56 protein-coding genes, 1 tRNA gene and 2 pseudogenes (1 of these 59 only partly in view) are annotated in these 54,843 nt (G+C 64.1%); 30 read left to right on the top strand and 29 right to left on the bottom strand.

The window, feature by feature from the left end; translation table 11 throughout:
* On the bottom strand, positions 1–249 hold the 5' portion of the coding sequence (ligK, locus tag G7B69_RS09770; protein WP_166178690.1) for a 4-carboxy-4-hydroxy-2-oxoadipate aldolase/oxaloacetate decarboxylase. Its footprint begins 426 nt before the window's first position; 249 of the gene's 675 nt are visible here — the first part of the coding sequence; its start codon is at positions 247–249; its stop codon lies off the left edge, out of view.
* A 164-nt stretch (positions 250–413) separates the two neighbouring features.
* Between ligK and G7B69_RS09765 the strand changes: the two genes are divergently transcribed.
* The 9 genes from G7B69_RS09765 to G7B69_RS09725 all read left to right on the top strand — a co-directional run bounded on the left by G7B69_RS09765 (position 414) and on the right by G7B69_RS09725 (position 7,082).
* Positions 414–1,205: a DUF1932 domain-containing protein gene (locus G7B69_RS09765; RefSeq protein WP_243415105.1), complete on the top strand. Its 792-nt coding sequence runs from the start codon at positions 414–416 to the stop codon at positions 1,203–1,205.
* Positions 1,202–2,227, top strand: coding sequence for an amidohydrolase family protein (locus G7B69_RS09760; RefSeq protein WP_166178686.1), 1,026 nt, complete (start codon positions 1,202–1,204; stop codon positions 2,225–2,227). Before G7B69_RS09765 ends, G7B69_RS09760 begins: the two co-directional genes overlap by 4 nt.
* On the top strand, positions 2,224–2,523 hold the full coding sequence (locus tag G7B69_RS09755; protein ID WP_166178684.1) for a DUF2218 domain-containing protein: 300 nt from the start codon (positions 2,224–2,226) through the stop codon (positions 2,521–2,523). The genes G7B69_RS09760 and G7B69_RS09755 overlap by 4 nt, the downstream gene beginning before the upstream one ends.
* A complete protein-coding gene (ligA, locus tag G7B69_RS09750; RefSeq protein ID WP_166178682.1) occupies positions 2,520–2,939 on the top strand; it encodes a protocatechuate 4,5-dioxygenase subunit alpha in 420 nt (139 codons plus the stop codon). Before G7B69_RS09755 ends, ligA begins: the two co-directional genes overlap by 4 nt.
* A gap of 3 nt (positions 2,940–2,942) precedes the next feature.
* Complete coding sequence (locus tag G7B69_RS09745; protein ID WP_166178680.1) at positions 2,943–3,833, top strand: class III extradiol dioxygenase subunit beta; 891 nt, start codon at positions 2,943–2,945, stop codon at positions 3,831–3,833.
* Positions 3,834–3,847: 14 nt separating this feature from the next.
* A complete protein-coding gene (locus G7B69_RS09740) occupies positions 3,848–4,804 on the top strand; it encodes a Gfo/Idh/MocA family oxidoreductase (RefSeq protein WP_166178678.1) in 957 nt (318 codons plus the stop codon).
* Between the two features lie 66 nt (positions 4,805–4,870).
* Positions 4,871–5,239, top strand: coding sequence for a hypothetical protein (locus tag G7B69_RS09735; protein WP_166178676.1), 369 nt, complete (start codon positions 4,871–4,873; stop codon positions 5,237–5,239).
* Between the two features lie 44 nt (positions 5,240–5,283).
* Positions 5,284–6,270 carry an aldo/keto reductase gene (locus tag G7B69_RS09730; protein WP_166178674.1) on the top strand — a complete coding sequence of 329 codons (987 nt, stop codon included), beginning with the start codon at positions 5,284–5,286 and terminating at the stop codon, positions 6,268–6,270.
* Positions 6,270–7,082 carry a CmcJ/NvfI family oxidoreductase gene (locus G7B69_RS09725; protein WP_166178672.1) on the top strand — a complete coding sequence of 271 codons (813 nt, stop codon included), beginning with the start codon at positions 6,270–6,272 and terminating at the stop codon, positions 7,080–7,082. The genes G7B69_RS09730 and G7B69_RS09725 overlap by 1 nt, the downstream gene beginning before the upstream one ends.
* 188 nt (positions 7,083–7,270) lie before the next feature.
* On the opposite strand, the gene G7B69_RS09720 is transcribed toward G7B69_RS09725, so the two are convergent.
* From G7B69_RS09720 to G7B69_RS09690, 7 genes are all read right to left on the bottom strand, one after another.
* Positions 7,271–8,512 (bottom strand): serine hydrolase domain-containing protein, encoded by a 1,242-nt coding sequence (locus G7B69_RS09720; RefSeq protein WP_166178670.1) that lies wholly within the window; start codon positions 8,510–8,512, stop codon positions 7,271–7,273.
* A 16-nt stretch (positions 8,513–8,528) separates the two neighbouring features.
* A complete protein-coding gene (locus G7B69_RS09715; RefSeq protein WP_166178668.1) occupies positions 8,529–9,395 on the bottom strand; it encodes a dienelactone hydrolase family protein in 867 nt (288 codons plus the stop codon).
* Positions 9,396–9,511: 116 nt separating this feature from the next.
* Complete coding sequence (locus G7B69_RS09710) at positions 9,512–9,910, bottom strand: TadE/TadG family type IV pilus assembly protein (protein WP_166178666.1); 399 nt, start codon at positions 9,908–9,910, stop codon at positions 9,512–9,514.
* Complete coding sequence (locus tag G7B69_RS09705) at positions 9,907–10,380, bottom strand: TadE/TadG family type IV pilus assembly protein (protein WP_279323162.1); 474 nt, start codon at positions 10,378–10,380, stop codon at positions 9,907–9,909. Before G7B69_RS09705 ends, G7B69_RS09710 begins: the two co-directional genes overlap by 4 nt.
* 7 nt (positions 10,381–10,387) lie before the next feature.
* Positions 10,388–11,650, bottom strand: coding sequence for a pilus assembly protein TadG-related protein (locus G7B69_RS09700; protein WP_166178662.1), 1,263 nt, complete (start codon positions 11,648–11,650; stop codon positions 10,388–10,390).
* 197 nt (positions 11,651–11,847) lie between these two features.
* Positions 11,848–13,062, bottom strand: a complete 1,215-nt coding sequence (locus tag G7B69_RS09695; protein ID WP_166178660.1) for a serine hydrolase domain-containing protein — start codon at positions 13,060–13,062, stop codon at positions 11,848–11,850.
* Between the two features lie 20 nt (positions 13,063–13,082).
* Entirely contained in the window at positions 13,083–14,564 is a 1,482-nt protein-coding gene (locus G7B69_RS09690; RefSeq protein ID WP_166178658.1) for a lignostilbene-alpha,beta-dioxygenase, read from the bottom strand.
* Positions 14,565–14,662: 98 nt separating this feature from the next.
* Here G7B69_RS09690 and G7B69_RS09685 point away from each other — a divergent pair, with 98 nt between their 5' ends.
* The 13 genes from G7B69_RS09685 to fdhD all read left to right on the top strand — a co-directional run bounded on the left by G7B69_RS09685 (position 14,663) and on the right by fdhD (position 26,358).
* Positions 14,663–15,100, top strand: coding sequence for a Saro_0803 family transcriptional regulator (locus tag G7B69_RS09685; protein WP_243415104.1), 438 nt, complete (start codon positions 14,663–14,665; stop codon positions 15,098–15,100).
* Between the two features lie 30 nt (positions 15,101–15,130).
* Positions 15,131–16,507 (top strand): MFS transporter, encoded by a 1,377-nt coding sequence (locus tag G7B69_RS09680; protein WP_207785994.1) that lies wholly within the window; start codon positions 15,131–15,133, stop codon positions 16,505–16,507.
* Positions 16,508–16,522: 15 nt separating this feature from the next.
* The gene (locus G7B69_RS09675) at positions 16,523–17,635 is read left to right on the top strand and encodes an S-(hydroxymethyl)glutathione dehydrogenase/class III alcohol dehydrogenase (protein WP_166178653.1); all 1,113 of its coding nucleotides are present in this window, start codon (positions 16,523–16,525) and stop codon (positions 17,633–17,635) included.
* A gap of 13 nt (positions 17,636–17,648) precedes the next feature.
* Positions 17,649–18,032 carry a VOC family protein gene (locus tag G7B69_RS09670; RefSeq protein WP_166178651.1) on the top strand — a complete coding sequence of 128 codons (384 nt, stop codon included), beginning with the start codon at positions 17,649–17,651 and terminating at the stop codon, positions 18,030–18,032.
* Between the two features lie 27 nt (positions 18,033–18,059).
* Positions 18,060–18,443, top strand: coding sequence for a VOC family protein (locus tag G7B69_RS09665; RefSeq protein WP_166178649.1), 384 nt, complete (start codon positions 18,060–18,062; stop codon positions 18,441–18,443).
* 6 nt (positions 18,444–18,449) lie between these two features.
* Positions 18,450–18,827, top strand: a complete 378-nt coding sequence (locus tag G7B69_RS09660; protein WP_166178647.1) for a VOC family protein — start codon at positions 18,450–18,452, stop codon at positions 18,825–18,827.
* Positions 18,828–19,001: 174 nt separating this feature from the next.
* Positions 19,002–19,835: an S-formylglutathione hydrolase gene (fghA, locus tag G7B69_RS09655; RefSeq protein ID WP_166178645.1), complete on the top strand. Its 834-nt coding sequence runs from the start codon at positions 19,002–19,004 to the stop codon at positions 19,833–19,835.
* A gap of 4 nt (positions 19,836–19,839) precedes the next feature.
* Positions 19,840–20,268 carry an NAD(P)H-dependent oxidoreductase subunit E gene (locus G7B69_RS09650; protein WP_166178643.1) on the top strand — a complete coding sequence of 143 codons (429 nt, stop codon included), beginning with the start codon at positions 19,840–19,842 and terminating at the stop codon, positions 20,266–20,268.
* Positions 20,268–21,812 carry an NADH-ubiquinone oxidoreductase-F iron-sulfur binding region domain-containing protein gene (locus G7B69_RS09645; RefSeq protein WP_166178916.1) on the top strand — a complete coding sequence of 515 codons (1,545 nt, stop codon included), beginning with the start codon at positions 20,268–20,270 and terminating at the stop codon, positions 21,810–21,812. Before G7B69_RS09650 ends, G7B69_RS09645 begins: the two co-directional genes overlap by 1 nt.
* Positions 21,809–22,339: a molybdenum cofactor guanylyltransferase gene (locus G7B69_RS09640; RefSeq protein WP_166178641.1), complete on the top strand. Its 531-nt coding sequence runs from the start codon at positions 21,809–21,811 to the stop codon at positions 22,337–22,339. The genes G7B69_RS09645 and G7B69_RS09640 overlap by 4 nt, the downstream gene beginning before the upstream one ends.
* The gene (gene fdhF, locus G7B69_RS09635; protein WP_166178639.1) at positions 22,329–25,178 is read left to right on the top strand and encodes a formate dehydrogenase subunit alpha; all 2,850 of its coding nucleotides are present in this window, start codon (positions 22,329–22,331) and stop codon (positions 25,176–25,178) included. The genes G7B69_RS09640 and fdhF overlap by 11 nt, the downstream gene beginning before the upstream one ends.
* Complete coding sequence (locus G7B69_RS09630; protein WP_243415103.1) at positions 25,175–25,456, top strand: formate dehydrogenase subunit delta; 282 nt, start codon at positions 25,175–25,177, stop codon at positions 25,454–25,456. Before fdhF ends, G7B69_RS09630 begins: the two co-directional genes overlap by 4 nt.
* A gap of 119 nt (positions 25,457–25,575) precedes the next feature.
* On the top strand, positions 25,576–26,358 hold the full coding sequence (gene fdhD, locus G7B69_RS09625) for a formate dehydrogenase accessory sulfurtransferase FdhD (protein ID WP_166178637.1): 783 nt from the start codon (positions 25,576–25,578) through the stop codon (positions 26,356–26,358).
* 39 nt (positions 26,359–26,397) lie between these two features.
* On the opposite strand, the gene G7B69_RS09620 is transcribed toward fdhD, so the two are convergent.
* The 3 genes from G7B69_RS09620 to metX all read right to left on the bottom strand — a co-directional run bounded on the left by G7B69_RS09620 (position 26,398) and on the right by metX (position 28,872).
* Positions 26,398–26,850, bottom strand: coding sequence for a PilZ domain-containing protein (locus tag G7B69_RS09620; protein WP_166178635.1), 453 nt, complete (start codon positions 26,848–26,850; stop codon positions 26,398–26,400).
* 334 nt (positions 26,851–27,184) lie between these two features.
* Complete coding sequence (gene metW / locus G7B69_RS09615) at positions 27,185–27,772, bottom strand: methionine biosynthesis protein MetW (RefSeq protein WP_166178633.1); 588 nt, start codon at positions 27,770–27,772, stop codon at positions 27,185–27,187.
* Positions 27,769–28,872 carry a homoserine O-acetyltransferase MetX gene (gene metX / locus G7B69_RS09610; RefSeq protein ID WP_166178631.1) on the bottom strand — a complete coding sequence of 368 codons (1,104 nt, stop codon included), beginning with the start codon at positions 28,870–28,872 and terminating at the stop codon, positions 27,769–27,771. Before metX ends, metW begins: the two co-directional genes overlap by 4 nt.
* A gap of 56 nt (positions 28,873–28,928) precedes the next feature.
* On the opposite strand from metX, the gene hisC reads away from it, so the two are divergent.
* Together hisC and G7B69_RS09600 are read left to right on the top strand one after the other, a co-directional pair.
* The gene (hisC, locus tag G7B69_RS09605) at positions 28,929–30,044 is read left to right on the top strand and encodes a histidinol-phosphate transaminase (protein WP_166178629.1); all 1,116 of its coding nucleotides are present in this window, start codon (positions 28,929–28,931) and stop codon (positions 30,042–30,044) included.
* Positions 30,041–30,952, top strand: a complete 912-nt coding sequence (locus G7B69_RS09600; RefSeq protein ID WP_166178627.1) for a prephenate/arogenate dehydrogenase family protein — start codon at positions 30,041–30,043, stop codon at positions 30,950–30,952. Before hisC ends, G7B69_RS09600 begins: the two co-directional genes overlap by 4 nt.
* Here the strand turns inward: G7B69_RS09600 and G7B69_RS09595 are convergent.
* From G7B69_RS09595 to ftsE, 5 genes are all read right to left on the bottom strand, one after another.
* Positions 30,949–32,277, bottom strand: a complete 1,329-nt coding sequence (locus G7B69_RS09595; protein ID WP_207785992.1) for an MFS transporter — start codon at positions 32,275–32,277, stop codon at positions 30,949–30,951. The two genes, G7B69_RS09600 and G7B69_RS09595, sit on opposite strands and share 4 nt — an antisense overlap.
* An 81-nt stretch (positions 32,278–32,358) precedes the next feature.
* Positions 32,359–33,042 carry a lysophospholipid acyltransferase family protein gene (locus tag G7B69_RS09590; protein ID WP_166178625.1) on the bottom strand — a complete coding sequence of 228 codons (684 nt, stop codon included), beginning with the start codon at positions 33,040–33,042 and terminating at the stop codon, positions 32,359–32,361.
* Positions 33,039–33,560 carry a YdcF family protein gene (locus G7B69_RS09585; protein ID WP_166178623.1) on the bottom strand — a complete coding sequence of 174 codons (522 nt, stop codon included), beginning with the start codon at positions 33,558–33,560 and terminating at the stop codon, positions 33,039–33,041. Before G7B69_RS09585 ends, G7B69_RS09590 begins: the two co-directional genes overlap by 4 nt.
* Positions 33,557–34,480 carry a cell division protein FtsX gene (locus tag G7B69_RS09580; RefSeq protein WP_166178621.1) on the bottom strand — a complete coding sequence of 308 codons (924 nt, stop codon included), beginning with the start codon at positions 34,478–34,480 and terminating at the stop codon, positions 33,557–33,559. Before G7B69_RS09580 ends, G7B69_RS09585 begins: the two co-directional genes overlap by 4 nt.
* A complete protein-coding gene (ftsE, locus tag G7B69_RS09575) occupies positions 34,480–35,217 on the bottom strand; it encodes a cell division ATP-binding protein FtsE (protein ID WP_166178619.1) in 738 nt (245 codons plus the stop codon). The genes G7B69_RS09580 and ftsE overlap by 1 nt, the downstream gene beginning before the upstream one ends.
* 160 nt (positions 35,218–35,377) lie before the next feature.
* Here ftsE and G7B69_RS09570 point away from each other — a divergent pair, with 160 nt between their 5' ends.
* Positions 35,378–36,178 (top strand): zinc-ribbon domain-containing protein, encoded by an 801-nt coding sequence (locus G7B69_RS09570; protein ID WP_166178617.1) that lies wholly within the window; start codon positions 35,378–35,380, stop codon positions 36,176–36,178.
* Positions 36,179–36,187: 9 nt separating this feature from the next.
* Here G7B69_RS09570 and G7B69_RS09565 read toward each other — a convergent pair whose 3' ends face one another.
* Positions 36,188–36,421: a hypothetical protein gene (locus G7B69_RS09565; protein WP_166178615.1), complete on the bottom strand. Its 234-nt coding sequence runs from the start codon at positions 36,419–36,421 to the stop codon at positions 36,188–36,190.
* Between the two features lie 244 nt (positions 36,422–36,665).
* Between G7B69_RS09565 and G7B69_RS09560 the strand changes: the two genes are divergently transcribed.
* A tRNA-Leu gene (locus tag G7B69_RS09560) sits at positions 36,666–36,752 on the top strand.
* A gap of 202 nt (positions 36,753–36,954) precedes the next feature.
* On the opposite strand, the gene G7B69_RS09555 is transcribed toward G7B69_RS09560, so the two are convergent.
* Genes G7B69_RS09555 through G7B69_RS09545 form a run of 3 tightly spaced genes read right to left on the bottom strand, consistent with a single transcriptional unit; the run spans position 36,955 to position 39,349 of the window.
* The gene (locus G7B69_RS09555) at positions 36,955–38,592 is read right to left on the bottom strand and encodes a recombinase family protein (RefSeq protein WP_166178613.1); all 1,638 of its coding nucleotides are present in this window, start codon (positions 38,590–38,592) and stop codon (positions 36,955–36,957) included.
* Entirely contained in the window at positions 38,589–39,020 is a 432-nt protein-coding gene (locus G7B69_RS09550; RefSeq protein ID WP_166178611.1) for a DUF2924 domain-containing protein, read from the bottom strand. The genes G7B69_RS09555 and G7B69_RS09550 overlap by 4 nt, the downstream gene beginning before the upstream one ends.
* Positions 39,020–39,349: a DUF3489 domain-containing protein gene (locus G7B69_RS09545; protein ID WP_166178609.1), complete on the bottom strand. Its 330-nt coding sequence runs from the start codon at positions 39,347–39,349 to the stop codon at positions 39,020–39,022. Before G7B69_RS09545 ends, G7B69_RS09550 begins: the two co-directional genes overlap by 1 nt.
* 239 nt (positions 39,350–39,588) lie before the next feature.
* Here G7B69_RS09545 and G7B69_RS09540 point away from each other — a divergent pair.
* Positions 39,589–40,053 (top strand): annotated as a pseudogene (locus G7B69_RS09540) (elongation factor 4); the annotation flags it as partial.
* Positions 40,054–40,180: 127 nt separating this feature from the next.
* On the opposite strand, the gene G7B69_RS09535 reads toward G7B69_RS09540, so the two are convergent.
* The 4 genes from G7B69_RS09535 to G7B69_RS16710 form a co-directional block, all read right to left on the bottom strand.
* Positions 40,181–41,773, bottom strand: a complete 1,593-nt coding sequence (locus G7B69_RS09535) for a hypothetical protein (protein WP_166178607.1) — start codon at positions 41,771–41,773, stop codon at positions 40,181–40,183.
* Entirely contained in the window at positions 41,770–43,665 is a 1,896-nt protein-coding gene (locus G7B69_RS09530) for an SIR2 family protein (RefSeq protein WP_166178605.1), read from the bottom strand. Before G7B69_RS09530 ends, G7B69_RS09535 begins: the two co-directional genes overlap by 4 nt.
* Positions 43,666–43,855: 190 nt before the next feature.
* Positions 43,856–44,455, bottom strand: coding sequence for an SOS response-associated peptidase (locus G7B69_RS09525; protein ID WP_166178603.1), 600 nt, complete (start codon positions 44,453–44,455; stop codon positions 43,856–43,858).
* Positions 44,456–44,569: 114 nt separating this feature from the next.
* Complete coding sequence (locus G7B69_RS16710; RefSeq protein WP_207785991.1) at positions 44,570–44,944, bottom strand: excalibur calcium-binding domain-containing protein; 375 nt, start codon at positions 44,942–44,944, stop codon at positions 44,570–44,572.
* A 50-nt stretch (positions 44,945–44,994) separates the two neighbouring features.
* Here G7B69_RS16710 and G7B69_RS09515 point away from each other — a divergent pair, with 50 nt between their 5' ends.
* The gene (locus tag G7B69_RS09515; protein ID WP_166178601.1) at positions 44,995–45,696 is read left to right on the top strand and encodes an HNH endonuclease; all 702 of its coding nucleotides are present in this window, start codon (positions 44,995–44,997) and stop codon (positions 45,694–45,696) included.
* 115 nt (positions 45,697–45,811) lie between these two features.
* Here G7B69_RS09515 and G7B69_RS09510 read toward each other — a convergent pair whose 3' ends face one another.
* The 4 genes and pseudogenes from G7B69_RS09510 to G7B69_RS09500 all read right to left on the bottom strand — a co-directional run bounded on the left by G7B69_RS09510 (position 45,812) and on the right by G7B69_RS09500 (position 51,379).
* Positions 45,812–47,128, bottom strand: a complete 1,317-nt coding sequence (locus tag G7B69_RS09510) for an NAD(P)/FAD-dependent oxidoreductase (RefSeq protein WP_166178599.1) — start codon at positions 47,126–47,128, stop codon at positions 45,812–45,814.
* Positions 47,129–47,582: 454 nt separating this feature from the next.
* The gene (locus G7B69_RS17010) at positions 47,583–48,113 is read right to left on the bottom strand and encodes a zinc-binding dehydrogenase (protein ID WP_341479180.1); all 531 of its coding nucleotides are present in this window, start codon (positions 48,111–48,113) and stop codon (positions 47,583–47,585) included.
* 276 nt (positions 48,114–48,389) lie between these two features.
* Positions 48,390–48,977, bottom strand: a pseudogene (locus G7B69_RS17005) (alcohol dehydrogenase catalytic domain-containing protein); the annotation flags it as partial.
* On the bottom strand, positions 48,947–51,379 hold the full coding sequence (locus tag G7B69_RS09500) for a TonB-dependent receptor (RefSeq protein WP_166178595.1): 2,433 nt from the start codon (positions 51,377–51,379) through the stop codon (positions 48,947–48,949). The gene G7B69_RS09500 and the pseudogene G7B69_RS17005, both read right to left, overlap by 31 nt.
* A gap of 471 nt (positions 51,380–51,850) precedes the next feature.
* Here G7B69_RS09500 and G7B69_RS09495 point away from each other — a divergent pair, with 471 nt between their 5' ends.
* Both G7B69_RS09495 and G7B69_RS09490 read left to right on the top strand, forming a co-directional pair.
* Complete coding sequence (locus tag G7B69_RS09495; protein ID WP_166178593.1) at positions 51,851–52,312, top strand: (2Fe-2S)-binding protein; 462 nt, start codon at positions 51,851–51,853, stop codon at positions 52,310–52,312.
* Positions 52,309–54,501, top strand: a complete 2,193-nt coding sequence (locus G7B69_RS09490) for a xanthine dehydrogenase family protein molybdopterin-binding subunit (RefSeq protein ID WP_166178591.1) — start codon at positions 52,309–52,311, stop codon at positions 54,499–54,501. The genes G7B69_RS09495 and G7B69_RS09490 overlap by 4 nt, the downstream gene beginning before the upstream one ends.
* Before the next feature lie 46 nt (positions 54,502–54,547).
* On the opposite strand, the gene G7B69_RS09485 is transcribed toward G7B69_RS09490, so the two are convergent.
* A partial coding sequence (locus G7B69_RS09485) for a phosphoenolpyruvate carboxykinase (ATP) (RefSeq protein ID WP_166176166.1) occupies positions 54,548–54,843 on the bottom strand: 296 nt, incomplete at its 5' end.

The following is a 54,843-nucleotide window of genomic DNA, read 5'->3' as shown; positions in this document are numbered from 1 at the left end:
GATTACGAGCACGTCGCCGTCCTGCAACTGTTCGATTGCGGCGTGAACCATGTAGTTGTCGCCCGGCGGCACGCTGATGGTGATGGCCGAAGCGCCGATCCGAGCCCCGGGGTAGATCGGCCGCATGTAGCTGGCGAGCAGGCCGGTGCGCCCCTGCGCCTCGTGCACCGTGGCGACGCCGCACTTGCCGAGCCCTTCGACCACTTCCTTGTCCGCGCGCTGGATGTTCTGGACGACGACGCCTGCCATGCCTCGACTCTCCCTCGAATTAGCGCGAGCGCGGTGGACCGGGCGCGCCCCTCGCGTCAAGGGGATGCGCATGCCCTCCGGCAAACTTGTAAGCAATACATACATTCTGTAAGCGGCTCGCCAAGAGGATGCCAGACTCGAATCCATCTCTTCCCGCGCCTCGCGTGGCGCTGGTCGGCTTCGGCGAAGCCGGCGAAACTTTCGTGCGCGCCCCGGGCTGGCGCGGCGAGACGCGCGGCTGGGACGTGCTGCCCGAACGCCGCGCGGCCATGGCGCAGGCCGGGGTCGAAACGGGCGACGACGCGGCCTCGGCGCTGGGCGATCGAGCCTTCATCCTTTCGCTGGTCACCGCCGATCAAGCCCTGGCCGCCGCCCGTGACTATGCCCCGCTACTGCCCGAGGGCGCGCTGTGGTGCGACATGAACTCGGTGGCGCCCGACACCAAGCGCGAGGCGGCATCAGTGATCGAGAGAGCCGGCGGCCGCTACATCGATGTCGCGGTGATGGCGCCGGTCGACAAGGGCATGGCCGTTCCCCTCCTCGTTTCCGGCCCGCACGCGATGGCGGCCCAACCGCTGCTCGAGGCGCTGGGCTTCTCGAACGTCCGGGTGGTCGGCGACGAGGTGGGCCGGGCCTCGGCAATCAAGATGATCCGTTCGGTGATGGTCAAGGGCTTCGAGGCGCTGAGCAGCGAATGCGCCGCCGCGGCCGAAGCGGCGGGGGTGTTCGACGAGGTCATGGCCTCGCTCGACGCCAGCGAGAAGGCCGCGCCGTGGGCCGAGAAAATCGCCTACAACCGCGAGCGGATGGCAAAACACGGGTTCCGCCGCGCCGCGGAGATGGAAGAATCGGCCAAGACGCTGCAAGGGCTCGGCGTCGAGCCGGTGATGACCCGCGGTACGATCCGCCTCCAGCGCGAGGCGGCGGAAAAGAGCAAGAGGAACGAAGGCGCATGAGCCTGATCATCGATTGCCACGGCCATTACACGGTGCTGCCCAAGGGCCATGACGCGTGGCGCGAGGCGCAGAAGGCCGCCTACAAGGAAGGCAAGGCGCCTCCGCCCTACCCCGAGATCTCCGACGACGAGATCCGCGAGACGATTGAATCCAACCAGCTCAAACTGATCAAGGAACGCGGCGCCGACCTCACCATTTTCAGCCCTCGCGCGAGCGCGATGGCGCCGCACGTCGGCGACCAGGCGGTGGCGAGCGAATGGGCGCGGCGCTGCAACGACCTGATCTACCGCGTCACGCAGCTGTTCCCCGACACCTTCATCGGCGGCTGCATGCTGCCGCAGAGCCCGAAGTCGGACCTCGCCGAAAGCGTGCGCGAGCTGCACCGCTGCGTCGAGGAGCTCAATTTCGTCGTCTGCAACCTCAATCCCGATCCCGGCGGCGGCTATTTCCAGCACCCGCCGCTGACCGACGAGTACTGGTTCCCGATCTACGAAGCGATGTGCGAGCTCGAGGTCCCGGCGATGATCCACGTCTCGGGCAGCTGCAACCCGGCCATGCACGCCACCGGCGGCTACTACCTTGCGGCCGACACGATTGCCTTCATGCAACTGCTGCAGGGAGACCTGTTCAGCCGCTTCCCGACGCTGAAGCTGATAATCCCCCACGGCGGCGGCGCGGTGCCCTATCACTGGGGTCGCTATCGCGGCCTCGCCGACATGCTCAAGCAGCCCGACTTACAGACGCACCTGATGAACAACGTGTTCTTCGATACCTGCGTCTATCACCAGCCGGGGATCGACCTGCTGGCCGACGTGATCGAGAACAAGAACATCCTGTTCGGCAGCGAAATGGTCGGCGCGGTGCGCGGGATCGATCCGCAGACCGGCCACTATTTCGACGACACCAAACGCTACATCGATGCGCTTGATATCTCGGATCACGAGAAGCACATGATCTTCGAAGGCAACGCGCGCCGGGTCTATCCGCGGCTCGACGCCATCCTCAAGGAACGCGGCCTATGAGTGCGACATCGACCGGCCTCGCCCATTGCGAGAAGCCCGAGCGCTATATCCAGCAGCTCGTCAGTCATTGGGGCCACAAAATGGCCACGACCTATGACGAGGGCGACGGGATGGGCGCATTCCCGTTTTCCGAGCATACCAACGCGGTGATGACCGCGCGGCCCGAGGGCATCGCCATCACGCTGACCACCGCCGACCAGGAAGAAAACGAACGCATGCGCGGCGTGATCGAGCGGCATATCGACCGCTTCGCCTTCCGCGAGGCGCCGCTGACTTACGAATGGAAAGACCAATGACCGACAAGAAGCAGCGGATCGACATCCACGCCTATCTCGCCGAGATGGAAGACATCCCCGGCACCCGGGTGTTCACCGCGCAGCGCGCGCGCAAGGGCTACTGGCTCAACCAGTTTGCGATGAGCCTGATGAAGGAAGAGAACCGCAACCGTTTCCTGGCCGACGAGAAGGCCTATCTCGACGAGTGGGACCTGACCGACGCGGCGAAGAAGGCGGTGCTCGCGCGCGATTACAACGCGATGATCGACGAAGGTGGAAACATCTATTTCCTGTCCAAGCTTTTCAGCACCGACAAGAAAAGCTTCCAGTTCGCCGCCGGATCGATGACCGGAATGACCCAGGAAGAATATGCCGAGATGATGCTCAAGGGCGGCCGTTCGCCCGAAGGGCAGCGCTCGATCAAGGAAGGACGCTAAGCCATGGCCCGCATCACCGCCGGCATCACCTCGAGCCACATTCCTGCGCTCGGCGCGGCGATCCAGACCGGCACCTCAAACAACGATTACTGGGGTCCGGTTTTCAAGGGTTACGAGCCGATCCGCGAGTGGGTCAAGGAGCCCGGCAACACCCCCGACGTGGTGATCCTGGTCTACAACGACCACGCGAGCGCGTTCGACATGAACATCATCCCGACCTTCGCGATCGGCTGCGCGGAAGTGTTCAAGCCGGCCGACGAAGGCTGGGGCCCGCGCCCGGTTCCCGACGTGATCGGCCACCCGGACCTCGCGTGGCACATCGCCCAGAGCCTGATCCTCGACGAGTTCGACATGACCATCATGAACCAGATGGACGTCGACCACGGGTGCACAGTGCCGCTGAGCATGATCTTCGGCGAGCCCGAGGTCTGGCCGTGCAAGGTCATCCCGCTGCCGGTCAACGTGGTCACTTATCCGCCGCCTTCGGGCAACCGCTGTTTCAGGCTCGGCGAGAGCATCCGCGCCGCGGTCGAGAGCTTCCCCGAGGACCTCGACGTGCAGGTCTGGGGCACCGGCGGGATGAGCCACCAGCTTCAGGGCCCGCGCGCCGGCCTGATCAACAAGGACTTCGACCTCAACTTCATCGAACAACTGATCAAGGACCCCGAAACGCTCAGCAAGATGCCGCACATCGAATACCTGCGCGAAGCGGGCTCGGAAGGCATCGAGCTGGTCATGTGGCTGATCATGCGCGGGGCGCTTGGCGACAAGGTCGAGGAGCTTTACCGCTTTTACCACATCCCCGCCTCGAACACCGCGCTCGGCGCGCTGATTCTCCAGCCAGAGGGCATCGGCGCCAAGCCGCCCAAAGTGCGCGAGCAGGTCAACGCCTAACTGAAGGAATAACGATGCGTATCGCACTCGCAGGCGCCGGCGCGTTCGGCGAAAAGCACCTCGACGGCCTCAAGAACATCGACGGGGTGGAAATCGCCTCGGTCATCTCGCGCCGCGCCGAGCAGGCCGCCGAAGTCGCGGCCAAATACGGCGCGCCGCATTCGGGTACCGAGTTGTCCGAAGCCCTCGCGCGCGACGACGTCGACGCCGTGATCCTGTGCACCCCGACCCAGATGCACGCAGAGCAGGCGATCGCCTGCATGGATGCCGGCAAGCACGTGCAGGTGGAGATCCCCCTCTCCGACAGCTGGGCCGACGCGCAGAAGGTGCTCGACAAGTCGAGGGAGACCGGCCTCGTGTGCATGGTCGGCCACACCCGGCGCTTCAATCCGAGCCACCAGTACGTGCACAACAGGATCGTCGAGGGCGACTTCAACGTCCTCCAGATGGACGTGCAGACCTACTTCTTCCGCCGCAAGAACATGAACGCCAAGGGCGAACCGCGCAGTTGGACCGACCACCTCCTGTGGCACCACGCCGCGCACACGATCGACCTGTTCGCCTACCAGGCCGGCAAGATCGTCACGGCCAACGCGATCCAGGGGCCGAAGAACCCCGAGCTCGGCATCGCCATGGACATGTCGATCCAATTGAAGAGCGAAAGCGGGGCGATCTGCACCCTGTCGCTGTCGTTCAATAACGACGGGCCGCTCGGCACCTTCTTCCGCTACATCGGCGATAGCGCGACCTACATCGCCCGCTACGACGACCTCGTCACCGGCAAGGAAGAGCCGGTCGACCTTGCCGGCGTGGCGGTCTCCAGCAACGGTATCGAACTGCAGGACCGTGAGTTCGTCGCCGCCATTCGCGAGGGCCGCGAGCCGAACAGTTCGGTGCAGTCGGTGATCGATTGCTACCGGGTGATCGGCGAGCTCGCCGCCAGCCTCGAAGCGCAGGACGGCTGGTCATGACAAACGGGCTTGCCTAAGCGGCGAATTAACCGGAAACCTGTATTGGGGGTCGCTGGGAGAGAAACCATGGCGAAGCTCGATTCCAGTTTGGCGGAAGCCGAACAGGTCTATCGCGACATGCGCAAGCTGGCGGACAGCGGCGACACCGAAGGCAAGAAGAAGCTGGTGCAACTGCGCAGCCGCTACGCCATGCTGATGCTCGACATCCTCCAGGCGCGGAAGATCGACGAGCGGATGCTGAGCGACGCCGAGCTGGCGAAGGAGTTCGACAGCCGCTTCTTCGAGATGCGCCAGACGCTCGCCAACCACCAGGCGAAGTGGCGGTTGCAGTCGATCGAGGACGATACCTCCGGTTACATGGCCTCGGCGGCCGGGCTCAACCGGGCGCAGGACGATTTCTACCACTGGGCGCGAGGCAAGTTCGCGCAGCGCTGACTTGCGGCCTCGCGCCGACGAATCGATGAAGGAACGACGCGAGAATGCTCCGTACGATTGCCGGCAAATCTCTCCACCCCGTGGGCCTGGGGTGCATGAACGTCTCATGGGCCTACGGCACCCCTCCAAGCCACGATGAGTGCGTCAGGCTGCTGCGGCAGGCCGTCGATCTCGGTTACGATCACTTCGATACCGCACGAATCTACGGCGCCGGCCAGAACGAGGCGCTGCTTGCCGAGGCGCTAAAGGGCCGCCGCGAACAGGTGTTCCTCGCCAGCAAGACCGGCATCGTCGTCGATGGACCGCGCCGCGGCGTCGACTGCAGCCCCGAATACATCGCCGCCGACATCGACAAGAGCCTGGCGCTGCTCGAGACCGACTTCATCGACCTCTACTACATGCACCGTTTCGACCCGAAAGTGCCGATCGCAGATTCGGTAGGAGCGCTGGCGCGGGCGATCGAGGCGGGCAAGATCGGCGCCTATGGCGTCTCCGAGTGGTCGAGCAGGCACGTGCGCGAGGCCCACGCGGTCCATCCGATGGCCGCGGTGCAGACCGAGTTCTCGCTATGGACCCGCAATGTCGAACTGGGCGTGCTCGATACTTGCGAGGAGCTCGGGATCGCGCTGGTCGCCTTCAGCCCGCTCGGCCGCGGCGCGCTGTGCGGCGTGCTCACCGATCCCTCGACGCTCGAGGAGAAGGACCTGCGCACCAAGATGCCGCGCTTCCAGCCGGACAACTGGCCGCAGAACCTGATGCTGATCGAGCAGTTCGTCGCTCTCGCCGAGCACGCCGGCGTGACCCCGGCGCAACTGGCCTTGAAGTGGGTCCTGTCGCGTGGCGAGAACGTCCACGTGATCCCCGGCACGACCAACCCGCAGCACCTCGCCGACAACGTGCGCGCCGCCGACATCGACGTCAGCCAGGCGGTGCTCGACGAGGCCGACCGGCTGATCAATCACGACACCGTCGCCGGGCACCGCTATCACGATGCGATCAAGCCGACGATCGATACGGAGGAATTCGCCTGATGAGCGCCGAAGGCACTGTGCGCGCCGCAATCGGTTACACCGAACGCACCGACAGGAAGCCGTTCTTCTATGCCAATGCGCACGAGAAGGATTACGTGCCGCTCAAGCCCGCCGAAGTCGAAATTACCGACGCGCGCGGGCTCGACGCGGATCTCGATCGCGAGGGCTTCGTCCTCGTCAAACACAAGAGCGCGGTCGAGGACCTCACCGATCTCGAGGCGGTGGCGAAAGTCCACGCCGGCGAGATCGCCGAACTCCTCAAACGAGTCACCGGCTGCGACCACGTCGACATGTTCTCCCGTGGAATCCTGCGTTTCTCCGAACGGCTCGGCGAGAACGACAAGCACGACAACTCGCACCCGGCGCGCTTCGCCCACGTCGACATGTCGAAGGACGCCGCCGCCGCGGCCCGCGCGAAGGGTGCGCCCGAAGGGAAGACCGTCGTGCGCAGCGCCCAGTACAACGTCTGGCGCGCGCTTTCCGGAGCGCCACAGGACGTGCCGCTCGGTCTGTGCGCGTACCCATCGATCCAGCCCGGGGACCTGATAGACTGCGAGGCGATCTTCGACCCGCCCGGTGGCGCGCCCGAATGGAGCTTCGGCAACTACGTGATCGAGTACAACCCGGCACACCGCTGGTATTACTATTCGAACATGCAGCCCGACGAGGCCATCGTGTTCAAGACCAGCGAGAGCGATCCGGCGCGCGCGCAGCTGATGCCGCATGGAGCGTTCGACAACCCTCTCGCCCCACCCGATTCGCCGCCGCGGATTAGCCTGGAGATGCGCGGGACCTGCTACTGGTTCGGGTGAAACCGGCGCAAATCCGCGCCGCACGAGGGTAACTTCGCGTTAACCACGTTCGGTGACGCCGAATTAACCAGCCAGGGCCGATTCTGCACTTGCGCCGCCCGGGTGGGAAGTCTCCAGGTCCCTCGACTTTCGGTTCGAACGGCTCGAAAAGATACAGGCGGCTCGGAGACGAGCCGCCTTTTTTTCGTTCAATGTCCGCCGTAGCCGGGGCCGTAGATGGCCTCGCGGATGTCGTGGTGCAGCGAGCCGTCGAAGGGGGTCTTCTGCGTCGCGAAGACGACCGCCATGTCGTTCGCCGGATCGACCCAGAACAGCATCGAGGGGTAACCGTCCCAGAAGAACTCGCCGACCTCACCGCGATTCTCGGCGGCGTCCTTCGGCGCGCTGGTGCGGACGAAGAAGTCGAGCCCGAAGCCGCCCGAGCCCTTGCTGCCGAGCCACTGGCGCTCGGTGATGCGCGGGTCGAGCTCCTCCGTCGCCATCAGCTTGACCGTCGCCGGTTGGAGTACGCGCACCCCGTCAAGCTCGCCCTGCCCGAGCAGCATGCGGGCAAAGCGCATGTAGTCGTCGATCGTGGTGACCACGCCGGCACCGCCTTCGGTCATCGGCTTGCCCGCGAAATTGTGCACCAGCCATGCCTCGTCGGCCATCCGCGTCAGCCTCGGGCCGTCGTAGATCGCCGCGAGCCGCGACTTGATGTCCGCGCCGCACTTCCAGCACGAATGGGTCATCCCCAGCGGCTTGAATATGTGCTCGGTCACGTACTCGTCGAACGGCTGGCCCGAGAGCACCTCGACCAGCCGCGCCTGCACGTCGACGCCGGGGCTGTAATGCCACTGCGCGCCGGGATCCGACAGCAGCGGTACTTGCGGGAGAATCTCGGCGAACTGCGCCAGCGTATGGTCGGGCGAAAGCGGCTGCAGCTTGTCCCACACCGCATCGGTCGGGTGTCCCGCATTGCCGTAAGTAAATCCGGCGATGTGGCGCATAATGTCGCGAACGGTGATCGGCCGGATCGGCGCTCGCAGCTTCATCGAGCCGTCCGGGTTGATCCCGTCGTAGACTTTCACCTCGGCGAACTGCGGCAGGTAACGCGACAGCGGATCGTCGAGGCCGAACTTGCCCTGCTCCCACAGCTGCATCAGCGCGACGCCGGTGACCGGCTTGGTCATCGAGTAGATCTGCAGCTGTGTATCCCGCGCAAACGGTCGCGCGGCCTCGCGGTCAGCCAGGCCGGCGCTGGCGTAGTGCTGCTCGCGTCCGTCTCTCCAGATCAGCACTTCGGCCCCGGCGACGCGGCCCTTGTCAACGAAGGACTTCAGTTCGCGGTCGACTCGCGCCGGGTCGAGGGTGACCTTGCCCTCGCGTGCGCCGGCCGCTTGCGGCGTGAGCATCGCGCAAGCCGCCAACGCGGCGACGGTCCTCCTCATCCCCGGGAACACTGCCTCAGAGCGCTTTGGCGTACAGCGCGAGGAGGTTGCTCCATGCGCGGTTCGCCTCGGCCTCGTTGTAGACCGGCGAATCCGGCACGGTCCAGCCGTGGTCGGCCTGGTAGACCTCTACGGTGGCCGGGCGCCCCGCCGCCTCGGCCGCCTTCTTGATCGCGTCCTTAACCTCGGGCTTCTGGGCATCGTCGTTCTTGGCCTGGGCGATCAGGAAGCTCGCCTTGGTCTTCGCGAAGAGGGCGTCGGGGCTGTCGGCGCCGCCGTCACCCCACGCGTTGCCGCCGTGGAAGGAACCGCCCGCCTTCACTCGATCAGGCACGGCGGCTGCGGTGCGCACGGTCCAGGTGCCGCTCATGCAGTAGCCCTGCGTGCCGATGCCCTTCCTGGTGTCGACCGAGGGCTGCTTGTCGAGCCAGGCGACCACCGCCTTGGCGGTTTCGGCGACTGCGGCCGGCGTGTTGTGTGCCATCCACGGGCCGACTTTCTGGAAGCCGTTGTCCTTGCGGAAGGCGTCGAAGTCGGCGAACTGCGGCGCCGGCGTGTCCTTGTAGAAGGGATTGGGCACGATTACCGAATAGCCCGCGCTCGCCAGCCGCCGGGCCATGACCTTGAACGCATCGCGCAGCGAAGCGATGTCGGGCCACATGATCACGGCCGGATGCTTGCCCTTGGCCGGGTGGACGAAGAACGCGTCCATCGTTCCGCCGGGCGCCTCGAACTTGACCATCGATTCGGCGAGAGCTCCGTCGGCGGCCAGCGCGCTGTCGATCGGAACATAGGCGGTAGCGAACGCCGCCAGGGCGCCCATCGCGGTAAACTGGCGGCGGTTGACCCCGCCCATCTCGGTCAATTGGTCGAGCTCGCACATGATTTTTCTCCCATCCTTCCCGTCGGATGGAGAATAGCGCGGCAGCGGCGAACGTCCAGCGGACTATGCGCCGGGAAATCTACGCATCACGGATGAAGCGCAGCGTCGGCCCGCGACTACACCTGGTAGGCGCGACGAGTGTAGGTCAAGTGGACGCCGGGAGTGCGGTAGAAGCCGAAGTCGAGCGTCAGCGTATAGCCCATCGTGATATCGACGTATGCCGATCCGTTGGTCGTGCCGTGAGCGAATGTAGGGGCGGTGATGCCGCTCGCGGCCATGCCGTAGTCGTGGGCGAGGATCTTCGCGCTGATTTGGCTGTCGCTGGGCCGCGGATAGATCGTCGCATAGCGAGCGCCGGATTCGACGCCTTGGGCGATCCCGGCGTGGGCAAGGCCGAGTATTCCCAGCTGGAAGATGCCCATCAGCAGCAGGACGACGACCGGGCCGGCAATCGCGAACTCGATCGCGGCGGTGCCGCGGCAGTCGCTCGCGAGAGAAAGGTTCCGCCGGGTCATTGCAGCCTCAGCGAGGAAAAGCCCTGGAAGGGGATAGAGCCGCCCGGGGCGACGCTCGCGGGTAGCAGCGGCGCCAGCATCGGAGTGTAGGAGTTGCTGATGCGTACCGAGACGTAACGTCCGATGATCTGCCCGTCGGCACAGCCGGTGTCGAACGTCCCCTGCGTCGCTCCGTCGCATTCGAGCCACTTGGTCACGGCCACGTTGCCCGTCGAAACGTGCGCCGCGGTCGCGGCTTCTGCCTGGATGTCGGTGGTCGAAAGCTTCTCGAGCCCGGCTACGGTCGCGTACTCCATCGCCCGGTCGGCCGCCTGCTGGGTCTCCATCTTGGTCCAGACGGCCATTGCCATGTCCGAAGCGCCGGCCATCAACATCAGCATGACCGGCAAGAAGATAACGGTTTCGACGATGCTGACACCGCGGCAATCGCCTCGCAGGCCTGAGATCGACGCGTACAAACGGGCAAGCATTGTCAAATCATCCGACCAGATACACGCGCGTGCCGACGAAAGCGTGCGCCCCCGAATTGACCGGACAGGTATTGACGATGCTGTTGTTGCCGGTGAACGTCACCCGGCGGCTGACCAGCTGGACGCAATCGGTCGCCATGCCTGAATCGCCGGAGAAGCTCAGATCCTGTGATTTGAAATAGAACCCGCCCTGCAGCTTCGAGGACGAATTGCCGTTGACGGTGTTCGATCCGCCGGCTGGCGCCCTGCGGTCCTGGTAAAACAACACCCCGGCATAGGTACCGGTGGTCGTGGCCGTCAGGTTCACGGTCGCCCCGCCATTCATCGACAGCGATGCCACCGAGCTTGGGGTGCTCGCCGCCGTGCTGCTGGTGAGGATGAAAGTCACGCCGGTACCGTTGAGCACCGCTTGCGATCCGAGACTGACCGAGCCGCCGTCGATGTAATAGATACCGGACGCGAGGTTGACCGTGCCCTTGATATCCATGCCCTTGTAGCAGGTGACGCCGGTCGGGTTGGTTACGTTGACCGTGTTGTTCGGGTTCACGTTCAGCTTGGCATTGCACGGCGAAGGAACGGTCGGCGTCGGCAGGCTGCTGTATGGGTCCCTCTGCGGCACTGTATAGGGCAGCAGGACGGTGCCCGACGTGTAATTCGCGGTCGCCTTGAGCCCGCCCACGGCGGCGACGTGGGATGCGGTGATGGTCGAGCTGCCACCGGCGGTCACGGCGGGCACACCTTTTGAATTCGTCGCGAGGCCGCAGCCCATGTTGACGACCGCGCTGCCCTGCATGGTGATGCCGGTCGCGCTCGAGCTTTCGAGCGACACGACGCAATAAGTCCCGTTGGTGAGCGACGCCGCGGTAGCCTCGGCCTTGACGGTGGTCGGCGAGCGCAGGAACATGTTCGAGAATGGCAGCGAACTGGTGGTAGTCAGGGCGACACGGACGGCCTCGGTGTTGCCGGCGTAGGAGCCCGTCGTGGGCGGGCGCTCGATTACCGGCGCGGCCGTCAGCGTGAGCAATCCGTCGCGCGTGAGCGAAGCGTTGGCGGCAGTCGTGGCGCTGGCCCCCTGGGCGCGGGCAAAGGCTCCCGCCAGCGCTGCCGAATCGGCCTCGCGCTGCATCTGCCGCTGCATCAGCGTCCATTGGATCGAATCCATCCCAAGGCCGGCGGCGCCGATCAGCGCGGGCAAGGTGACCGCCACGAGAACGAGCGCGTTTCCGCTGCGGTCGTCGAAGATGGGCCGGAGGATGCTCTTTATCTTCATGCGTGTTACCCGCGGAAAAGCAGCGTTGCAGCCGCCCTGCTGAGATCACGCAGTTAGGTAAAAAAGGTGTGAATTGGCTCCCTTAATAGATGTATTCAGACAAATGATAGCCGTTATTACTATATGCCACGGTATCATTAGTAGTAAGCCAAACTAACTTTCGTTAGGTTTCTTCCGAATAAATGGTCCCATTTCGATCATCTCGTGGGTGTGTGGGCTAAAGCCTTGAAGAAGGCCACCGTCTCCGGCCGTACGTTTTCGGGTTCCGCCGGCGGATAATAACTCAGCTTGACGATTACCGTGCGGGTTTGCGGGCTGACGTAGATGAATTGCCCGGCCAGGCCGACCGCCGAGAATGCGCCGGGCTCGTCGTCGACTTGCCAGGTGAACAGGCCGTAGCCGGGCATCGGTCCGCCGGTCGGCCGCACGGCCGCCATCTGCTGGACCCAGCCGGCCGGAAGGACCTGCCGGGTGCCGCGCTTGCCGTCGTCGAGCATCAACTGGCCAAGCCGGCCGAAGTCGCGCAGCACCGCGTTGTAGCCCATGCCCGACAACTCGCGTCCGACTGGGGCGGGTCCGTCGGCGAGCCAGAAGGCATCGGCCTCGGGGCCGAGTGGGCCCCACAGGTTGGCCTGCGTGAAGTCGGCCAGCTTCATGCCCGTCGCGCGTTCGAGCACCCAGCCGACCACGAAGGTATCAAGCGTCGAGTAGTTGAACGTGCTACCGGGCGCGTTGGCGCGCCTCGTCTGCAAAGCGCCGTCGGCGAAGCGTATCTTGTTGAGAATGATCGCCTGCTCGTGGAGCTTGCCGGCAAAGCTCGGGTGATCGCCGAAATCGTAGCGTTCCTGGTAATCGACGCCCGAGCGCATCTGCATGATCTGGCGGATCGTCACGCCGTCGTAGCCGCTGCCCTTGAGCTCGGGCACGTACTTGTCGGCGCGATCGTCGAGCGAGCCGATCTTGCCCTGCTCGAGCGCGATGCCGACGAGCATCGCCGTGATAGTCTTGGCCATCGAGAACGAGATGAAGTGGGTCTGCGCGCTCGACTTGTTGCGATAGTCCTCGAACACGATCTTGCCGTCGCGGATCACCAGCAGCGCGTTGGTGAAGGTGTCCTCGGCGAAGCGATCGTAATCGCGCGTCTCGCCGCCGAACTGGATCGAGGGCATCGCCATCGGCGCCCCGCGCGGCAAGTCCCACACAGGGCCCGCCCGCTTCACCGCGCGCGATTCGAACACCCGGTCGGTATCGCGGAAGGTGAAGCTGTTGATCTCCGGATTGAGCCACTGCCAGCGCATCTTCACGACCGCCGGCGACGGCCCCTGCGCGGGCGCTTGCTGCGCCGTGACCGGCGCGCACAAGGCCAGCGCTGCGGCAAGCAGCGCCGCCTTGGTCAAACCTGTTGTCCTCATTCCCCTCCCCTTCGAAAGCCTCAAGCCGGTTCGAGTTCCTTGAGCCCGATCGCCTCACTCGGCGCAAAGTTGCCGTGGAGGCCGAAGCGCAGGCGGATCGGCACCTGGACGGTGGCGATCGGGCCCTTCTCGATGTCGAGGGCGTCGAACAACAGGAGGTCGCTGCGGTGCTCTTCGAGGCGGTTGCAGACCTGGACGATCCAGCCGTCGCCTTCGGGCGCGTCCTTCGAACGCGGGATGAAGCACGGTTCCTGCAGGCTCGAGACCGGGCCGCACCACCAATGCTGTTCCTTGCCGGTCTCGAGGTCCTTGAGGAACAGGCAGTTCATCAGGAAGCCGCCGGCGCTGCCGCCTTTCAGCTCGCAAGGCCGGCTCATATCCATCTCCAGGCCCCAGCCGTAGCGGTTCCTCATGCCGGTAAAGCGGTCGTCGATGCGCGGAAACTCGGAGGAAGTCTCGGTCAGCTGGGTGACGGCGTCGAAATCCTCGCCGTTGCTGGCGAGGTCGACCGTCCAGTCGGTCAGCTTGCTCATCGCCTCGGCGGGGTTGAACGCCGCGCCGTGCACGTCGGGGAAGAACGGGAACATGTTGTTCTTCGCCTCGCAGGTCAGGAAGTGGATCTTGGTCCCTTCTTCCCACGCGTTGAGCACGTGGCTGGCGAAGCAGTTGTCGCGCTTGAACCAGCGGATGTCTTCCGGCTTCAGGTCGTCGCGCCGCGGGATGACGCCGAGGTAGACCGGCAGGGTGGTGTCGAAGCCGAAGTGCGGCAACCCCTTCTCGAGCCGCTCCCACGATCCGATCGAGGGCACGATGTGCAGGATCAGGTAGTTCTCGGTGATCCCGAAGTCGTGCATCATGCAGTAGTAGGGGACCTTGAACCACTTCTCGCGCACCAGCTCGCCGTCGGGGCCGATCTCCATGTACGAAACGTCGTCGGTGCACAGCCCGCTGGCGGCATAGCCGATCGCCACCATGTTGCCGGTCCTGGGGTCGATCTTGGGGTGGGCGGTGAAAGTCTGGCTCTTCATCGCCCCGTCCCAGGTCTCGAATGCCTCGGTCTCCATCGTCACCGGATCCATGATCAGGCTCGGGCTGTCTTCCTTCATCGCCCACAGCTTGCCGGCGTAGATCCAGGCGTTGGTGTTGGCGGTCGAGCGGTACATGCCCTTGGTGCTGGGATCGTCGGTCAGCGGATTGCGATACATCCCGAACAAGCCGCGTCCCGCTTCGTGCTCGGCTTTCCACTTGTCGGTCTTGGCCCAGCGCTGGCGGAAATCGCACCGCCCGTCGTGAAAATGGAAGCGGGTTATCATCCCGTCGCCGTTGAAGGCGATGTCGTCGCCGAGCATCGGCGGAAACTGCGGGTCGGGCTGGACCCGGAAGAACGCGCCGTCGAGCTCGCGCGGGATCGTCCCGGTGTGCTGAAGATCCTCGATATCGGCCTCGATCCGGCTCGGCGTGTTGAACCCGGTGAACGACGGGGTGTCGGGAAACTGTGACATGCGCTTGTGCCTCTCCTTGCGCCCGATTGTATGCTCCACTAACAATTAGGCAATATCATAAGAACGGTGAGGGATAGAGGGTGGCGCCAGCGACGGCTTTGACCGGAGACAAGGACAGCGAGCTCGGCGAACTGGCCGACATCGTCGGATTCCACATCCGTCTGGCCCACGTCGCGGTCTACCGCCATTTTACCGAGACCTTCTGCGACCTCGACCTGACGCAGAAACAGGTCAGCGTGCTGTGGCTGGTCGACGATCACCCCGGCATCTCGCAGATAGCGGTGGGCCAGCGGCTGCAGATGGACCGGGCGACGACGATGACCATCGTCAACCGCTTGCAGGAACGCGGCTACCTGCGCCGCGAGCGCTCGACCAGCGACGCGCGCAAGCAGGCGCTCTACCTGACGACCGAAGGCCGCGCGGCGCTCGCCACGGCCAAGGGCTGCATCGGCGAGCATGAGGCGTGGCTCAAGAGCCGTTTCACGCCGGACGAAGTCAAAAAACTGGTGGAAATGCTCGCGCGAATCCACGATTGATCTGCGCGCATTCCTGGAGAGGAACCTGACATGGCTGGACCTGTAGCGGGCACGAACCCGATCAAGGTAATCGACGACAATCCGATGGGCACGCGGCAGTGGATCGTCGTCGTGCTGATGATCTTCCTCAACGCGCTCGACGGGTTCGACGTCCTCTCCAGCGCCTTTTCCGCGCCCGGCATCACCAAGGAATGGGGCATTCCGCGCTCCGAGCTCGGCATCGTGCTTTCGGCCGAGCTGTTCGGCATGGGCTTCGGCTCGGTGATCCTCGGCGGCGTAGCCGACAAGATGGGCCGCAAGCCGGCGATGCTCGGCTGCCTGGTGATCATGGCGATCGGCATGTACATGGCCCACGCCGCGACGGGGGTCGACAACCTGACGATCTGGCGCTTCCTCACCGGTCTCGGCATCGGCGGCATGCTCGCGGCGACCAATGCGGTCACCGCGGAGGTCTCGAGCAAGGAGGGCCGCAGCCTCGCGATGGCGCTCTACGTGATCGGCTATCCGGTCGGCGGCGTGATCGGCGGCTTTGCCGCGCAAAGCTGGCTGCTGGTCGACTACGACTGGCGCGCGGTATTCCTGTTCGGCTCGGTGGTCACCGCGCTGATGATTCCGCTGGTCATGCTGCTGGTGCCGGAAACGCCGGCCTACTTCGCCGCCCGCCGGCCCGAGGGGGCACTCGACAAGATCAACCGATCGCTGCGCGCGCTCCAGCAACCGCCGATCGACGCGCTGCCCGAGCTTTCCGCGACGGCGCCAAAGCCGAAGGTCACCGACATTCTCGCCGACGCCCGCCTGCGCCCGGTCACGCTGCTGCTGGCGTTCGGCTATGTGTTCCACACCATCACCTTCTACTACATCCTCAAGTTCGCGGTGCAGATCGTCGCCGACAGCGGCTTCACGCAGCCCCAGGCCGCGAGCACGCTGACCTGGGCCAACATCGGCGGCGCGGTGGGAGGCTTCCTGTTCGGATTCCTGCTGCGCAAGTGGGACATCAAGGGCCCGACGATCGTCTGCGCGGTGCTTGGCTCGGCCGCCGTTGCCGCGTTCGGCATGGGCAGCGACACGCTGTGGGGCTGGCGCCTCGCCACTTTCCTGACGATGTTCTTCCTCAACGCCGCGATCGTCGGCTACTACGCCGCCTTCGCCCGCGGCTTCCCGGCCTTTGCCCGGGCGACCGGAACCGGCTTCGCGCTCGGCGTCGGCCGCGCCGGGGCGGCGGGCTCGCCGATCATCGCCGGGTTCCTGTTCACCTGGCTCGGCGGCGGCAACCAGCACTTGTTCCTGGTCTCGGCGATCATGTCGATCGGCGCGATCCTCGGCGCGGGGCTGATCTGGCTGCTGCCGATGCGCGACCCGGATTACGAGCACCCGTCGATGGTGCCCGTCGGCGCCGCGATCGACTAACCGGAGAGCTTACGAATGAAATCGCGTGCCGCCGTAGCCTTCGAGGCCAAGAAGCCCCTCGAGATCGTGGAACTCGATCTCGAGGGGCCGAAGGCCGGCGAGGTGCTGATCGAGATCATGGCCACGGGCATCTGCCACACCGACGCCTACACGCTCGACGGACTGGATTCCGAAGGCCTTTTCCCGAGCGTGCTCGGCCACGAGGGCGCGGGGATCGTGCGCGAGGTCGGCCCGGGTGTAACCAGCGTCTCGCCCGACGACCACGTGATCCCGCTGTACACCCCCGAATGCCGGCAGTGTAAGTCGTGCCTCTCGGGCAAGACCAACCTGTGCACCGCGATCCGCGCGACGCAGGGCAAGGGGCTGATGCCCGACGGGACCAGCCGCTTCTCGTACAAAGGCGAGACGATCTTCCACTACATGGGCTGTTCGACCTTTTCGAACTTCACCGTGCTGCCCGAGATCGCCGTCGCCAAGATCCGCGACGACGCGCCGTTCAAGACCAGCTGCTACATCGGCTGCGGCGTCACCACCGGCGTCGGCGCGGTGGTCAACACCGCCAAGGTCCAGGTCGGCGACAACGTCGTGGTGTTCGGGCTCGGCGGGATCGGCCTCAACGTGATCCAGGGCGCCCGGCTCGCCGGCGCCAACAAGATCATCGGCGTCGACATCAACCCCGACCGCGAGGCCTGGGGCCGCCAGTTCGGCATGACCGAGTTCCTCAACACGCGAGGAATGAGCCGCGAGGACATCGTCGCCAAGGTCGTCGCGATGACCGACGGCGGCGCCGACTATACCTTCGACGCCACCGGCAACACCGAGGTCATGCGCACCGCGCTCGAATGCTGCCACCGCGGCTGGGGCACCAGCGTGATCATCGGAGTGGCCGAAGCGGGCAAGGAAATCGCCACCCGGCCGTTCCAGCTCGTCACCGGACGCAACTGGCGCGGCACCGCGTTCGGCGGCGCCAAGGGGCGGACCGACGTCCCCAAGATCGTCGACTGGTACATGGACGGCAAGATCCAGATCGACCCGATGATCACCCACGTCCTCTCGCTCGAGGAGATCAACAGGGGCTTCGACCTGATGCACGCGGGCGAAAGCATCCGCAGCGTCGTCCTATTCTGACGAAGGAACCGACATGTTCAGTCACGTGATGCTCGGAAGCGACGATGTCGCGGCTTCGAAGCGCTTCTACGACGCCGCGCTGGGCGCCCTTGGCGTGCCCCCGGGCGAGGTCGACGAGCTGGGGCGCGCGGTCTACGCGCACGACGGCGGCCGCTTCGTCATCCGCACCCCGCTGAACGGCGAGCATTCGAGCGGCGCCAACGGCGGCACGCTGGGCTTCCAGGCCCCGTCGGCCGAAGCGGTCGACGCCTTCCATGCCGCCGGGCTCGCCGCGGGCGGCACCGCGATCGAGGACCCACCCGGCCCGCGCAACGCAACGGGCGGTCGCGTGCTCTATCTCGCCTATTTGCGCGACCCGGGCGGCAACAAGATCTGCGCCCTGCACCGCCTCAAGTAATTCCAAGCCACTCCAGAGAGGATTCCCATGTTCAACCACGTCTTCCTCGGCACCAACGACATCGACAAGAGCCGCGAGTTCTACAACGCGACGATGGGCAAGCTCGGTTATGCCGGCCATGAGCTGCCTCACGGCACCGTCTATGCGAGCGAGGAAGGTTCGCTGATCATCGCCAAGCCGCTCAACGGGATGGAAGCGACCGTCTCGAACGGCCACACTCTGGGGCTCAAGGCCAGGGATTACGCGACGGTCGATGCCTGGCATGCCGCCGGCCTGTCGCACGGCGGCATCGACGAGGGCGCCCCGGGCTTCCGCGCGAACTCGCCGGGCAACATGTATGGCGCTTACTTGCGCGATCCCGACGGCAACAAGATCTGCGTCTTCACTCCCAACGCCGGCCCGAAGGAGTAACGGCGGATGTTCACTCACGTGATGGTCGGCACCAACGACCCCGACAAGGCGCGCGCGTTCTACGACGCGGCGCTCGGCGCGCTTGGCATTTCCGGCCAGCACACGCCCAAGGGGGCGTTCTACGGATCGCCGGAAACGGGCATGTTCGGCGTGACCACTCCGCGCGACGAGCAGCCGGCCACGCACGCCAATGGCGGCACCATCGGCTTCCAGGCCAGGGACCGCGCTGCGGTCGACGCCTGGTACGCTGCCGGCATGGCCAACGGCGGCCGCGACGAGGGCCCTCCGGGCGAGCGGGAATACGGCGATCCGCCGGTCTACGGGGCCTATATGCGCGATCCCGACGGCAACAAGCTGTGCGCCTTCTGCGCGCCGGGGAAGTAGCCCTTCGAGACGGGGCTTCGGAAGCGAAGCTGGCCAAAGGCCAACGCTCGTCTCGAAAGGCTGCCTCGACGCACGGACCAAATTGATTATTTCCGAAATTGCGCCGCTTAGGGTTCAATCTTTCGCCGATTGCGGTTACCGGCCTGTTCGAGAGAGCCGACCCGAAGGATTGAAATGGAGCGCGTAAGCGAGTCGCTGTGCTTTGGCGGGAGCCAGGGGGTCTATACGCACCTCTCCTCCGCCACCGGCACGCCGATGACCTTCCAGGTCTATGTTCCCGCGCACACGCCGGGCGAGAAGCTGCCGGTTCTGTGGTGGCTCTCGGGCCTGACCTGCACGCACGAAAACGCGATGATCAAGTGCCACTATCATCGCGCCTGCGCCGAGCATCGCGTGATCCTCGTCGGGCCCGACACCTCCCCGCGCGGCGACGACGTGCCCGACGATCCGGCCTACGACTTCGGCAAGGGCGCCGGGTTCTACGTCGATGCGACGCAGCAGCCCTGGTCGCAGCACTTCCGGATGCGGACTTATATCGAGCAGGAGCTGCCCGCGCTGATCGCCGAGGCCTTCCCGGTCGACATGCAACGGCAAGGCATTTCGGGCCATTCGATGGGCGGGCACGGCGCGCTGACGGTCAGCTTGCGCAATCCAGGCCGGTTCCGCTCGACCAGCGCCTTCGCGCCGATCGTCAGCCCGATCAATTGCCCGTGGGGGCAGAAGGCGCTCGGGGGCTATCTCGGCGACGACATCGTCGCCTGGCAGCCATACGACGCCTGCGCGCTGATCAAACAGGGTGCGCGGATTCCCGAGCTGCTCGTCGACCAGGGCACCGCCGACAACTTCCTCGACGTTGAGCTCAAGACACATTTGCTGGACGAAGCCTGCCGAAGCGCGAATATCGCCGCCACGATACGGATGCAGGAAGGCTACGATCATTCGTATTTCTTCGTGTCCAGCTTCATCGACGACCATGTCGCCTGGCACGCAGAGAGGCTGAAGGGCTGAGAGAATGAGTACCAAGGAGCAAAAGATCGGCGAGATCGTCGCCGAGCATCACCGGCGGGAGGGCGCATTGCTGCCGGTCCTGCACGCGGTGCAGGCCGAATTCGGCTGCGTCGACGCCCAGAGCGAGGCGCTGGTCGCCAAGGGCCTGAACCTATCGCGCGCCGACGTCCACGGCGTCGTCAGCTTCTACCACGACTTCCACGACCAGCCCGACTTGCGCCCCGTCGTGCAGGTCTGCCGCGCCGAGGCGTGCAAGGCGCGCGGGGTCGAGCAAATCATCGACCAGGCGACCGCCGCCGCGGGCGACCGCGTGAAGGTCCAGACCGTCTATTGCCTCGGGCTGTGCAGCTCGGGCCCCGCGGCCCGGGTCGGCGACCGTCTCCACGCCCGGCTTGACGGCCCGGCGCTGGCGCAGATTGTTGAGAACGCGTGATGATCATTCGCATTTCCGACGACGCCCTCGCCCGCGCGCTCGGCGCCGACGAGCTGGCCGCCGCCTTCGCCGCCAAGGGCCACGAGGTCCAGCGCACGAGCAGCTGGGGCATGCAGTGGCTCGAGCCGCTGGTCGAAATCGACGGCCAGGGCTGGGGCCGCGTCACGCTCGAAGACGTCGACGACATCCTCGAAGGCGGCGCGAGCGAGATCGCCATCGGCGAGATCGAGAAGCACCCGTTCATCGCCAAGCAGCAGCGGCTGACTTTCTCCCGCGCGGGCAAGACCCGGCCGCTGAGCCTCGAAGACTACGAAGCGACCGGCGGCTGGAGCGGCCTCAGGCGCGCGCGCCAGGTCGGCTCCGAACAAATCCTCGCCGAGGTCACCCAGTCGGGCCTGCGCGGGCGCGGCGGGGCGGGGTTCCCGGCGGGAATCAAGTGGCAGACCGTCGCGAAGGCCCAGGGCCCGCAGAAGTACATCGTCTGCAATGCCGACGAGGGCGACAGCGGCACCTTCGCCGACCGCATGCTGATGGAAGGCGACCCCTACCTCCTGATCGAAGGCATGGCGATCGCCGGCGAGGCGGTCGGGGCCGACAAGGGCTACATCTACATCCGCAGCGAATATCCCGATGCCATCGCCAAGATGGAGAAGGCGATCGAGCTGTCCGCCGGTCTCGTCGCGCCGTTCGAGCTCGAAGTGCGGGTCGGCGCGGGCGCCTACGTCTGCGGCGAGGAGACTTCCCTGCTCAACAGTCTCGAAGGCAAGCGCGGCGAAGTGCGCGCCAAGCCGCCGCTCCCCGCCATCGAGGGCCTGTTCGGCAAGCCGACGGTGGTCAACAACGTGCTCACCCTCGCCGCCGTGCCGCACATTCTGGCTGAAGGCGGCGCGAGCGCTTACGAGCAACTCGGCCTCGCCCGCTCGAAGGGCACGATGCCGATCCAGCTGGCCGGCAACATCAAGTACGGCGGCCTGTTCGAGACCGCCTTCGGCGTCACGCTGGGCGAGCTGGTCAACGAGATCGGCGGCGGCACCGAGAGCGGCCGACCGGTCAAGGCGGTGCAGGTCGGCGGCCCTCTGGGCGCCTACATTCACCCGGACGATTTCGGCATTCGCTTCGACTACGAGGAATACACCGCCGCCGACGCGCTGATCGGCCACGGCGGGATCACCGTGTTCGACGACACCGCCGACATGGGCGCGATGGCGCGCTTCGCGATGGAGTTCTGCGCCGCCGAGTCCTGCGGCAAATGCACCCCGTGCCGGATCGGCGCGGTGCGCGGGGTCGAGGTGATCGACCGCATCCGCGCCGGCGGGCGCACGCCCGATCATGTCGAGCGGCTCGACGTGATGCACAACGCCCCGCGCCACGGCCGCAGCCAGGAGCAGGAGATCGGCCTGCTGACCGACTTGTGCGAAACGATGAAGTTCGGCTCGCTCTGCGCGCTCGGCGGGTTCACCCCGTTCCCGGTGATGAGCGCGCTCAAACACTGGCCGGAGGACTTCACCGGCAGGGCCGCGGCGGAAGCCGAGGCCGCCGAGTGATCCTGGGCGTGGTCCTCGCAGGCGGCCAGTCGACGCGGTTCGGCAGCGACAAGGCGCTCGCCGAGCTCGGCGGGCGCACGTTGCTGGCCCGCGCGGTCGATTCGCTCGACGGCTTTTGCGAATACGTCGTCGTCGCCGGGCGCGAGATGGCCCCGGCGCCGACGATCCCCGACTGGCCGCGCGCCAACATGGGCCCGCTGGCCGGGATCGCCGCCGCGCTGCACCTGGCACAGGACGAGAACTACGAAGCCGTGCTCAGCTGCGGGGTGGATTCGGTCGACCTACCGGAAAACCTGCTCGAAATGCTCTCCCCCGCGCCCGCCTATCTCACCGACCAGCCGGTCGTCGGGCTGTGGCCGGTGGGAGCCTGCGCCACGCTCGAGCGTATCCTCGAAGGCGATGGCCGGCACTCGATGCTCGCTTTCGCCGAGGCCGTGGGCGCACGTGCGGTGAAAACGAAATCGCAATCTGCTAATATCAACACGCCCGCCGACCTGGCGGCGATGGAGCAACGTCATGGGTTATGAACGCCAGAAGGATTTCGGGACTCCCGAATCCCGGTCGACCGAACAGGTCACGCTGACGATCGACGGACGCGATGTCACGGTCCCCGCGGGCACCAGCGTGATGCGCGCGGCGAGCGAGAGCGGCGGGAAGATCCCCAAGCTCTGCGCCACCGACAACATGAAGTCGTTCGGCTCGTGCCGCCTGTGCCTGGTCGAGATCGAAGGCGCCAAGGGCACCCCGGCGAGCTGCACCACGCCGGTCGCGCCGGGCATGGTCGTGCACACCCAGACGCCGCGCCTCGAGAAGCTGCGCAAGGGCGTGATGGAGCTGTACATCTCCGACCACCCGCTCGACTGCCTGACCTGCAGCGCCAACAACGACTGCGAGCTGCAGGAAGAAGCGGCCAACGTCGGCCTGCGCGACGTGCGCTTTGGCTATGACGGCGACAACCACCTTGCGCTCGCGACCGACCATTCGAACCCGTACTTCGACTTCGACCCCTCCAAGTGCATCGTCTGCAGCCGCTGCGTGCGCGCGTGCGACGAGGTTCAGGGCACGTTCGCGCTGACCATCGACGGGCGCGGCTTCGCCTCGATGGTCTCGGCTGGGCAGGACGAGGACAACTTTCTCTCCAGCGAATGCGTCAGCTGCGGCGCCTGCGTGCAGGCCTGCCCGACTGCGACCTTGCGCGAGAAGAGCGTCAAGGCGATCGGCCTGCCCGAGCGCGCCGTGGTCACCACCTGCGCCTATTGCGGCGTCGGGTGCACTTTCCGCGCCGAGATGCGCGGCGAGCAGCTCGTCCGGATGATGCCGTGGAAGGACGGCAAGGCCAACCGCGGGCACAGCTGCGTCAAGGGCCGCTTCGCCTATGGTTACGCCAACCACAAGGACCGGATCCTCAATCCGATGATCCGCGAGTCCATCGACCAGCCGTGGCGCGAGGTCAGCTGGGAGGAGGCGCTGAGCCACACCGCGAGCAAGCTCAAGGCGATCAAGGCCGAGCACGGTCCGGCCGCGCTCGGGGGGATCACCTCCAGCCGCTGCACCAACGAGGAAACCTACCTCGTGCAGAAGCTGGTGCGCGCGGTGTTCGGGACCAACAACGTCGATACTTGCGCCCGCGTCTGCCACAGCCCGACCGGCTACGGCCTCAAGACCACCTTCGGCACCAGCGCCGGCACGCAGGACTTCGACAGCGTGATGGACGCCGACGTGATGATGGTGATCGGCGCCAACCCGACCGACGCCCACCCGGTGTTTGCATCCCGCATGAAGCGCCGCCTGCGCCAGGGCGCCAAGCTGATCGTGATCGACCCGCGGCGGATCGACCTCGTGCGCAGCGCCCACATCGAGGCAGCGCACCACCTGCCGCTGCAGCCCGGCACCAACGTCGCCGTGCTCACCAGCCTGGCGCACGTGATCGTCACCGAAGGCCTCGCCAACGAAGACTTCATCCGCGCGCGTTGCGACTGGGACGAATACCAGGACTGGGCCCGCTTCGTTTCCGACGAGAAGCACAGTCCCGAGTTCCTCGAGGCCGTCACACGCGTACCGGCCGAGGACGTGCGCAAGGCCGCGCGGCTTTATGCCACCGGCGGCAACGGCGCGATCTACTACGGACTCGGCGTGACCGAGCACAGCCAGGGCAGCTCGGCGGTGATCGCCATCGCCAACCTTGCCATGTGCACCGGCAACATCGGCCGCCCCGGCGTCGGCGTGAACCCGCTGCGCGGGCAGAACAACGTGCAAGGGTCCTGCGACATGGGCAGCTTCCCGCACGAGCTGCCCGGCTATCGCCACATTCACGACCACGAAGTCCGCGCGCTGTTCGAGAAGGACTGGGGTGTCGCGCTCGATCCCGAGCCGGGCCTGCGCATCAACAACATGCTCGACGCGGCCTGCGACGGCACCTTCAAGGCGGTCTACATCCAGGGCGAGGACATCCTCCAGTCCGACCCCAATACCAAGCACGTCTCAGCCGGGCTCGAGGCGATGGAACTGGTCATCGTGCATGACCTGTTCCTCAACGAGACCGCCAACTACGCGCACGTATTTCTGCCGGGTTCGACCTTCCTCGAGAAGGACGGCACCTTCACCAACGCCGAGCGCCGCATCCAGCCGGTGCGCCAGGTGATGGAACCGGCCAACGGCTATGCCGACTGGGAAGTCACCCAGCTGCTCGCCAACGCGCTCGACGCCGGCTGGAGCTACACCCACCCGAGCGAGATCATCGACGAGATCGCCCGCCTGACGCCGAGTTTCTCCGGGCTCAACTGGGACAAGCTGCTCGAAGTCGGTTCCGTCCAGTGGCCGATCAACGAAGCCCATCCCGAAGGCTCGCCGGTGATGCACGTCGAAGGCTTCGTGCGCGGCAAGGGCAAGTTCGTGGTCACCGAATACGTGCCCACCGACGAGAAGACCGGCCCGCGTTATCCGCTGCTGCTGACCACCGGGCGCATCCTCAGCCAGTACAACGTCGGCGCGCAGACCCGCCGCACGGCGAACGTGATGTGGCACGAGGAAGATCTGCTCGAGATGCACCCGGCCGACGCCGAGAACCGCGGCCTCAAGACCGGCGACTGGGCGCGGCTCGCCAGCCGCACCGGCGAGACGACGCTGCGCACGCTCGTCACCGACCGCGTCGCGCCGGGGGTGGTCTACACCACCTTCCACCACCCCTCGACCCAGGCCAACGTCGTCACCACCGACTTCTCCGACTGGGCGACCAACTGCCCCGAGTACAAGGTCACCGCGGTGCAGGTCATGCCGTCGAACGGTCCGAGCGAGTGGCAGGAGGAATACACCGAGCTTTCCGAGCGCAGCCGCCGGATCGATCCGGCCATGGAGCCGGCCGAATGAGCTCGACGATCGAGACGCTGCGGCGGATGGCCGGCGACATCGCCCGCAATTTCGAGGCGATGGGCCACGATCAGGCGGTGCTCGCCACGGCGGACCATATCTACCAGTTCTGGGACCCGCGGATGAAGGCGATGATCTTCGCCGACGACCATTCGAAGCTGATCCCGATCGCCCGCGACGCGATCGAACACCTGGCCGAAAAGGGACACCCGGGCTCGCAGACCCGCGCGACCAAGTGGAATGATGTCGATGGAGTCGGTCGTTCCGACGCGGGCTGACGCTCCACGTCGCGCCGAAGTGAGATGATTTACATCCCTTCGTCATTGCGAGCGAAGCGAAGCAATCCGGGGCGGTTAACGCCGCCCCTGGATTGCCGCGGGACCTTCGGTCCCTCGCAATGACGAGCAAAAGCGAAGTCACGGAAATCCGCGCCGACGGCACTCGCCGCCCGAAAGCGCGCGAATGGGTGCCCGAGGCACCGGTGGCGCTCGAGTTCAACGGGCTCAGCTACGCGGTGATGATGGCCACGCCGGCCGACCTCGAGGACTTCGCCCGCGGCTTCGCGCTGACCGAGGGCCTGGCCAAGACCCCCGCCGACGTGACCGACGTGGCCGTCGCCGAAACCGACCTCGGCTGGATCGTCCGCTCGGCCCTGGCCGGCTTGGGGGTCGACAAGCTGACCGAGCGTGTCCGCTCGCGCGTGGCGGAATCGAGCTGCGGACTGTGCGGGATCGAGAACCTCGAAGCCGTCGCGCGCCCGCTGCCCAAAGTCCCGGCGCACGCCGCGCTCGGCGAGGCGGCGATCTTCGCTGCGCTTGCCGGCTTGCGCGACCACCAGCCGCTCACGAAACGGACCGGCGCCGCCCATGCCGCCGCGTTCTGCGACCTCGCCGGCACGATCCGCATGGCCCGCGAGGACGTCGGCCGCCACAACGCGATGGACAAGCTCGTCGGCGCCCTTGCCGCCGCGGGCAAGGATCCCGCCGCCGGCTTCATCCTCTCGACCGCGCGCTGCTCTTACGAGATCGTCGAAAAGGCCGTCCGCGCCGAGGCGACGCGCCTGGTCACTGTCTCCTTGCCGACCAGCATGGCGGTCGAACGGGCGCGGGAGGCGGGACTGAGCTTGTGGTGCCTGGCACGAGATGACAGCGTGCTGGTGGTGAATGACGGGGCTGCCTGATCGCCAGACTCGTTGGTCCGGCGCGCAGGGCCGCGTTTGCTAGGGATTCGGCTTGGGCGCCGACCGTGTAGCCAGCAAGTCCGGACGCGTTCCATCATCTCGGTTCGCCGAAGCGTTCATCGCCGACCGCTTCCGCCCGACCGGGATGTTCCCCACGGTCGCGACCGGCTGCTCGACGATGCCGAACATTCGCGTGCTGGCTTCCACCACCGCCGGGTCTACCGGGTGGTCGAACTCCAGTCCGCACATGTCGCGCTCGGTCCACACCACCGAGCACATGACCTTCTCGCTGCCCCATTTCAGCAGCGCGGTTGCTCCCGCCTCGGGCGGGTTGTCCAGGCTGACCCGGGCGCCGGTCTCGGACAGGTCCCACAAATGGCCGAAACTCTCGCTGGTCAGCGTCCGCAGGCTCGCCGCGCAAGTGGCGCGGGTGCGCCGGGCCGCGCGGCGTTCGATAACGAAGAGTCCCTTGTCTACCTGGAAATAGTCCATGCGGCGAAGGCTCTGCCCGCAGGGTTAAGATGGCCCTACCAAACGTGGTGAAGACGCGAGCAGGCATAACTGTCTCTGCAAGCGCGCCTCCGCAACGCGCCCGGGCAAGAAATCGCTTTCCTACATTCCCGTTTTGTTCCATATTCCCTGCTGCTCTTTCAAATCGTCGTCTTTGCGCCCGTGGTGTCGGGGCCCGTCCATGCAGCCATCCGGGGCGCGAACGCAGTTGGAGATGTGTCACCCTGTCGCCTGGGCCGAAAACCGCGGATTTCCGCAGGTTTCACAGGCGACACTTGGGTGACAGGGTCCGTAAAGTGTCACCCTGTTCTGGCGGTCACCGGCTCAGCTGGAACACCGCGTGCTCGGCGCGCCAGTTGGCGCTCGTGCCGCCGATCTCGCGCTCGCCGGTGAAGAACCAGCTCTGCTCAATCGTCACGCCTTTCGCGCGCAGCAATTCGCGGAAATCCTCGACCGTCACGTGGTGGATGTTCTGCGTCTCGTACCAGCTCACCGGCAGGTGCCGGGTCACCGGCATGCGCCCGTGGGCGAGCAGCGAGAAGCGCATACGCCAGTAGGCGAAGTTGGGAAAGCTGACGAAGGCGCGGCGGCCGATCCTGAGCAGCTCGTCGAGCAACTGGTCGGGTCGCGCGGCGGTCTGCAGCGTCTGGCTGAGGATCGCGCAGTCGAACGCGTCGTCGGGATAGTCGGCGAGATCGCGGTCGGCGTCGCCCTGGACCACAGAGAGGCCGCGGGCGACGCAGCGCTCGACCGCTTCGGGGTCGATCTCCATGCCGCGCGCGTCGCAGCCCTTCTCGCGCTGGAGCACTTCCATCAGCTCGCCCTCGCCGCAGCCGACGTCGAGCACCCGCGCGCCCGGCGCGACATGGGCGGCGATCACCGCGAGGTCGGCGCGCAGGCTCATTCGAGGAAGCCCTTGACCACCCGATCGAGCGCCGGGACGTCGAGCAGGAAGCTGTCGTGGCCGTAGGGCGCCGAAAGCTCGACGAAGCTGACCGGTGCGGCGACCGCGTTGAGCGCGTGCACCACGTGCCTGGATTCGGCGGTCGGGTAGAGCCAGTCGGTGTCGAAGCTGACCAGGCAGAACCGCGCGGTGGCCCCGGCGAAGGCGTCGGCGAGGCGCCCGCCGTGCTCTTCGGCGAGGTCGAAGTAGTCCATCGCCCGGGTGATGTAGAGGTAGGCGTTGGCGTCGAAGCGGTCGGAGAAGGCGATACCCTGATGGCGCAGGTAGCTCTCGACCTGGAAATCGGCGTCGAACCCGAAGCTCTTGGCCGCCCGGTCCTGCAACCGGCGGCCGAACTTGTCGGTCAGCCCGGCTTCGGAAAGGTAGGTGATGTGCGCCGCCATGCGGGCGACGGCGAGGCCCTTTTCGGGGCCCTTGCCGTGAGCATAGTAGTCGCCCCCCTCCCAGTTAGGATCGGCCATGATCGCTTGCCGACCGACCTCGTGGAAGGCGATGTTCTGCGCCGAGTGCCGCGCGGTGGTGGCGATCGCCAGCACTCGCTTCGCCCGGTCGGGAAAGTTGGCCGCGAGGCTCAGCGCGAGCATCCCGCCCATCGAGCCGCCGACCACCGCGTGGAGCTTCGCGATCCCCAGCGCGTCGAGCAGCGCGACCTGGGCGCGGACCATGTCGCGGATGGTGATGACCGGGAAGCGCATCGCCCACGGCTTGCCGTCCGGCCCGTCGCTGGCCGGACCGGTCGAGCCCATGCAGCCGCCGACCACGTTGGCGCAGATTATGTGATAGCGGCGGGTGTCGATCGGCTTGCCGGGGCCGACCATGCGGTCCCACCAGCCGGGCTTGCCGGTAATCGGATGGACGCTGGCGACGTGCTGGTCGCCCGACAGCGCGTGGAAGACGAGGATCGCGTTGCCCTTGTCGTCCGCCAGTTCGCCGTAAGTCTCGTAGGCGACGCGCACGGTCTCGAGCCGCTGCCCGCTGTCGAGCGGGAGCGGGTCGGGGAGCACGAGGCTCTTCGCATCGAGGGCACCGGCGCTGGCCATGTCGGCAGCGGATTGGGGGCTGGCGCAAACACTGTCAATTGCCGCCGGTTGCCGCTATGCGGCGCGCCGTGAACGAGACGGGGCCCAAGCTGAAGCCGTGGATCGCGGCGATCCACGCCTACGTGCCCGGCAAGAGCGCCGGGGCGGACGGCAAGCCGCTGGCCAAGCTCTCGGCCAACGAGAACCCGCTCGGCACCAGCCCGGCGGCGCTGGAGGCGCGGGCCGAGGCGAGCGCGCCCTCGCTCTACCCCGATCCCGACAGCCGCCGTTTGCGCGACGCGATCGGCGAGTTGCACGGGATCGACCCGGCACGGATCGTCTGCGGCACCGGCTCGGACGAGTTGCTCAACCTCGCCGCGCAGGCCTTCGCCGGCCCGGGCGACGAGGTGCTGTTCCCCCGCTTCAGCTTCGCCGTTTACGAGATCGCCACGCGCCGCTGCGGGGCGACGCCGGTCGAGGCTCCGGATCGCGACTACGCGGCCGATGTCGATGCCCTGCTCGCCGCGGTCACCGAGCGCACGCGGGTGGTCTTCCTTGCCAACCCGAACAACCCCACCGGCAGCTTCCTGCCCAGGGCCGAACTGGCGCGGCTCCATGCCGGATTGCCGGCCGAGGTGCTGCTGGTGATCGACCAAGCCTACGCCGAATACGTCGATCCGGCGGACCAGGACGAGGGGCTCGCCCTTGCGGCGGCGTACACAAACGTGCTCGCCACCCGCACTTTCTCGAAGATCTACGGCCTCGCCGGCGAGCGGGTCGGCTGGGGAACCGGCGCGCCGGCGCTGGTCGAAGCGCTCAACCGCATCCGTGGGCCCTTCAACGTCACCGTGAGCGCCCAGTCGGCGGCCGTTGCCGCGCTCGCCGATCAGGCCTTCGTCGAGGCCTCGCGCGAGCATAACCGTGCGGTGCGTGCCCGCTTCGTCGCCGCCCTCGAAACGCTCGGCAATCGCGGCGTCCGCCCGCTGCCGAGCGGCGCCAACTTCGTGCTCGTGCTGTTCGAAGGCGCGCTGAGCGCCGAGGCGGCGCTCCATGGCCTGGCCGATGCGGGCTACGCGGTGCGGCACCTGCCGGGCCAGGGACTGCCGCAGGGCCTGCGCATTACCATCGGCACCGCCGAGCAGATGGACGAAGTCGCCGGATGCCTCAGGCGCATGGCCGAAGGCGCGGCATGAGCTTCGAGCGCGTCGCGATCATCGGCCTGGGGCTCATCGGTGGCTCGATCGGGCTTGCCATCGCCGAGCACCTGCCCGGTGTGACCACGACCGGCTACGACGCCGATCCCGCGGTCCGCCGCCGCGCCGCCGAGCGCGGCCTGGCCGGAACGATCTGCGAGACGGCCGCCGAAGCCGTGGCCGACGCCGAGCTCGTCATCCTCTGCGTGCCGGTGGGCGCGATGGGCGAAGTCGCGCGGCAGATCGCCGATGCACTCCCGCCGGATGCGCTGGTCAGCGACGTCGGCTCATCGAAGCGCAGCATTACCCGCGCGCTGACCGAGGCCCTGCCAGGCCAGCCGGTGATTCCGGCCCACCCGGTCGCCGGCACCGAGCACTCGGGCCCCGACGCCGGCTTCGCCACGCTGTTCCACCACCGCTGGTGCATCCTCACCCCGCCCGTCGACGCCGACCCCGGCCTCGTCGCCAGTCTCGCCGAATTCTGGCGTGCGCTCGGTGCCATGGTCGAGGTGATGGACGCCGAGCATCACGACCTCGTGCTCGCGGTCACCAGCCACATCCCCCACCTGATCGCCTACACCATCGTCGGCACCGCCTCGGACCTCGAGGAAGTGACCCGCGGCGAAGTGATCAAGTACTCGGCGGGCGGCTTCCGCGACTTCACCCGCATTGCCGCGAGCGACCCGACGATGTGGCGCGACGTGTTCCTCAACAATCGCGACGCTGTGCTCGAGATGCTCGATCGCTTCCTGACCGACCTCGAAGGCGTGCGAGAGGCGATCAAGGCCGGCGACGGCGACAGCATGTTCGACCTGTTCACCCGCACCCGCGCGATCCGCCGCGGAATCATCGAGCTCGGCCAGGACGACGCGCGGCCCGACTTCGGCCGCGCCGACCACGGCGCTTAAGCAGCGCTTAACTTCGGTCGGGACTGGTTCGCCTGCGCCCGTGCCGCAAGCGCCACCAGCACCGCCAGCGCGGCGGCGATTGCGAGACCGGCCAGCCCCGCTTCGAACCCGCCCGTCGCGTCGCGCGCGGCGCCCCAGGCATAAGGCATCAGAAAAGCGCCGAGCTGGGAGACCGTGTTGATCGCGGCGCCACCGACCGCGAGCAGGTGCTTCGGCAGCAGATCGGGCCAGCACATGAGGTTGCCGAACGAAACCGCCCAGACCGCCAGCCCCCAAAGCAGGAATAGCGCGACGAATATTGTGACATGGCCATGCATGGTCAGCGCCATCAGTGCGTAACATGATGCCACCACCGCGATGCTGGTCACCATCGTCGAGAAGCGTTCACCCCTGCGGTCCGACAGAATTCCGGCGAGCAGGATGCCGCCGGCCCCAAGTACCGCGACCACGCTGGTCAAGCGCCCGATATCGGTGGTGCTTAGCCCGGTGGCCATCTGCAGCACCTGCGGTGCGGACAGCGTGAAGGTGATCCCGGTGCCAATCGTCAGGAACCCGAAGAGGCCGAGCCGCCACACTTGCGGATGACGCAGCGCCGCCGCGACGCCGTGTGCGTCAGGCGCACCATGGGCATCGGCATCGGCCTCGAGTGCGCGGACGATCCAGGCCTTTTCGGCGTTGTTGAGCCAGCGCGCGGTTTCAGGGGCATTGGGTAGCAGGAACAGCACCAGCAGCCCGACCAGCGCGGCGGGAAGCCCCTCCACCAGGAACAGCCATTGCCAGCCGGCAAGACCGTGCGCGCCGTCCAGCGAGAGCAGCATGGGCGAAAACGTGCCGATGACCACTCCGGCGAGCGCACCGAGGATGTAGATCACGCTCAGTGCACGGCCCCTGACGGCCTTCGGAAACCAGTGCGCCATGTAAAAGACGATGCCGGGAAAGAACCCCGCCTCGGCCGCGCCGAGCAGGAAGCGAATCAGGTAAAACTGCCAGGGCGATTGGACGAACATCATGCCTGCGGCGAGCAATCCCCAGGTGATCATGATCCGCGCGATCCAGCGGCGCGCGCCGACCCTGGCGAGGATTAGGTTCGACGGCACTTCGAACAAGGCGTAAGCGAGAAAGAACAGCCCGCCCCCCAGACCGTAGACCGTGGCGCTGAAACCCAGGTCGGCGTTCATCTGCAAGGCGGCGAAGCTGATATTGACCCGGTCCATATAGGCGAACAGGTAAGCCACGCCGAGCAGCGGCAGGATACGCCAGGCCATGCGCGAGACCGTGCCCGCCGGTGCGGCGTCCTCGGTCGAATTGGTGTCGAGAGTTGTCATCGAGCGGCGCCCCCCAGCGCGACGCGACCGCAGGCCGGGCCTACCCGCCGCGCTGCCGCGCAACAAGGGCAATCGGCAGCGTCAGGAATTCAGCGCGTTGATCGCGCTGTGCACCCGCGCCTCGATCTCCTCGCGCGGCAGGCCGGGCGGGATCGGCTCGCAGAAGCGCACCGTGATCGTGCCGCGACGCTTCCACCAGCGCTGATAGAGCGGCCCGCTGTCGACCGCCACCGGCACAACCGGCAACCCAAGCATCTTGTACAGCCCCGCGAAACCCGAGCGCAGCGGCGGGCGCTCGCCATGCGGAATGCGCGTGCCTTCGGGGAAAATCGCCAGCGGGCGGCCGCCGCCGATGTGCCGGCGCGCCTCGGTCATCATGGCCCGCAGGCCCTTGGCGCCTGCGTCGCGCATCACCGGGATGTTGCCGTAGGCGCGAGCGACGCGACCCCAGCCGGGAATGCGGAAGAGCTCTTCCTTGGCGAAGGGCACGGGGTTGTCGAGCAGGTTGCCGAGGTCGATCGCCTCGAAGAAGCTTTCGTGCTTGATTGCGTAAAGCGCCGGCCCGGACTGGCGCTCACCCTCCTCGCGCACGACGATCCCGAGAATCTTGACCACGCACCAGCGGTGACAGCGCGACCAGGCGTTCGGGATGGCCCGAAAGCGAGGGCCCGACAAGAGGACCGCCGCGAGCAGCGAAGCGAGCACGAAGCCTACGGTGGCGCCATAGAACACGGCGTAGAATAACAGACTGCGCAGGACCCTCACAGCCGCCCGAGCCAGCTTGCCAGCAGCTTGTGATATTCGAGGAACAACGTCTTCAACGAGGGTTCGGAGGGCACCGCGTCTTCCACCAGCCGGACCTTGGGCAGCACCTCCTCGAGCTCCCCGGCGCTCCGCCGCATGTGCCAGTCGCTGGTGACCAGGCGCAGCGAGCGGAAATGGCCACTTTCGATCCAGCTGGCGGTCTCGAGCGCGTTGCCGCGGGTGTCGAGTGCAGCGAAACCGAGCACGACGCAGCAGGCCATCTCCGCCGGTGTGACCTTGTATTGGGCTGCGAACTCGCGCGGGCGGACTTCACGGTCGACACCGCTGACGAACAGCTTGCCGGCGGCATGCGCGCGCAACATTGCCAGCCCACGATCGATCCTCCCGCCGCCGCCCGTGGGGACGACGATGACGTCGGTCTTCACGCTCGGCGGAGCAGGCTGCGGCAGCGCGGCGGCGAACCAGGCGAAGCCGAGCAGCCAGACGATCACCAGCGCGGCAATCAGCCGGCGGATCACAGCATCCTCCTCAGCGCGGCAAGCACGGTAATCCTGGCCGTGAGCATGGCGATAAGTACCCCGGTGAACGGGATAGCGCCGATCGCTACCCAGTCGACCAAGCCCAGCCCACCGCCGGCGACCAAGCCCGAGCCCAGCGCGGCGAACTGGCGGCCGAGCAAGAACAGTGCGATCAAGCCGAGCAACAGCCCGACTATGCCTCCGACCGTCGCATCGACCGCGATCGAGCGCTGAAATATACGCGCGATCTGCCCGTCGGTGCCGCCAAGCAGGTGGACGATCTCGATCGTGTCGCGATTGGAGCCGAGCGCGCTACGCGCCGCGAGCCACACCGCCGCCGCGCTCGTCGCCGCCAGCAAAACTACGAGCCCGATGGCGAGCCATTGCAGCGAGGAAATGGCCTGAAACACCGGCGCCAGCCAGCCGGCCTGCGCATCGATCTTGGCCGAAGGCACGGATGCGGTCAGCTCGGCCCGCAGAGCCTCGAGCCGCTGCGCGGTCACCGGTCCGCGCAGCCGCGCATCGATCAGGGCGGGAATCGGAATCGCTTCGTCGGCGGTGCCGGCGGCTTCGCCGAGCCAGGGTTCGATCAGCCCTTCGAGCTCGGCATCGGGCACCCGGCGCACTTCGGCGACGTCGCCGCGATTGCGCAACAAGGCGAGCGCGACTTCGGCCTGACGGTCGCGCTCGGCGGGAGCGGCTTCGACCACCTGAACGGTGATCCCGCCGGCGATCTCCGCGCTGGCGTTGCGCGCGAGATTGCTCAGCGCCAACCCGGTAGCGGCGGCCATCACCGTCAGCGCAATCATGATCGCGATCACCCACGGCATCGGACCGCCGAGCCGGGCCTGCTGAAGCAAGCCCGTGCGCTCGCCGCCGAAGCGCGGCTGGTTGCGGCGGATGACCTGGGCGAGCGCCATCAGCCGAACGCTCCTTCGATCCGGGCGGGGCGCCGCGGCGGATAGCGCAAGGCGCCGGTCGGGTCGCTCAGCCGTCCTTTATCGAGCCGCATGATCAGCGAATCCGGGACCTTCTTGAGCAAGTGCACGTCGTGGGTGGCGACGACGACGGTGGTGCCCAGCCGGTTGAGCGCCTCGAACAATCGCAGCAGCTTTAGCCCCATGTCGTGGTCGACGTTGCCGGTCGGCTCGTCGGCGACGAGGATTTCAGGACGGGCGATCACCGCGCGGGCGATTGCCACGCGCTGCTGTTCGCCGCCCGACAGCGTGGCCGGACGCGCGCCGGCGCGATGGCTCAGGCCGACCCAGTCGAGCATGTCGGCGACAGGCTTTTTGATTTCGCTCTCAGGCACGCGCGAAACGCGCAGCGGCAGCGCGACGTTGTCGAAGGCGCTGAGGTGCGGCACGAGGCGGAAGTCCTGGAACACCGTGCCGATACGCCGGCGGAACGCCGGCAGGCCCTTGCGCGGCAGAGTGATCACGTCGCTGCCGAACATGCGTATCATGCCCCGCGACGGCCGCTGCGCGAGATAGAGCAGCCGCAGCAGCGAGGTCTTGCCCGCGCCGCTCGCCCCGGTGAGGAAATAAAAGCTCCCCGGGTACAGCGTGAACGAGATGTCGCTCAGGACCTCCCGGTCGGTGCCGTAGCGCAAACCGACGTTGTCGAACTGGACGATGCTCCCCTCCGGACCGCTCATCGTCGCGGTCCAGGTGGGCGAATGGTCGATCTGGCGGGAACAGGAGGCATGCGCCGGCGGCTATAGCCGCTGATCGATGTGGAAAAAAGGCAGGGCCGGACGCTGTTCACGGCCGTGCACCTTGTTGCATTGCCGAAACAAGCGTTAGGATTCGACCGCAATGATCATAACGTGCCCCGCCTGCTCCACGCGCTATGTCGTTCCCGACAGCGCGATCGGAGCCGAAGGACGCACAGTCCGGTGCGCCAAGTGCCGGCATAGCTGGTTCCAGGACGGTCCGACGCTCGCAGCCGCGCCTCCCTCTCCAGCGCCAGCCGCGCCGGCCGAGCCCACGCCTGTCACTCCGCCTTCGCCGCCGCCGCCCGCTCCCCCGCCACCGTCGGAGCCTGTCACGGCGGACCCCGAGGCCGAAGCGGTAGTCGTCGAGCGGCCGCCGTTTGACGAAGCGCCTCCTTCGCCTCCGGTGGTCGCGCCGGATTACGCCGAGGACGACGCTGCGTCGCAGTTCGAGCACGAGCCGCCGTTCCGCCGACGGCGCAATCCGTTGCGATTATGGACTTACGCTGGAGTGGTCTTTGCGATCATGGTCGCCGCGCTGATCGCGACGGTCAGCTACTGGGGCCTGCCGGACTGGGTGCCAGTGAGCCGGCCGATCTTCGCGGCGGGGCAGAGCGACCTGCAGCTCGACTTTCCCGCGGACCAGCAGGAGCGGCGGCAATTGCCCGACGGCACCGAGTACTTCGGCGCCAGCGGCACGATCACCAACATCGGCAGCGTGACGCGCAACGTGCCGCCGATCCTGATCGTGCTGCGCGATGGGCACGACCGGATCGTCTACAGCTGGGAAGTCTATCCCCCCAAGCGCAGCCTTGCGCCCGGGGAGAGCATGACGGTGAACCAGGCGGTGACCGACGTCCCGCGCTCGGCCAAGGTGGCCGAGATCGGCTGGAAGCCGAACTGAACCGTTGAGCTACTCGAATTCGTAGGTGACGCGGCCGTCACGGCTTTGCCGCTGGCTGCGCGGCGTGGCGCCGTCACGGCTCGAAATCAGCGATCCGCCTTTGAGCACCGCCGGTCGCAGGATCGTCACGCTCACCTGAGCGCTTTCCACCCGGGCTCCGCGGTCCGGCTCGGCGGGCGCGTCGACCGGCGCGGCCTGGACGGCAGCAGCGGCAAGCAAGAAGAAGGCGGCGGCGAAGCTCATGGCAAATGGTTATGACCGTATTTACCCTGTTGAACAGGGTTTCGCTAACCCCGTTCCACAGCGGGACGAAGATCTTCGCGATCCTCAGGCACAGCCGCGCTGAGCGGTATCCCTATCAATGCGGTGCGTGCGATCGCGTAGGTGAGCCAGTTGCAGCCGATACGCTTGCAGGGGTGTGACCCCTTTGCTAAGGGCCCGCACCTACCCCCGGGGGAGCCGGCATTCCGGCTCCTTTTTCGATGATGCGGTCGTGGCGGAACTGGTAGACGCGCAACGTTGAGGTCGTTGTGGGCGAAAGCCCGTGGAAGTTCGAGTCTTCTCGACCGCACCACACAGTCAGCCAAGCAGACATAATTTCGCCTTCGGGCGTCCTGCGCCCTGAAAGTGGCGCAGTTCTGCGGGGTTTGGCGCCATGAATTTCCGAGACGTGGGCGAGAGAGACCGCTACTTCGGACTGAGGACGGCCAACATCAGCCCCATTCTCTGTCTGGAGGTTCCCCGCCCACGCGGCAGGAAGGTGCGGTGGACCGCGCTCAGGCCTTAAAGCCGAGCAAGGCTTCCTGGTCGGCCCAATTGGTGGGAAGCGCGGTTTCGAGCAGCAAGGTCCGGTTGATCGCCTTCGGCTGGGCGCCTGCTGCAATGGACTCGATTATACGTGGACTCAGCCAGCTTACGCTCAACAGCTTGGCCAGCTGCTTGCGGCAGCGGCCCCCCTGTTTTGCCACCTGGTTGATGCTGAGTCCCGGGTTGCTGATGACGAGCTTCCGAGCTTCGAGTGCGTCAGCGATTAGCTCGACCAGCTTGTTATCCAGCGCGCCACGCTTGGCTTCGGCATCGATCCTGAGCTTGGCTTCGCGGAACGGCTTTCGATCTGGCAGCGGTATGCTCCAGCTGAGCTCACCACCCGTCCCGACCGCCAGCGCATCCGAGTTCAACACGACCTCGATTCGCTCGGCGCCAACCTGTATCGCGGCGATCAGATCCTGCAGGATTGCTTCGCGCGAACCTTCGAACGCAAGCCGGCAGGCGAGCAACCGACCAGTCTCGAACATGGTCCGCAGCTGTCCTGCTTCTTCGATCCCCGACAGTCGGCGCAGGGCATGCTCATCCTCTAACAGCTGGGTGAGTTTCACGACGAGATGTCGCTCGAGTTGCCCTTGTGCGAACCGCGTTGCTGGCTGATCGCTAGGCCGGGCAAGGTCCTTGCGGGTCTCGTAGTATGCGTAGCGGCGGCTTCGCTTGGTGGCATAGGTCGCGACCATCGGGCGTCCATGTGGATCGGTCAGCAGGCCGCGCAGCATGGCCTGTTGCGGGTCATTGGTTGGGCGCTTCCGCGGCGGTGCTTTCTCATTCAGGTGTGCCCGCACCGCATCCCACAGGTCTTCGTCCACGATCGCTTCGTGCTCGCCATCGTAGATCTGGCCCTTGTGTACGATCTTGCCGCGGTAGATCGGATTCTTGAGAAGGTGGAACAGGCTTCCACGGCGGAAGGGGATGCCTCCCCTGTGTGGCCCGCTGGTCCGATTCTGGACCTTGGTCACAATGCCTTCACGGCGCAGAACTTCGATCAGCGCGGGGACTGATCTGATGGCGAGATAGCGCCCCATGATCGTGCGCACCCGCTCGGCCTCTTCAGGCACCGGAACCAGTTTGCGAGCAACCACTTCGTATCCCAGCGGAACTGGGCCGCCCATCCACATGCCCTTCTTCTTCGACGCGGCGATCTTGTCGCGGATGCGCTCGCCGGTGACCTCGCGTTCGAACTGGGCAAATGACAGCAGCACATTGAGGGTCAGGCGCCCCATGCTGGTGGTGGTGTTGAATGCCTGCGTGACCGATACGAAACTGGCCTGCTTGGCATCCAGTTGTTCGACGATCTTGGCGAAGTCCGCGAGACTGCGGGTCAGGCGATCAACTTTGTAGACAATTATCACGTCGACCAGGCCCGCTTCGATATCGGCCAGCAGCAATTTCAGGCCGGGGCGCTCCATGCTCCCGCCCGAGAAGCCGCCATCGTCATAACGGTTCGGCAACAGGATCCAGCCCTCATGGCGCTGACTCAGGATGTAGGCTTCGCACGCCTCGCGCTGGGCATCGAGGCTGTTGAACTCCTGCTCCAGGCCGTCCTCGGTCGACTTGCGGGTGTATACCGCGCAACGCAGCGGCTTCATCGCTGTGGATCGGTCAGGCCAAAGAAGCCCGGCCCACTGCAATGCGACCCGCTAATGGCCTTGGCGATGGCGGTGAGTGATCGCCAATTGCGACCATCATACTCAAAGCCATTCTCTTGGACGGTCACGGTGTGGCCGACACCGTGCCAATCGCGGACCAGCCGGGTTCCGACGGTTAGCTTGCGGGGCGGCGGGCCCTTCCGTTCCCCTTCCTTGGGCTGCGCAGCCAGCTCACGTAGTAGAGATTTGGTCGAGCGGCTCACGCCGCCGAGCCTTTGCTCCTGCAGCCGATAGGCAAGTCCGAGTCGCAGCAGCTCGGGCGACAGGTTGGGAGCGGGCGCGGCATAGCGCCGTGCCCACCCCGCCTTCAGTTCGTCGGTCGTCATCTTCTCGAGGCGGTCGAGGGTAATGTAGGCGCGGCGTTCCATCAGCCCGCCACAACGCGGTAAACGCGCTCCTCGCCTTCTGCCTTCTCGCTAGTGACCTGGTGTCCCTTCTTCTTCAGGCCGGTCAGCGCGGCGCGCGTGGTGTGCGGCAGCCAGCCGGTGACAGCGACGAGCTGGGCGATCGTGGCGCCTTCGGATCGCTGAAGCATTTGCAGCACCAGGCTGGACTTGCTGGGCGGCTTGGGGGGCTTCGGTTCATCCTTGGGAGTGGGCGTGGAGGCTGGGGCCTCAACTGCGCCTGCTGATTTCGGCTCGCGGGCCATTCGGCGAGGGCGATTCGTGATCGGCTTGGCTTCAATGGTATCGATCATTGGGTGGTACTCCAAGGCGGAGCAGCACCTCGCTGCTCCCACCACCCAAGGCCCTGACGGTCGCGCCGGTCAGGGCTGCGGTCCTGGTTCAGGGCCGCGATTCACTAACGACACCAATGCTTGCGGTGACGGGGAAGTCCAATGGAATGTCGGGGTGCGGGATCTATTTTCGCAGAGTCCGGCTGAATGACCGCATTGCGCCACAACCTGCCCTCCAGGAGCGGACGGTGTGTCGCCCAAAGCTGCCGCTCAACGAGGTGGTGTTCGATTTCTACGACCGCCTGAAATCGATCAGCCGCGGCTACGCCAGCTTCGATTACGAGCAGATCGGCCTGCGCGAAGGCGACCTCGTCAAGATGAGCATCCTGGTCAACAACGAGCCGGTCGACGCGCTCAGCATGATCGTCCACCGCGCGGTCGCCGAGGAACGCGGCCGCGGCATGTGCGAGCGCCTGAAAGACCTGATCCCGCGCCACCTGTTCAAGATCCCGATCCAGGCCGCGATCGGCGGCAAGGTGATCGCCCGCGAGACCATCCAGGCCCTGCGCAAGGACGTCACCGCCAAGTGCTACGGCGGCGACATCTCGCGCAAGAAGAAGCTGCTGGAGAAGCAGAAGAAGGGCAAGGCCAGAATGAGGGAATACGGGAACGTCTCGATTCCCCAGGAGGCTTTCATCGCCGCGCTACGCATGGGTGAAGAGTGACCTCATTCTGAGGATGCGGGAGCGCCGGAGGCGGCCTGTCGCCGCGCAGGCGGGGAGCAATGTAAGCATTCCGCAGCAGGCATTTATTGCGGCGTTGCGGATGGGGAGGAGTAGAGGAAGCGCAGCTTCATGCTGCGGAACGTCTCGCTAGGCCCCGTAGAGCGCCGAATTTTTCGCTTTTCGCCACTTCTGGATTATCGGCCTCGATGCCATCTAGGATCTCGTTTAGTTTCACCGGAACTCCGTGATCCCCCACATGTGCATCCAAAAGCGTAATGGCATGAAGTGGATATCTCCTGAGGAGCGAAAGAGCTTCTTCATCAAATAGGAATTCAAACTCCCATGGTTTATCTTGGTCCCATGGGCGAACGAACTGAACGAAGTCGTCAACAGCCTGTGGAAACGACGAGCCAGCGTCGAGCATCAATTGGATCAGGCCGCGAGTGGTGCTTCTTGTTTGTAAGTTCGCAGCTCGGGGCCAGAGAAAATCAAGGATAGGCCTCACGACTGTCCGCCAGTGAGTTTCCGCGGAGTCCTCGTTTGCACGATATCTAAGAATTCGCGTGATCTCGCGCATTAAACCCGGTCCACCCGCTGCCACGGCATCGCGCGCTTCAGGTGACGGAAACTTCCACTTCGATCCCCTGCGCGTAGCTTTGAAGGCGGCTCTCACCAACAACAACGACTGACCCTCAGTACGACTGGATTGGTCAAACCGGCGAAATGTCGCGAGAAAGGCGCCCTTTGTCCGTTCGAATAGCTCCTGAGTGCCCAAGGACGGATGATGGAATCTTGCCTCCCAACGACGCTCCCAGCCAGGCGATGATTCTTGAAGCAATGGCACCAGCCGACTCCAGGTCCATTTCGACGCAATGAACTCCAACCACGGAAGGTGTTGCATCAGTGCGCACTGGGCGATCAAATCGTCATGTGCCGGCCAAATCATCGCCGCTTCGAGGCGCCGCGCGATGTCTTCGGGCATAGCCGCCCGACGGGTTAATTTCAGATCGATCAGTTTCTGGATGAGGAGTTCAACGAGTGCGCCGGAAGTGCTGTTTAGAACCGCCATCATTATGTCTTCTATTTCGTTTGGCGCTTCTGATTCATCATCCCGTCTTCCCTGCCCCAACCGATTTGAAATTTCGTCCCAAAGAGACAGTACCCGTGTCCATCCGTCGGGCAAAGTTTCAAGACTGGCTCTTTTGACCTTCAACCAGTCCACAATTGCGTTGAACGATTGATCGAACTTCGACAGGTCTTCGTCGATCAAGAATTTCAGCACTAGAGCGTCCAGTTCGCGGTTTGCAGTCTCCTCTCTCAGCTTGAAGAAAAGCTGCTGCCACTCCCCATTATCGATGTCTCCAAGTTGTGCTTGCGTCTTCAGTGCCTCAAACGCTAGTCCTGGGTTTTCCTGAGTGAAGTTCCGCCACAGTCCACTAAACGAGTGTCGATCTGCTTGCGCTTTTGCTCGGGCCTGGAGCAGAAGTTCACTCCCAGACAAACCCTTGAGAGCATTGGTGTCGCCCCGTTCTCCTGCGAAACTGCCGGACCAAATTGAGAACTCTGCTCGCTCTGTCCCGTCGAATTGCCAATCTGGGTGACGCGAGAGGATGTCGTCGAGGCGCGCCCTCGCTTCAGGTCCAAGGTCAACGCCCGCTGCCCGCAGCCGGAAGAGGCGTTTTCCTGCGGACCAATCTCTGAAGTCAGCGCTATCGCTCACCGTTCGTTGCCTTGCATCAGCCGTGCTTCGATTGCCGCTCGATCATCAATTGAAAATTCGGTCCATCGCTCGATCAGGAGCTGCATAACCTCCCTTTGGTAGTTTGCGCTCCAAAACACATCGTCACTGGCATTGATGAGAAAGCTCGCGGCAAGTGAAGCTTGGTGGACATTGGCTAAGGATAGAGCGTGCAGCCACAACCGAATTTCCCATTGGTCGGTCGACAACTGCCACGCCACACTTGCCGCGCGAGCCGCCCCCGGATCGGTGTTTGCCAAACGCTCCAAGATATTGGCTATTAATCGGATTATCTGAGATAAATTTCCCGAATCGAAATTTTGCGGGTGATCCTTGATTGAAGCCACTATCCAAACTGATGAGACCGGCCTCGGAACAAGGCTTTGACGTCGACGAAGGTGTTCCTTCAAAGATGAGATGAGATCTGTAAGTAGGGCCAAGTCATCGTTGGGCGGCCAAGACTTAAACACGTCGCCAGCTCTCACAAACGTGTCGCCAAGTTCAAAATCAATACTAGCGACTTGCTGAACGGTTTGACCGCTGCGGCGCGAACCGGACGAGTATCGGTATCCGAACTTGGCAATTGGAGTGAATACCTCGGCAATTAAGCTCCTCGCGTAGCCATTGGTGTCTCCCAGCTTTAGAATGCGAGAAAGGCGATAATGGGAGTCGGTAAGGGAACTCTCCGATTGACGTTTGGAATCGCAAAGTGCCAGCCAGAACGTTCGCCTTGTTTCGGATAAGGTCGAACTCCGAAGAACTTCAAACTCGATGATGTTGCGGGATCGACGCGTTAAAACAGACTGGTTTCTGAGAACCGCATCAATCATCTCTCTTTCAGAGAGGCGCTTGGCAATCCAATAACCATATTCGAGTGGGTGCTCTCGCTTCTCACTTCTTTCCAAGAGTACTTCCAGCCAGCGGCTTGTGGGGTTCGCTTCTTCGAGTAGTCGGTCGTTATCCCTCCTGCCGAGGATCCAGTCTAGAGCTTGCCAATCGGTCTCGATGAGGGCGCTCGTGCTCTGGCGGAATAGTGCTCGAAGGCGAAGCTTTGCCCAAGAGGTTGGATCATCGGCATAGTCGGCCCACCCCTCGATCGTTGCACGCAGTGCCGAATAATCCCTCTTCTTCGTGCGACGATCGCGAGGTGCCTTGTATAATAGCGGTATCGCTTGCCGGCCTTTCCAGACCTCGATCAGTTCATCGGCATTATCTTCATCCGCGACGATCGCATACAAGTTCTTGAATTCGAAACGCTTGCGATCAGCCGCAAGCGCATCAAATAAATAGCGTGTCGGCGGATCGTTTAAGCTGTAGCCCACTATGACAACATGCGAGTGCCGCAGTAGATCGTAAAGGTAACGTGAAGCCCAACCGCTCCGCAAGTACGCATCGCCGAACTCTGCGCTGGTTAAAACCAATTCCGACTCCGTCAATCTCGGCGTTTTGGGGTCGCGAATTCGCCCATGGAGGTGGAACACGCCTTTCCAACGCGTCGATCCCGGGCCAGGCATCCCGGCGGTGCAATGGCTCTCGATGTCGATGCCTTGAAAAAACTTCCAACTTCGCTCAAATAAGGTATCGAAATTGGTAGTAACTATACGATGATCTTTCACGCTTCTCGACAGACGCATAAGATCATAGTGAAATTTACTCTTATCTAGGTTGGTAGAGAGCGCCTTCGTTAATTCGCTGCGAACGGCATCTCCCCCATCTCCCATGCGCTCGGCAAGCGCGTTGAGTGTCCTATCAGGGGCTTTGAACCTGTCTGGGCATTTCATCCCTTCCGCTTCCGCCGGATAGTGATCCCAGCTTTCACCGAGCGATGTGTAAATATTGGTCACAAGCTCGATGAAGCCCGGCAGTTCCGGCATCGAGACGCCCGCACCACACAAAAAGACGACCTCCCCCTGTTCCTGGGCTTTGACAAGCGCAAAGGGGAGTGAGGGACCCCGGTCCTGAAACGATAGCCCGTCCATTAAGTGATTGTAGAACTATGTCGCTCCGGCTCAACTCGGGTCGGCGCACGATTAACAGATTCCGGCGATCGCAGCGCCAATGTAATTACCGCCGCACCCAACTCTCCCCCGTCCGCTCCGCCACCATCAGCTCCGGATAGGGCCGGCACAGCAGGCCCGCGTCGTCAGGCGCGCCGTCGAGCCAATCGGCCCAATCCTCGCGCTTGAGGATCACCGGCATACGGTCATGCACGTCGGCGACGTGCTGGCAGGCTTCGGTCATCACCATTGTGTATGCAGGGCCCCATTCGGGCGCGTCGCGCCACAGGCCGGCGACGGCGAAAACCTCCTGGTCCAGAAGCGTGAACCAGGTGCGCGTCTTGGCGCCTTTTTCGCCCTCGGCCTCGGCGAAGGCGCTGACCGGGATCAGGCAGCGCCGCTCGGCGAAGCTGTAGCGCCACATGAGGCCGTCGAGCTTGTCGGCGCGGGCGTTGTTGACCGGCTTGGGCTTGAGCGGCTGGCCGTTCTTGCCCTTGAGCACCAGCGGGAAGCCCCAGACCATGCTGCGCAGCTCGCCGCCAGCGACCACCAGTCCGGGATAACCGGGGTAGACCTCGGTGGCGAAGTTCCCGACGCTGCCGAGCTTGGCGTTGAACAGGTTGGCGACCTCGGCGGTGGCCTTGGTCATACGGTAGAGGTTGCACATCTTGTTTGCTTATCCTGAAGCGCCGGCAGCGATCACAAAAAACAGCAGCGCATGTCCGGATACCTCGAGGATCCGCTTCAGAGGGGACGGTCCGCTACCGGCCATCGTGTGCCGTCAGGGGTAGGGCTCACACGCTATGCCATCGCCGTCGGCATCAAGCCCGGCGCGATAACCTGGCTGGCCTCTATAGATTGGAGCCTTCCCAGCGGCTCGTGCTTCATCGCAATAGCGGAAATAGGTTGGCACTGTTGAGGTGGTGCTCGAGCCAACGAGAGGAGAGTTGAATCGGGAAAGAAGCGTTGATGCGCGCGCATCCCCGTTTTCGTCATTCGACGTGAGGTAGCCGATTGCTCCTCCCAAGATGCTCGCGATGAGAGCGAGTTTGGCCAACTTCACCAAGGAGGACCGGTGCTGAGCGCGAACGCGCTTTTGGCGGTGAATCTCACCTTCGCGTATGGGTATTGCACGAAAAGGTTTTCGTAAGGACATCAGACACCTCTGCGCATACAATGTAGCATAAAGGACAGTTGGGGGGACAAATGGCTAAGGGCGAAATCATCTCTTATTTCGACATGTGTCAGCGCGAGGGCACTAGTCTTCAGCGAGGAATGAATTTCCGCCTCCGTGGGCGCCATTCGGTGATCCTCATGTCACGTCGACCGAACGCGCTCTACGCCGACCGCATCGAAGAAGATGGCACCGTCTTGGTTTATGAAGGTCACGATGAGCCTAAGACGGCAGACAACCCTATGCCCAAGCTAGTTGACCAGCCGGAATTTCTGCCGTCCGGCCGACCCACTGAGAATGGCAAATTCGCAGCCGCGGCTCGGCAATTTAAGGCTGGCATGAAAGGCGCCGATATCGTCCGCGTCTACGAGAAGCTCCACAAGGGGATCTGGTCAGACAACGGCTACTTTCAACTCGTCGATAGCTGGTGCGAAAACGACGGACGGCGTGACGTCTTCAAATTCAAATTGGTCGCAGTCGACATAGACGAGGACGACCAGCAAGCTGAGGCGGCGCCGCTGGACGAAAGCCACAGACGAAGGATTATTCCGTCGGTAGTGAAGCAGGAAGTCTGGAAGCGGGACCGGGCGAGGTGCGTCAGGTGTGGCGCGACTGATGAGCTCCACTTCGACCACGTGGTGCCATTTTCCAAAGGCGGCACATCTCTAACTGCGGAAAATGTGCAGTTGCTCTGCGCTCGCCACAATCTGCAGAAGAGCGCGAACATCGAGTAGTTTCGTCGGCAATCTCGTGATCTGTAGGCAAAGCGGACGGTCAGCTGTCGGCCACTAAGCGCCGCTCACGCGAACGAACCTTTTGCGTCAGGAGCGGCCCAACCAGAAGAGACCTTCAATGTAGTTTGAGCCGCGGGCGAATGATCCGGTTGACTCTGCCGACCAACATGAGCGCGAGGCCCTTTAGCCAGCCGTGGATGGCGATCAGATGCATGCGGTAGAGTGATGTGTAGACCAGACGCGCCAGACGGCCCTCAACCGCCATCCGCCCGCCGACCAGGTTGCCCATCAGACTCCCGACTGTTGAGTAGCGGCTCAACGACACGAGCGAGCCGTGGTCGTGATAGACGAACCGCTCTAGTGGCTGGCCCCGCTGTAGACGGACGAGGTTGTGGTAGACGGCGGTTGCCATCTGGTGCGCCGCCTGCGCTCGCGGTGGCACAGGCCGCTCGGCGCCGGGCGGGGTATACGAACAGCAATCGCCGATCGCGAAGATGCGCTCGTCGCGCGTGGTCTGGAGCGTGTCACGGACGATCAACTGGTTGTTGCGGTTCACCTCCAGCCCGAGGTCAGCGAGGGCGCCGGGCGCACGCACTCCGGCCGCCCAGACCATGAGGTCGGCTTCAATGCGTCTCCCATCGGCAGTCAAAATCGCGTGCGGGACCGCTTCAATCACCTGTACACTGGTGAGGACGCTTACGCCGAGCGCTTCCAGCTCGGCCTTGGCTGCGTCCGCCAGGCGCTCGGGCAAGGCGGGGAGGATGCGAGGGCCCGCTTCGATCACGCAAACCTGCAGCCGGCTCTCGTCGAACACCTCGAGCCCGTAGTGCCGCAAGGCGGCGGCCGCATTGTAGAGCTCGGCCGCGAGCTCGACCCCGGTCGCTCCGCCGCCAACAATGGCAATGCGCACCTTGGCGTCGATGCCCGGGTCGCCGTGCATTGCGCGTGAAACGCTCAGGCAGTGATCGAGCAGCCGATTGCGGAATCGATCGGCACCGGCGCGGTCGTCGAGGAACATGCAATGCTCGGCGACGCCGGGAATGCCGAAATCATTGGTGACCGAGCCAACGGCGATCACCAGGTAGTCGAAGCGGATCGCATGGCGGCCGACCAATTCGCTACCGTCTTCGTCGAGCAGCGGCGCGAGAAGCACTTCTCCAGTCTCACGGTTGATGCTCTCGAACGCCCCGTTGAAGAACCGGTATCCCCAGCGGTGGCAGTGGCTGCGATAGCCCACCTCGTCGAGGTTTGCATCAAGCGACCCCCCAGCCACTTCATGCAGCAGCGGTTTCCAAATGTGAGTACGATTCCTTTCGATCAGAATGATGTCGTGGTGCTTGCGCCCGTACTTCGCTCCCAGGCGCCGAGCCAGCTCAAGACCCCCTGCGCCGCCACCCACTACAACGATCTGTGTCTTGCGCCGCAATTTCACCCCCGTGGCAAAGTGGCCCACTATGCTGAAACGTGGCCGCCGACGAAAGCACCGTCCGCTAACTTCTTTGGACTCCTGATGGCAGTGGGTCCGCTTGCGGTCACTCCAAGCCATTCAGATGCCGTGGCAAGGTAGGTCCGCGAAGCGTGGCAAGCGGAAGTCGTGAATTGGAGTCAGGCGGCCTTTAATGTCGCCCTGGGGCCACTTCTATTCCACCTGCTCTGTAGCGCGACGGATTACCTTTCGCTCTTTGCAGCAGATCAAGCAAATACCCATTTCACGGATGAATTCGCCGGTGGTAGCCAGCGCGGCCGTAATCAGCGCCGGATGCGACGAACCGAAGGGCAGCCCCAAACCCTCGCGGATGCAGGCATTGCAAACCGGGCGCCGCTCATGCCGTGTCATTAAGTCATGTGTCCGCTGCGAAACCTTCTTCCCCTCGTCCTCGCAACGTTCAAGATAGCAAGATCACCGGCTTTACCACTATCCCGCGCTCGACATCGGCGATGGCGCTATTGATATCATCCAACTGATAGGTTGTCACAAGCCGATCGATCGGGAAGCGGCCATCGAGATACAGATCGATCATTCTCGGAATGAACTCCTCCGGGACACTGTCGCCTTCGACGATGCCGCGTATCATCTTTCCTCCGACAATAAGCTCGGTGATATCGAAGCTGCATTCGCTCCCAAATGCCGGCGCACCGACGATTCCGCAGATTCCGCGCTGTCCCAGCGTGTCTATGGCCTGATGTAGCACCCGCGGTAGGCCGCTCGCTTCGAGCGTGAAATCGGCCCCGCCTCCGCTCGCGGCCAGGATTTCCTTCACCACATCGGCCTGCGTTGCATTGATTATCACATCCGCTCCCAATTCGCTGGCTAGGGACAGCCTCGCCGGATTTACGTCGACCACAATAATTGGCGAGGCGTCCACTAGGCGCGCAGCCATAACGGCACTCAGACCGACCGCACCGGCGCCAAACACGGCCAAGCTCTGCCCCGCCGTTGGGCGCAAGGCGTTTAGGATGGCGCCAGCGCCCGTCTGCACCCCGCAGCCAAGCGGACCAAGCAGCGCAAGAGGAACGTCGCGACGCACTTTCACAGCGTTACGGGCGTTCGTAACCGCAAGCGTGGAGAACGATGACTGGCCAAAGAAGTGACCATGCAGAGGTTGGCCGTGAGCATCGCATATCGCGCTACTTCCGTCGCAACGGGAACCGCCAAAGCACAGCTCGAACAGGTTCACGCAATAAGCGGGTGCGCCGGCACGGCACGTGGAGCAGCTCCCACAAGATAGGAAGCTCAACACTACGTGGTCGCCTGGCTCAACATGGCGAACGCCGGCACCAACTGCTTCGACGACCCCGGCTCCTTCATGACCGAGCACGATCGGCTGTGGAACCGGATAGAGCTGGTCGCGGGCAATCAGATCCGTGTGACACACTCCCGTGGCCACCAACCGGACCAGGATCTCGTCATCACGCGGGGCCTCTAAGCTGATGTCTTCAATCGTGAAGGCTGCGCGCGGGGACCGAGAGACTGCCGCTTTCGCGTAGTGCCGCGGCGCCCCCCCAGCCTGCTCAGATGTCGGCTCGGCGCACTTGAGGTGAGATGAAGTCACGTTCTTGCCTCCAAGGTCATCGCTCGATCGGGCATCGCCTGGATGCTGTGAAAAACGCCGGCCGCGGCGGCACGAGGTCTCTATCTCGGGTGTTCTAAAGAAGCGCGGGCACGAAATGCTGCCCCGTTCAAGGCGTCGGCCGGATGAGCGCGCTGTCAGGTTGATACCAGCTAGCTCATCCGGGCCGATCGGGCATTCTAGTAACGGTAGCGAAGCCGGAGAAACCATTCCGAGCCGCGGGAATAGGTCCCTTCTGCGAACCCGGCGGCGCCCAGCGACTCATATCCCGCAGTCAGGTATTTCTCGTTGGTCAGGTTCGTGACGCCCGCGGACAGGGTCCAATGCTCGTCCTGGTCCGAGATGGACGCGCTAGCGCTCACCAGAGTGACCGCCTTCTGAAAGAGGACGGGCGTGTTGTTGGCCGTCAAGAACTGCGACCCTTTGTAGGAGACATCCCCCCGGAAGCTGATCTTGCCGAAGGGCAACTCGAAGCTGCCGATCGTGACACCACCTGTTGCCGTCCACTTCGGTACGTAGGGCAGCTTGCTGTTCAGCGTCACTTCGGTCGCCAGCGGAGAAACTTCGACATATTTGGCATCAGTATAACCGAGGTCCCCATTCAGGAGCAGCCATTCGGCCAAGCGGGTTTCGGTTTCGAGCTCGAACCCTTGGATTCTCGCACGGCCGGCATTGCGGGTTGTCGGCGTCGCGCCGCCGAACAACGCGCCGCTCGGATCGAAGACCGTGATCTGGAGACCGTTATAGTGCGCCAGGAACGCCGCTGCGTTGACGCGTAGGCGATGGTCGAAAAACTCGGTCTTAATGCCCGCTTCGTAGCTTGTCACAAATTCCGGGTTGAAGTTGGGAACTTGCGGCAGTGGGGGGAATACACGCTGGGTGAACCCGCCACTCTTGAAGCCCTTGGAATAGCTGACATAGCCAAGGACATCCGGCGTGAGGCGATAGTCCACGCTGACTGACGGTGTGAACTCCTTAGACCTGGTGGTGCCCCATATGGGAGGCAGGATGCGATCGCCGTTCGGGTTAAGCGTCAGGTCTGGAATGAAGAGGCGGCTCAGGAAGAGGATCGATCCGCCGGTTTTGTCCAGCGTGATCAACTGATCCGGCAGGAACCGCTTCGTCTCGTCCGTATAGCGCCCGCCCAGCGTCACGCTTAGCGCATCGGTCAACTTGTAGGTCCCCTGGGCGAAAGCGGCATAGCTGTCGTTGTCGACAAAGCCGCCGCTCAGGAAATCCGCCAGGGAAGCGATGAGGTGATTACGATCGGTGCCCTTCTCTTTGAGATAGAACAAGCCGACAAGCCAGTTCAGGCGATCGTCGAATGCCTTCCCAGTTAGCTGGAATTCCTGGCTAAATTGCTTCTGATAATAGTCATTAGAGGCTTCCAGGACGTGGAGCGGTGACGAATCATTATCGAGAAAGAAGTGGCTCGACAGCTTGCGATAGGCTGTGATGGATTTCAGGTTCGCAACCCCGATGTCCCAATCCATGACTGCGGAAACGCCCCACAGGTCGAGGTCAGACGTGTTCGGCGCGGAGGCATTGGTGGTGTAATTGTTGCCGGTAATCCATCGTGAACTGTAACAGCGTGGATCGCTCGTCGGCGCGGGCACGCCCGGCGCACCGCAGATCGTGAGCGGCGGGTGGCCGGCGGCAATCGGTGCCGCGACCCAGTTATAGAACTGGCTGAACAGGTTGAGCGATGGATCGGTAGATCCGTTCACCGCCAGCAAGGTGGTTGGCAAGGCCTCCTCGCGCGTGTGCGTGTAGTCGCCCGACAGGAGAATACTGAAATTGCTCGATGGTTCGATGAGCGCCTGCAGGCGGCCGGCAAGACTGTTCTGATTGCCCATTTTCTCGCCGTCAACCAGCCGCTTCACGTAGCCGTCACGGCTCTGATATGAGACGGTGGCACGAAGCTTAAGGATGTCGCTCACAGGCACGTTGAGCATGCCGCGGAAATCCGCGCGATTATACCGTCCAGTTGTTGCTTCGGCCTCAGCCTCGAACGAAGACGAAGGTTTCTTCGACGTGACGACGATGGCACCACCGATGGTGTTCTTGCCGAACAGTGTACCCTGCGGCCCACGCAGCACCTGGACACTCTGCACATCGGCGGTATCGAGCAGCGCCCCGACCGAGCGACTGACATAGACCCCGTCAACGTACAAGCCGACGCCCGGATCGATCGTAAGGTTGAAGTCGCTCTGTCCCACGCCACGAATGAAGGTCGTAAGGACGAAACTCGAACCCGACGATGCAGCCCCTTTTTCAAAGCTGACATTGGGCGCAAAGTTGCCGATTTCGGCGATGTTGGTGACTTGTCGCGAGTTAAGAGTGTCGGAAGAAAACGCTGAAATCGATATGGGAGTATCCTGAAGATTCTCCTCGCGCTTTCGCGCTGTAACGACGATGGTCTCCAGCCCCCGGTCTTCCTCAGTTTGTTGACTGGCCCCCTGCTCGTCCGTGGACTTTGCCACCGGCTTGGCCGCAGCGTCGGGGTCGTCTTGGGCCCATGCCGCCGCCGGCAAAGTCACTGCGAGCGCTGAACTCGCCAGGATCAGTCGACGCCAACGCCTTCCGAAAAAACTAGACTGCTGATACCCCATAATCACCTCCCAATTTCACGCTGCCCCGGCAATCCTTGGCGCCAAGCGTCGGGCGGAGGATGAAGGTATTTCACCTCACCTCTCGAGACGGCAAGACGTTTCAATCGTTCATATTATCGGATTGTATTATTGTCAGGTGACGACCGAGCATGCAAGCTTTTTTTGCGACTGCCATCGCGTAAGATGCGGAGGCCGTAAGTGATTTATATATCACGATAAAAATGAGCTTCGCTTCTAGACGGCCTCGTTGGGATCTCCAATTTGGTCTGCAACCGTCCTCGCGGCTCTGGTGTTTTGGAATGCTGCGGTTGACACCGAATGTCGGTTTCACATAATACAATCATATGAAATGGGAGTGGTACTCGCTCGAAAGGTGGGTCGCGCTCATCAAGTCGCGAACCGAGGAGCAGGCTTTTGCTATCGCGCTGAGCGATGCAGTTGCCACCGTTTGGAAAGGCGCGCGAAGACTCAATGGCTGAAACCACTTTGACGATTAATGGGCAGGCCAAGAACGTCCTAGTCGATCCCCAAACTCCATTGCTTTGGGTCATTCGCGAGCATCTCAAGCTTTCGGGCACAAAGTTCGGCTGTGGCGCCGGCCTCTGCGGAGCTTGCACAGTTCACCTCGATGGAGAAGCGGTCCGCTCATGCCAGGTGAAGATTAGTGACGTCGGCGAGGCAAAAGTCACCACTATCGAGGGATTATCTCCAGACTCCAGCCACCCTCTCCAGAGAGCCTGGATCGAGTTCCAAGTTCCGCAATGCGGCTACTGTCAGTCGGGTCAGATCATGCAGGCGGCCAGCTTGTTGACCAAGAATCCTAAACCAACCCGCAATGAGATTGTGGCGGCGATGAACGGGAATATTTGTCGCTGCGGGACGTACGGCCAGATTGTTTCAGCCATTGAAAGCGCATCTGGGAGGCAGGAATGATCTCGAGCCGGATCGCGGTTCACGCCCTTACACGCCGCTCCTTCCTCATTTCCGCGAGTGCCGTCAACGTGGTCCTGCTGCTGGGATCCGACTTCGCAGCCGCCGGGCAGAACGCTTCCTTCACTCCCAATGCGTGGGTGGCCATCGACGAAGACGATTACGTCACAATCGTCGCCCCAGCGGCCGAGATGGGTCAGGGTGTGCGAACCGCACTGCCGTTGATCCTTGCTGAGGAGCTGGACGCGGACTGGAGTCGAGTTCGCGTCACAGAAACGCCGCAGGACTCGGAAGTTTTTGGCAACCCGGCGTTCACTCCGTTGTTCGGAAGTCCCCAGCTCACGACAGTGAGCAGTCTAACGGTGGCCGGCTATTACGATAAGCTGCGCCTCGCAGGCGCTCAGGCGCGCAAGATCCTCATGACCAAGACTGCCGGAATTTGGAATGTGCCGCTCAACGAGTTGAGCACGGCGCCCGGTCAAGTTCTCCATGTCAAAACGGGCCGGACGATGAGCTTCGGCGCAATCGCGAAGCATCCGTCGGCCGTCGGGTATGTTGCAGATGTGACGTTGGGAGAGCTGAAGAAACCATCTCATTTTCGTCTAATCGGCCGGGATGTCGGTCGCGTTGATGTGCCTTCCAAAGTCGACGGCTCAGCGCGGTATGCGATCGATACGCAACAACCTGGGATGCTCTACGCCTGCGTCGCGTTTCCGGAGGTGCAGCATGAGCGGCCGATGTCAGTGGACGATTCCGCTGCAAAGGGCGTTCCTGGTGTCATCAAGATCGTCAGCCTGCCAGTCGGCGTGGGTATCATCGCAGAAAATATCGAGGCCGCGATGTTGGCCAAGAGCCACCTCAAGGTCGAATGGTCCGCCACTTCAAAGGCTCGAGACTATGACAGCGACCTCGTCCTCGCCGACTATCAGCGGCTCGCAAGAGATCGAACGCAGGCCGCAACCACTATGTTCGCGGCTGGAAACTCTGCCGCCGCAATCGAGGGGAGCGCCTCAGTCCTGACGGCTGAATTCTTTTCCGAGCACCTTGCTCATATGACCATGGAGCCCTTGAACGTTACGGTCAAAGTTGATGGCGACGTGATTGATATCTGGTCTGGTACACAAGGGCCGACCAGACTAAAGATGCTCGCTGCGCAATTCGGTCACACCACTCCGGATAAGGTGAATGTGCATGCCCAGCTGCTTGGCGGGGCGTTTGGTCGCCGACTTGATGGCGACGACATGCTCGTCGCGCTCATGCTCGCGCAATCTGTGCCGGGACGGCCAGTCAAAATGATCTGGCTCCGTGAAGATGACATTCGCAACGATAAGCTGCGGCCTTTGACGGCGCAACGCGTCGAACTCGGTCTCAACGCCGAGGGCGACATTTTGGGCTGGCGGCATCGCATTGTGAACGAATCCTACCTGGTGCGCATCCTTCCTCCAATGGAGGGCGAACTGAGAGACGAAGTCTCAGGAGGCGGTGGGGAGTTTAGCTACGCCATACCCAACCATAGCGTTGAATGGGTACGAGCACCCCGAGGGGTCGATGTGGGGGCTTGGCGCGGTATCGCAGCCGGGTTCACGAAATTTGCCATCGAAGTACTGATCGATGAAGTTGCCGTGCTCAGGCGGATGGATCCGCTCGCGTATCGGCTGTCGCTACTGGGAGAAAACCCTCGAGCCATCGCGGTATTGAACCGGGTCGCGAAAATGGCTCGCTATGATACCGGCCGGAAGGATCGCGCAGTCGGGATCGCCTATTCGGATGCCCTTCGGAGCCACACAGCGGCCGCGGCCGAAGTCTCCGTGGACCCGGACACCGGAAAAATCGTGATCCACCACCTTTGGGCCGCAATAGATGCCGGAATCGCCGTCCAACCCGGCAATGTTGTCGCCCAGGTAACGGGCGCAATGGTCTTCGGGCTCGGGGCCGCGCTAAAGGAGCAAATGGCTATCAAGGGTGGCGTAATGCAGGCCGGCAACTTCCATAACTACCCCGTTCTGAGGATGTCTGAAATCCCGCCAATGGAGGTGTCCGTTATCTCTACAGACAACCCTCCATCCGGCATTGCTGAAGCCGGTGTCCCGATTGTGGCGCCTGCGATCGCAAACGCGGTGGCGAAGCTAACCGGGAAGCGATTGCGCCATTTGCCGATGACGCCGCAACGTGTGCGAGAGGCGCTACAATAGGTTTGGGAGCAGGTCCGATTGTGGGAGGGTTATTTGGCTCGGCGCCTCAGGCGGCTTGCGGGGCAGCGTCCCTGACGCCCTGGTCAACATGAGCCTCGAACTGAGCGAAGTTGTCCACGAACAGCGAGACCAGCTTCTCCGCGGTGCGGTCGTAGTCTTCCTTGTCCGCCCAGGTCGAGCGTGGGTCGAGTATCGCGCTGTCGACGCCTTCGACTGCCACCGGAACGTCGAAGCCGAAGTTCGGGTCCTTGCGGAACTCGGCATCCTGCAGCGTGCCGTCGAGCGCGGCGTTGAGCAGCGCGCGGGTGGCCTTGATCGGCATCCGCTTGCCGGTACCGTATT

Source organism: Croceibacterium segetis, from assembly GCF_011320115.1.
Taxonomy (GTDB): Bacteria; Pseudomonadota; Alphaproteobacteria; order Sphingomonadales; family Sphingomonadaceae; genus Croceibacterium_B; species Croceibacterium_B segetis.
This window is presented reverse-complemented; position numbering and strand designations above follow the sequence as displayed.

Excerpts from the sequence above, each read along its gene's own strand:
- G7B69_RS09530 (WP_166178605.1), bottom strand. The coding sequence starts at position 43,665 with ATGCCGGAACTGCCGGGCTTCATCGAGCTTGTGACCAATATTTACACA.
- G7B69_RS09745 (WP_166178680.1), top strand. The coding sequence starts at position 2,943 with ATGGCCCGCATCACCGCCGGCATCACCTCGAGCCACATTCCTGCGCTC.
- G7B69_RS09595 (WP_207785992.1), bottom strand. The coding sequence starts at position 32,277 with ATGACAACTCTCGACACCAATTCGACCGAGGACGCCGCACCGGCGGGC.
- G7B69_RS09545 (WP_166178609.1), bottom strand. The coding sequence starts at position 39,349 with ATGATCGATACCATTGAAGCCAAGCCGATCACGAATCGCCCTCGCCGA.
- G7B69_RS09620 (WP_166178635.1), bottom strand. The coding sequence starts at position 26,850 with ATGGACTATTTCCAGGTAGACAAGGGACTCTTCGTTATCGAACGCCGC.
- G7B69_RS09675 (WP_166178653.1), top strand. The coding sequence starts at position 16,523 with ATGAAATCGCGTGCCGCCGTAGCCTTCGAGGCCAAGAAGCCCCTCGAG.
- G7B69_RS09735 (WP_166178676.1), top strand. The coding sequence starts at position 4,871 with ATGGCGAAGCTCGATTCCAGTTTGGCGGAAGCCGAACAGGTCTATCGC.
- G7B69_RS09760 (WP_166178686.1), top strand. The coding sequence starts at position 1,202 with ATGAGCCTGATCATCGATTGCCACGGCCATTACACGGTGCTGCCCAAG.
- G7B69_RS09555 (WP_166178613.1), bottom strand. The coding sequence starts at position 38,592 with ATGAAGCCGCTGCGTTGCGCGGTATACACCCGCAAGTCGACCGAGGAC.
- G7B69_RS09740 (WP_166178678.1), top strand. The coding sequence starts at position 3,848 with ATGCGTATCGCACTCGCAGGCGCCGGCGCGTTCGGCGAAAAGCACCTC.
- G7B69_RS09500 (WP_166178595.1), bottom strand. The coding sequence starts at position 51,379 with ATGGGGTATCAGCAGTCTAGTTTTTTCGGAAGGCGTTGGCGTCGACTG.
- G7B69_RS09720 (WP_166178670.1), bottom strand. The coding sequence starts at position 8,512 with ATGAGGAGGACCGTCGCCGCGTTGGCGGCTTGCGCGATGCTCACGCCG.
- G7B69_RS09565 (WP_166178615.1), bottom strand. The coding sequence starts at position 36,421 with ATGAGCTTCGCCGCCGCCTTCTTCTTGCTTGCCGCTGCTGCCGTCCAG.
- ftsE (WP_166178619.1), bottom strand. The coding sequence starts at position 35,217 with ATGAGCGGTCCGGAGGGGAGCATCGTCCAGTTCGACAACGTCGGTTTG.
- G7B69_RS16710 (WP_207785991.1), bottom strand. The coding sequence starts at position 44,944 with ATGTCCTTACGAAAACCTTTTCGTGCAATACCCATACGCGAAGGTGAG.
- G7B69_RS09730 (WP_166178674.1), top strand. The coding sequence starts at position 5,284 with ATGCTCCGTACGATTGCCGGCAAATCTCTCCACCCCGTGGGCCTGGGG.
- G7B69_RS09695 (WP_166178660.1), bottom strand. The coding sequence starts at position 13,062 with ATGAGGACAACAGGTTTGACCAAGGCGGCGCTGCTTGCCGCAGCGCTG.
- G7B69_RS09670 (WP_166178651.1), top strand. The coding sequence starts at position 17,649 with ATGTTCAGTCACGTGATGCTCGGAAGCGACGATGTCGCGGCTTCGAAG.
- G7B69_RS09600 (WP_166178627.1), top strand. The coding sequence starts at position 30,041 with ATGAGCTTCGAGCGCGTCGCGATCATCGGCCTGGGGCTCATCGGTGGC.
- ligA (WP_166178682.1), top strand. The coding sequence starts at position 2,520 with ATGACCGACAAGAAGCAGCGGATCGACATCCACGCCTATCTCGCCGAG.
- G7B69_RS09495 (WP_166178593.1), top strand. The coding sequence starts at position 51,851 with ATGGCTGAAACCACTTTGACGATTAATGGGCAGGCCAAGAACGTCCTA.
- G7B69_RS09525 (WP_166178603.1), bottom strand. The coding sequence starts at position 44,455 with ATGTGCAACCTCTACCGTATGACCAAGGCCACCGCCGAGGTCGCCAAC.
- G7B69_RS09580 (WP_166178621.1), bottom strand. The coding sequence starts at position 34,480 with ATGGCGCTCGCCCAGGTCATCCGCCGCAACCAGCCGCGCTTCGGCGGC.
- G7B69_RS09705 (WP_279323162.1), bottom strand. The coding sequence starts at position 10,380 with ATGCTTGCCCGTTTGTACGCGTCGATCTCAGGCCTGCGAGGCGATTGC.
- G7B69_RS09680 (WP_207785994.1), top strand. The coding sequence starts at position 15,131 with ATGGCTGGACCTGTAGCGGGCACGAACCCGATCAAGGTAATCGACGAC.
- metX (WP_166178631.1), bottom strand. The coding sequence starts at position 28,872 with ATGGCCAGCGCCGGTGCCCTCGATGCGAAGAGCCTCGTGCTCCCCGAC.
- G7B69_RS09660 (WP_166178647.1), top strand. The coding sequence starts at position 18,450 with ATGTTCACTCACGTGATGGTCGGCACCAACGACCCCGACAAGGCGCGC.
- G7B69_RS09710 (WP_166178666.1), bottom strand. The coding sequence starts at position 9,910 with ATGACCCGGCGGAACCTTTCTCTCGCGAGCGACTGCCGCGGCACCGCC.
- fghA (WP_166178645.1), top strand. The coding sequence starts at position 19,002 with ATGGAGCGCGTAAGCGAGTCGCTGTGCTTTGGCGGGAGCCAGGGGGTC.
- G7B69_RS09645 (WP_166178916.1), top strand. The coding sequence starts at position 20,268 with ATGATCATTCGCATTTCCGACGACGCCCTCGCCCGCGCGCTCGGCGCC.
- metW (WP_166178633.1), bottom strand. The coding sequence starts at position 27,772 with ATGAGCCTGCGCGCCGACCTCGCGGTGATCGCCGCCCATGTCGCGCCG.
- G7B69_RS09690 (WP_166178658.1), bottom strand. The coding sequence starts at position 14,564 with ATGTCACAGTTTCCCGACACCCCGTCGTTCACCGGGTTCAACACGCCG.
- hisC (WP_166178629.1), top strand. The coding sequence starts at position 28,929 with ATGCGGCGCGCCGTGAACGAGACGGGGCCCAAGCTGAAGCCGTGGATC.
- G7B69_RS09515 (WP_166178601.1), top strand. The coding sequence starts at position 44,995 with ATGGCTAAGGGCGAAATCATCTCTTATTTCGACATGTGTCAGCGCGAG.
- G7B69_RS09550 (WP_166178611.1), bottom strand. The coding sequence starts at position 39,020 with ATGGAACGCCGCGCCTACATTACCCTCGACCGCCTCGAGAAGATGACG.
- G7B69_RS09665 (WP_166178649.1), top strand. The coding sequence starts at position 18,060 with ATGTTCAACCACGTCTTCCTCGGCACCAACGACATCGACAAGAGCCGC.
- G7B69_RS09725 (WP_166178672.1), top strand. The coding sequence starts at position 6,270 with ATGAGCGCCGAAGGCACTGTGCGCGCCGCAATCGGTTACACCGAACGC.
- fdhD (WP_166178637.1), top strand. The coding sequence starts at position 25,576 with ATGACGAGCAAAAGCGAAGTCACGGAAATCCGCGCCGACGGCACTCGC.
- G7B69_RS09715 (WP_166178668.1), bottom strand. The coding sequence starts at position 9,395 with ATGTGCGAGCTCGACCAATTGACCGAGATGGGCGGGGTCAACCGCCGC.
- G7B69_RS09630 (WP_243415103.1), top strand. The coding sequence starts at position 25,175 with ATGAGCTCGACGATCGAGACGCTGCGGCGGATGGCCGGCGACATCGCC.
- G7B69_RS09570 (WP_166178617.1), top strand. The coding sequence starts at position 35,378 with ATGATCATAACGTGCCCCGCCTGCTCCACGCGCTATGTCGTTCCCGAC.
- G7B69_RS09490 (WP_166178591.1), top strand. The coding sequence starts at position 52,309 with ATGATCTCGAGCCGGATCGCGGTTCACGCCCTTACACGCCGCTCCTTC.
- G7B69_RS09700 (WP_166178662.1), bottom strand. The coding sequence starts at position 11,650 with ATGAAGATAAAGAGCATCCTCCGGCCCATCTTCGACGACCGCAGCGGA.
- fdhF (WP_166178639.1), top strand. The coding sequence starts at position 22,329 with ATGGGTTATGAACGCCAGAAGGATTTCGGGACTCCCGAATCCCGGTCG.
- G7B69_RS09755 (WP_166178684.1), top strand. The coding sequence starts at position 2,224 with ATGAGTGCGACATCGACCGGCCTCGCCCATTGCGAGAAGCCCGAGCGC.
- G7B69_RS09650 (WP_166178643.1), top strand. The coding sequence starts at position 19,840 with ATGAGTACCAAGGAGCAAAAGATCGGCGAGATCGTCGCCGAGCATCAC.